The sequence below is a fragment of the Phenylobacterium sp. genome (assembly GCF_030651185.1).
In the GTDB taxonomy this organism is placed as follows: Bacteria; Pseudomonadota; Alphaproteobacteria; order Caulobacterales; family Caulobacteraceae; genus Phenylobacterium.
Map to the genome: position 1 here is coordinate 222920 of NZ_JAUSCJ010000029.1, position 54957 is coordinate 277876.

Here is a 54957-nt window from a genome sequence, read left to right on the forward strand (position 1 = left end):
GTCCTTGATGACGTTGTCGGCGACGCCGGCTTTGACGTCCTTGCCGATCAGGGCCACGGCGGTGGAGATTCCGCTGCCGGTGTTGGCCACCAGCTTCTCCATCAACTGGTTGCCGTAGAGCTGCTGCTCCACGCCGGTCATCTGGACGAGCTGCTGGGTGAACTGGTTGGAGTCCAGGGGCGAGAGCGGGTCCTGGTTCTTCAACTGCGTGGTCAGCAGGTTGAGGAAGGTGTCGAAGCTCTCGGCGAGGCGCTTGGTCCCCGACTGAGTGGCGGTCTGGGGGGTTGCCCCTGCAACGGCGTCTACCATCTGCCGGCTCCCTAAATTCGCACGTCGACGCCGGACATCAGGGTCCGGCGCTGGAGGTTGAGGGCGCCCGAGAGCGCCGCGTCGGCCGTCTGGTCGGCGCTGTCGAGCGCCGCCTGGAAAGCCCGGCCCCGCGAGGCGCCGCCGTTGTTGGAGGGGTCGTGACCGAACTGGCCCTGGCCCGCCTGGCCCTGGCCGCGATCGGCGGCGACGTCGAAGCGGATGCCGCCGCTGATGTCGAAGCCGGCCTGTTCCAGGGCCTTCTGCAGCTCCCCGGCCCGGGCGCGCAGCTCGCTGGCGGCCAGCGGGTTCTCGAAGGCCATCGAGGCGGTGAGCTTGCCCTGGGCGCCGATCTCGATGCGCACGTCGACCCGGCCGAGGCCCTCGGGGTTGAGGGCGACGTCGAACTGGGTGGAGCGGCCCTCCAGCTTCTTGACGATCTGGGCGGCGAGGTGGGCGACCGTCTGCGGGCCGGGCCGCGCCTCGGCGGGCGCCGACGTCGAGGCGGTGGCGGCGGCGTCGCCGACATTGGGGGCGACGGGCTGGCCGGTGTCGGTGTCAGCCTTGGCCTCGACGGCCGGAGCGGCGGCCTCGCGCTTGCCCTCAGCGCCGGAGTCGAAGGTCTCGGCGGTTTCGGCCTGGGCGACCACGGAGGCGCCCAGGGGGTCGGCGTCGGCGACCGTTGGCGTGGCGGCCGTCTCGGTGCGCGGGCCAGCTTCGTTGCGGGCGGCGCGGGCGGCGGTCTTGGCCCGGGGGGGCGCGGCGGGCGTTTCGGGCGCGGCGCCCGCCTCGGGGGTCTCGACGGCCTCCGCGGCGACCACAGCCTCCGCGACGGCGGAGATTTCAGCGGCCTGAGCCCTGGGCGCAGGGGCCGCAGGAGGAGGGGGGGGCGCAGCGGCCGCGGCGGCCGGCGGCGGTGCGACCGGGCGGGGGGCGGCGACCTCGGCAGCGGTTGGCGCGGCGCCGGCGGCGGAAGACGGGCGCGCGGCGGCGGGCTTGCCCTCGAGGAGGGGGGAGGGGGTGCTGGTGTCGGCCAACGGGGCAGGCTCGCCGGCGCCGTCCGCGTCTGAAGCCTCGACCGCGGCATCGGTGGCGGCCTGGACCACGGCGCCCGCGGCGGTCGCGGTCCTGGCGTCGCTGACCTTCATGGCCTGGGCGGCCTGGGCGAGGGTGGCGTCGGGAACCAGGGGCGCGAAGGCCGGGGACGCGGGAGCGCCCGCCGGGGTTTCACCTTCAGCGGTGTCGCCGGCGGTGGTGGGAACAACGGCGGCCGGCGGGGCGATAGGCTGGGCCAGCAGGGCGGCCAGGATCTGGGCGTCGGTGGAAGGGGTGGCGGTGTCGGTGGCCTCGGCCTCTTCCTTGTCGGCCATCGAGGCCTTGGCGTCCTTGGCCGCGCCGGGAGTCTTTAGGACCGGCTTGCCGTCCGGGCCCAGCAGCGGTTCGGCCGCGCCCTGGCCGCCGAAGAAGGCGGTCAGCAGGGCCTCGAAGCCCGCCATCGGACTCTGGCCTGCGGCGGCGCCAGCGCCGAACAGTCCAGGCGCCGCGCCGGCGGCGGCGGGCTGGAAGGTCGAGGCGTTGAGCAGAGGCGCGGTCATGAGGTCGGGGTGTCCGGGGGACGGCTGGTGAGGAAGCGCCTGCTGCGCCGCGTTCATTCCGACCCTGCTCAGCAACCTCCGCGCCAGTTTGGGTATTGGGGCTCAGGTCATTGATTTCAAAGGAAATGTGGAGCCTGGACCGTTGCCCGGCGCCAGGCTGTCGCGGCGCTTTTTGCCGGGCCTTGCCGGGTTGATAGGTCGTCCCTGCCGCCCCCTCCCGCCGGGGCTCGTTGGCGGCGGCGGGGCAGCGTTAACCAAAACTGGCGCCGGTCTTGCGCCCCTGATTTCAAGCTGATCGGGACCCCAAAGGGACCACATTGAAAATGTTGAACAAATTTCGGTCCTACGCGCGGGCGTTCCCCAGACTACCGGCAGATTTGGCCGGGTCGGGCGTCAGGCTTTGCCGGGCGGAGGGCTAAGAGATGTCCCTGACCGTTTCCCTCAGGACCGCGGCGTCGGGCCTGCAGGCGGCGCAGGCCGGCCTGCGAACCACCTCCGACAACATCGCCAACGTCAACACGCCTGGCTACGTCCGCAAGACCATCGACCAGAAGCCGCTGGTGGTCGGTGGCATGGGGATGGGGGTCGAGGTTTCCGGCGTCAAGCGGATCACCGATCAGTATCTGCAGATGGCCACCCTGTCGGCCAACTCCGACTCCAAGCGCTGGGGTACGCTGTCGGAATATCTCGACAACGCTCAGAGCCTGTTCGGCGACCCGTCCAGCGACAACTTCTTCTTCTCGCGCATGGACAACATCTATTCCGCCTTCTCGGCGGCGTCCGATGACCCGTCATCCAGCCTGCTGCGCAGCCAGGCGATCTCCAATGTCAGTGACTTCCTGAGCGAAGCCACCCGCATCAACACCCACATCAATGACCTCGGGAACACCGTCGACGCCCAGGCCAAGGCCGACATCGACCGCGCCAATGACCTGCTGGAACAGATCAACCGGCTGAACTCCGACGTCAGCCGCGCCAACCTCGCCAATGCTGACGCCTCGGGGTCTGAGAACATCCAGAGCCAGCTGATCGACGAGCTGTCGACCATCATGAACGTGCAGGTCCAGCAGCGGAGCCAGGGCGGCGTCACCATCCGGTCGGCGGAGGGCTATCTGCTGGCCGGCGATAACGCCGCCAAGCTCAGCTACAATCGCACCGACACGACGATGTCCTACATCGCCATCGAACCCGTCGGCGGTATCGGCCAGGCTCAAGCCATCACCATCACCGGCGGCGACCTTCGCGGGCTGATGGATCTGCGCGACGGCACGCTGCCGGGACTGTCGGACCAGCTGGGTGAGTTCGTCAGCCGGGTGACCGAGAAGCTGAACGCGGCGCACAACGCCAACGCCGCCATGCCGCCCCCCACCGCCATGACCGGCCGCGACATCGGCATGGACCTGGACTCCGGGGTCGCGGGTTTCACCGGCAACGCCACCATCGCCATCGTCGATCGGACCACCGGCGTCGTCCAGAGCTCGGTGGTCATCGACTTCGACGCACAGACCATGACGCCCGGCGGCGCCTTCAGCGGCGACTTCCTCTCCGACCTGAACAATGCGCTGGGGGGCGCGGCCACCGCCACCTTCACCGACGGCCAGCTCAGCCTGACCGCCGGGGCGGGGACCGGCATCGCCATCGACGAGGGAACCTCGACGAAGGCCGGGCGGGCCTTCTCCCACTTCCTCGGCCTCAACGACATCGTCCGCTCCAATGGCGTGACCAACTACGAGACCGGTCTGAAGCTCAGCGACGACCACGGCTTCACCCCGGGCGACGTGATCAACTTCAGCCTTGCCCAGGCCGACGGTCGCCCGCTGCGTGACATCGCCATCACCATGCCGCCGGCCGGCAGCATGCAGGACCTGCTGGACACCCTGAACGCCAGTTCGACGGGGGTGGGGCTCTATGGGACCTTCTCCCTCGACGCCAACGGCAAGCTGACCTTCGCGGGCAATGGCGGGGGGGACGTCCATCTCTCCATCGCCAAGGACGACACCAAGCGCGGGACCGACGGCGCCTCACTCAGCCAGCTCTTCGGTCTGGGCGTCTCCGAACGCTCCACGCGGGCGGCTCGCTTCGCCGTGGATCAGAGCCTGGTCTCAAACCCGATGAAGCTGGCCCTGGGGAAGCTCGACCTCAGCACGGCGCCCCCGGCCGCGTCCCTGAGGCCCGGCGACGGCCGCGGCGCCCTGGCCCTGGCGGGGTCGGGCGACATCGCCACGGCGTTCAGCGCCGCCGGCGAACTCGGCGCCGTGGTCATGACCGTCTCGCGCTATGCCGCGGAGTTCGGCGGCTCCATCGGTCGCCGCGCCCAGGCCGCCGACACCCGCAAACAGTCCGCCGACTCCGTGGCCACCGAGGCCAACGCCCGGCGGCAGTCGGTGGAAGGCGTGAACCTCGACGAGGAGCTCGTGCGCCTCACCACCTATCAACAGGCGTTCAACGCTTCGGCCCGCATGGTGCAGGCCGCCAAGGAGCTGTTTGACGTCCTTAGCAATATGATCTGAGCGAAGGCCAACCGCGATGAACCGCGTTTCCTCCAACGGCAACTACAGCGCCGTCCTCGCCAACATCCAGGCCGCGCAGCAGCGGCAGATGGAGGCCGGCGCCCGCGTGGCGACCCAGAAGCAGGGCACCGACCTCAAGGGCTATGCGCGCAACGCCGAGATGCTGACCGCGATGAAGTCCATCGACGCGCGGATCGGCGGCTATCTGGAGCAGAGCAAGCTGATCACAGACAAGCTCACCACCCAGGACTTCGCCCTCAGCCAGCTGACCTCCTCGGCCCAGGGGACGCGCGAAACCATCGCCCAGGCCCTGGCCAGCGGCCGGGCCGACACCCTCATGCAGGATCTGCAGGGCTTCTTCCGCAACTCCGTGGACGGGTTGAACGCCCGATATGGCGGCAAGTACGTCTTCGCCGGAGGCCAGATCGACACCCTGCCGGTCTCGGCCACCGCGCTCGCCGACCTGACAAATCCGGCCTATGTGATCTCGGACTTCTTCCACAACGACGAGTTCCTGACCCAGGCCAAGGTGGATGACTCCACCACTGTGACCACCGGGCTGCTGGCCGATGACCTCGGCACCGACCTGTTGACCGCCTTCAAGGACATCCAGGCCTTCGAAGAGACGGTGGACGGGCCGTTCCAGGGCAATCTCACCGACAATCAGCGCACCTTCCTGGAGGGGGTGATGGCCACCTGGGACGGAGTCCACAAGGACCTTATCAACCACACGGCGCGGAACGGCATGGTCCAGACCCGCGTGGACTCCGTCAAGGTCGACCTGGCGTCCCGCCAGATCAGCCTGGCCGGCATGATGGGCGGCATCACCGACGCCGATCCGGCCGAAGCCGCCACGGCCTTGCAGCAGGCCGGGGTGGCGGTGCAGGCCGCGGCCCAGGTCTTCCTGTCGCTACAGAATTCGTCGCTGCTGAATGTGCTGAGATAGGCGTGGGCTAAAGCGAAAACTCGGCGCCGATCCGGCCCACCAGGCGCTCGCCCATCCAGACCTCGACGGCGAACTGGTCGGCGCGGATCTCGCTGGCTTCCTTCAGGGCGGAGATGTCGTCGGGAAACTGCGCCTCGCGGGTGGCCGCGATGTGTTCCTCGGGGTTCAGAACGTAAAGCCGGTACTGGTTCATCGGGCGCCCTCCCAAATGGGTGAGGCGGGGCAAGAACATTGCTCTCAATGTCTCCTGGTCTCCGCGGGCGGGTGGTTACTTCACAACGCCAAGCCAAGCTTACACCACTCGCCTGTCACGCGAGATCACTGTTTCGCGACTATTTGAGCCACTCGCCGAAGTCTGCGGTGCGGCCGTGATCTCGCAAATCCCCGCGCGACCCGCTACATAGGCCCCATGAACGCGCCTGCTCTCTTCGCCGATCATGCCGTCGAGGCCGCCCGCGCCGCCGTGGGGCTGCCGGTGGGCGCCCGCGTGGTGGCGGCCATGTCCGGGGGCGTCGACTCCACGGTGACCGCCGCCCTGTTGGCCCGCGCCGGCTATGACGTGATCGGCGTGACCCTGCAGCTCTACGACCATGGCGCCGCGATCCAGAAGAAGGGCGCCTGCTGCGCCGGCCAGGACATCCACGACGCCCGCTCGGCGGCGGACGCCATCGGCATCCCGCACTACGTCCTCGACTATGAGAGCCGCTTCAAGGAACAGGTGATCGAGGAGTTCGCCGACGCCTATCTGCGCGGCGAGACGCCGGTGCCCTGCATCCGCTGCAATCAGACCGTCAAGTTCCGCGACCTGCTGGACGTGGCCCGCGACCTGGGCGCGCAGGCCATGGCGACGGGCCACTATGTCCGCCGCGAACTGGGACCGGCCGGCCCGCAACTGCGCCGCGCCGCCGATCCGGCGCGCGACCAGAGCTACTTCCTGTTCGCCACCACGGCGCAGCAGCTGGACTATCTGCGGTTCCCCCTGGGCGACCTGCCCAAGAGCGAGGTGCGCCGCGCCGCGGCCGAATTGGGCCTGGCCATCGCCGAGAAGCCCGACAGCCAGGACATCTGCTTCGTGCCGGAGGGCCGCTACACCACGGTAATCGACCGGCTGCGCCCGCAGGGCGCCGAGCCGGGGGACATCGTCCACCTCGACGGCCGGGTGCTGGGCCGCCACGCGGGCGTCACCCGCTACACCGTCGGCCAGCGCCGGGGGCTGAACGTGGCGGTCGGCGATCCGCTGTTCGTCGTGAAGATCGACGCCGACAGCCGCCAGGTGATCGTCGGGCCGCGCGAGGCTCTGTTGGTCACCGGCTGTTCGCTGAAGGAAATCAACTGGCTGGGCGATCAGGCTCGAGTCGAGGACGCCTGCGCCCTGGCCTTGCCGGTGCTCGCCCGGGTGCGCTCCACCGCCGAACCCCTGCCGGCGCGGCTGGACCTGACCGCCGGGGCGGTGAGCGTGATGTTCGATGACCCCGAGCACGGGGTTTCGCCTGGCCAGGCCTGCGTGCTCTACGATCCGGCGACCCCGGACCGTGTTCTGGGCGGCGGCTTCATCGAGAAGGCCTTCGGGGTCGTCTAGCCGGCCTCTCCCCATGAAGGGGAGGGAGAGCTATATGCGTCCCATGACCCAGACCTCCGATCCCGTCGTCATCGCCGCCTATGCCCGCACCCCGATGGGCGGCTTCCAGGGGGACCTGTCGCCCGTGAAGGCCACGGCCCTGGGCGCGGCCGCCGTCCGCGCGGCGGTGGAGCGGGCAGGGCTCGACCCCGCCGCCGTCGAGCAGATCATCATGGGCTGTGTCCTGCCCGCGGGCCTGGGCCAGGCGCCCGCGCGACAGGCGGCCCTTGGCGCAGGCCTGCCGCTCTCGGTGGAGGCCAGCACCGTCAACAAGATGTGCGGCTCGGGCATGCAGGCCGCTATCATGGCGCACGACGCCCTGGCGGCCGGCTCGGCGCAGATCGTCATCGCCGGCGGCATGGAGAGCATGTCCAACGCCCCCTACCTGATGGCCAAGCACCGGGGCGGCGCCCGCATCGGCCACGACGTGATCAGCGACAGCATGTACCTGGACGGACTGGAGGACGCCTATGAGCCGGGCCGGCTGATGGGCGCCTTCGCCGAGGAGAGCGCCAAGACCTACCAGTTCACCCGCCAGGCCATGGACGACTACGCGATTCAGAGCCTGGCTCGGGCCAAGCGCGCCACCGAGACCGGCGCCTTCGCCCGCGAGATCGTCCCGGTGGAGGTGGTCAGCCGCAAGGGCGCGGTGCTGATCGAGGCCGACGAGCAGCCGATGAAGGCCGACCCCGCCAAGATTCCCACCCTGAAGCCCGCCTTCGCCAAGGACGGCGCCATCACCGCGGCCAACGCCAGCTCCATCAGCGACGGCGCCGCGGCCCTGGTGATGACCCGGGAGTCGGTGGCGCGACGCCTGGGCCTGAAGATCATCGCCCGGGTGGCGGGCCACGCTGCTCATGCCCATGAGCCTGGCCTGTTCACGATGGCGCCGGTTCCCGCCATGCAGAAGGTGCTGAAGAAGGCCGGCTGGTCGGTGGCCGATGTCGATCTGTGGGAGGTCAACGAGGCCTTCGCCGTGGTCGCCATGATCGCCGAGCAGGAGCTGGGCCTCGACCGCGCCAGGCTGAACGTCAACGGCGGCGCCTGCGCCCTGGGTCACCCCATCGGGGCCAGCGGCGCGCGCATCCTGGCGACCCTGCTCTCGGCCCTGGAGGCCCGCGGCGGCAAGCGCGGCGTCGCCAGCCTCTGCATCGGTGGCGGCGAGGCCACGGCGATGGCGGTGGAGCTGGTTTAGCTCTTCGGCGGAACCGGGAGCTCCAGGATGTTGATCTTGATCCCCCCGGGCAGGGACATGTCGCCAGGCTTGTAGCCCGCGGGGCAGGCGCCCTGCCAGGCGGCCTCGACGGTGACCTTGTGCAGGCCGTTCATCTGCGGCGCGGCGGCGCCCACCGTCGAGCTCTCGGCCTCGATCAGGTACTTGGAATTGAAGTCCCCGGTGGCCGTGCCGCTGGTGGTGGTCTTGCCGCCCGAGCCCATGTCGCAGACCGAACTGAACTGATAGCCGCCGGCCACGCGGGCGGAGAACACGTTCTTCTCGCACATGTCGCGGGTCGCCTGGGAGCCCCAGAAGCTGATCTTCGCGTCGGTGTCGGCGTCCAGGCAGATGCGGCTGACCTGCACGAAATCGCCGGTGGAGACCCGCTGTTCCCAAAGGCCGGGCTTGCGGGCGGGCGGGGTCTGGGACGGGGTGAAGGCCGGCGCGGGCGCCTGGGCGTCGGTCTTCTCGGCCGGCTTGTCGCAGGCGCTCACGCCCAGGAGGGCCACGGCGGCCAGCATCACACCCAAACGCATCGCTCTCTCCCGCTCACGCATTCGCGAACGCTAATCGGGATCGATCCCGCGCGCGAGAGGGTTATGATCAGGCCATGACAGACCTCCGCGACACCGGCGACCGCTACGAGATGGACGAGCAGGGCCAGACCTCCTGGGCCGACTATCGTCTGAGCGGGGAGCGCCTCTATCTCGACCACGTGGAAAGCCCGCCCGCCCTGCGCGGAACCGGCGCGGCCGGCCGGCTGATGGCCGCGCTCAGCGCCGACGTGCGGGCCAAGGGGCTGAAGATCACCCCGATCTGCGGCTACGCCGCGGCCTGGCTGCGGCGCAGCAAGGAATTCGGCGACCTCGTAGTTTAGGGCCGGTTCCCACCCGGAGTCCGCGTCGGTTTCCCCGTCAGACCACCGGCGCGTGCATTCGGCGACTTGCGGTTTCGAGGAACCTGGAGACGCAACCCGGACCTTGAGGCGAATCGCCGCAAGAGGGTCTCCGCGCCCCGATTGTCGGTCACACGGCCTAGGCTGGGCGCCAGTTACTGCCCAGGTTTCGTCCCATGTCCCAGTTCCCAAGCGCCGCTCTCAGCCCGTCGGATCGTGTCGGACCGCCCTTCGGCATGACCGGCGACGAGCCGGTCTTCCGCCGCGCCCGGGAACTGGCCAACGCCTTGTTCGGTCCGGTCGGGGTCAGCCTGCTGATCGCCCGCGGCGGCGACATATGGCGCAGCCACGACCCCGAGGGCCAAAGCCCCGGCCCCGATCCGCTGGGCGACCGCGTCCGGGCGAGTGGGGACACGGTCTGGGTGGAGGACACCTGCCTCGATCCGGACATGGCCGACCATCCCCTGGTCACCGCTGCGCCACACTATCGCTTCTGCGCCGGCGCGCCGGTGCGGCTGTCGGACGGCGAGGTGATTGGGGTCTTCGCCGTCGTCGGGGTCGAGCCCCGCGCCCGTGACGCGGCCCTGGCGGCCAATCTCAACAACCTGGCCGGCGTCATCGCCGAGGCCTGCGAGCAGGCCCGCGCCCGCCAGCTGTTGGTCGAGGGAAAGGGCGCCCTGCGCCAGAGCCAGGCCCACCTCCAGGCCATGGTGGAGGCGGCTCCTGCGGCGATCATGATGACCGACCGCGACATGCGGCTCATCCAGGTCAGCCGCCGCTTCCTGGAGGAGAGCGGCCTTGAGGCGCCCGATGTCCTCGGCCGCGTGATCAGCGAGTTCGATCAGCCCCTGTTCGAGCGCCTGCGGTTCGCCCATGAGCGCTGCGTGACCGGGGAGACCATGCGCGCGCCGCAGGTGCGGATCGCCCGGCCGCACATGCGGGCGGTCTGGGCGCGGGTCGAGATGACCCCCTGGCGCGACGCGGCGGGCGAGATCGGCGGGGTGGTCTGCGCGGCCCTCGACGTCACCGATCTGGTGAACGCCGTGGAGACCGCCGAACGTTCCGAGCAGCGCCTGCAGGTGGCCGCCCAGATCGCCGAGCTGCATGTCTGGGAACTGGACTATCAGCGCCAGACCCTCGTTCAGGATGAGGATATGGCCGAGATCTTCGGCCGGGTGCTGACCTTCGAAGACCTGGCAGCCGACGCCAGCCTGACCATCCACCCCGAGGACCGGGCCCTGATCGCCGAACCCTGGGCCCAGGCGGTGGAGAAGGGCGAGCCCTACTTCCCCGAATACCGCGTCGCCCGCGAGGACGGGAAGGAAGTCTGGGTCGCCTGCACCGTCACCTTGGTGCGCGACGCCGCCGGCGCGCCCCTGCGGCTGCTGGGCGCCATGCAGAACATCACCGCCCGCAAGCAGGCCGAGGCCGCCCTGGTCCAGGCCAAGGAGGAGGCCGAGGCCGCCAACCGGGCCAAGTCCACCTTCCTGGCCACCATGAGCCACGAGATCCGTACGCCCCTGAACGGGGTGCTGGGCATGGCCCAGGCCATGGCCCGCGACGAGTTGTCGGCGGTTCAGCGCGACCGCCTGGACGTGGTGCGCCAGTCGGGCGAGACCCTGCTGGCCATCCTCAACGACGTGCTGGACCTCTCCAAGATCGAGGCCGGCAAGCTGGAGCTGGAGGTGGCGCCCTTCGACCTGGAGGAGCTGGCGCTGGGGGCGCACGCGGCCTTCACCGCCATCGCCAACAAGAAGGGCCTGTCCTTCAACCTGGTGGTGGAGCCGCAGGCCCGCGGCGCCTATCTCGGCGACTCCACCCGCCTGCGCCAGGTGATCTACAACCTGGTCTCCAACGCGCTGAAGTTCACCACCTCGGGCGAGGTGAGGGTGCGGCTGGCCCGCGACGGCGAGGACCTCTGTATCGAGGTGTGCGACACCGGGGTGGGCATGAGCCCCGAGCAGCTCGACCGGCTGTTCCGCAAGTTCGAGCAGGCCGACGCCTCCACCACCCGGCGCTACGGCGGGACCGGCCTGGGTCTGGCCATCTGCCGGGAGCTCTGCGAGCTGATGGGCGGGGTGATCAGAGCGGTCAGCGTCGAGGGAGAGGGGAGCACCTTCATCGCCCGCCTGCCCATGGCGCCGGCGTCGGTGGGACCGGTCCAGGTCCAGGCGGCGGCCGAGGCCCAGCCCCAGGAGGCGCTGCCGCCGCTGCGCGTGCTGGCGGCGGAGGACAATCTGATCAACCAGCTGGTGCTGCAGACCCTGCTGCACCAGGCGGGCATCGAGCCGGTCATGGTCTGCGACGGCGCCCAGGCCCTGGAGGCCTGGCGCACGGGCCAGTGGGACGTGATCCTGATGGATGTGCAGATGCCGGTGATGGACGGCCCGACGGCGGCCCGCACGATCCGCGAGGAGGAGGCTCGGTCGGGGCGGGCGCGGACGCCGATCGTGGCGCTGACCGCCAACGCCATGGCCCATCAGGTGGCGGAATATTACGGCGCGGGGATGGACGACTTCGTGCCCAAGCCCCTGGAGGCGGCGCTGTTGTTCGCCGCCCTGGAACGGACCCTGGAGGCCGTTTAGCGGCCCTGGGAGGACTGGCTGAGGCCCTGGCCGAAGGCCACGGGCTGGGAGGCCGCCACCATGGTGCCGGCCATGGCCACGACGGTCATGACGGCGGCGGCGAAGGCCCCGATCAGGACGCGGTTGATGGTGTCAGTCATCGACGGAAAACCCCTGGTCAGGCCGCCGGGGAGGGCGGCCATGTTGAACAACCGGGGACCTAACGCCGCGCTTTGAAAATGGATGCGTGGCCAGGCTAAGGTCTTGAAAGCCCGACCTTAAGTCCGCGCCACGATGGCCATCAGGGCCTGGACCTTGGTGTCGGTCTCACTGGCGAAGCGGCGTGCCAGTTCGCGGACGCCGGTGGGATAGACGTCGCCGCCGGCCCCGATCTCCTCGGCCAGGCGTTCGACCTCGATCAGCGCCAGGCGCAGGGCGTCGACATGGCTCCTGGCCAGGCTCTTGGCCTCGGCCTGCAGCCGCCGGATCTGTTCGGCCAGGGTTTCGCTGGCCGGGGCCGGCTTCTCCGCGGGCGTCGGCGCCAGGGCCTGCAGGGCCACGACCTTCATCTCGGGGGCCGCCTGTTCGACGAGGCGGGGACGGGTACGCGCAACACGACTGACCATGGCTGTCGCTCCAAACCGGGACGGTTGCAGCGCTGCGGTGCAGAAGCCGGGCCAGAGCTAGTTTCTGGCGTTGATCGCCTCGATGGTGGCCACCTTGCTCTCGCACTCCTCGGCCAGGCGCCGCGCGCCCGACCGGCGCCGTGGTTCCGGACCTGTGCGCCCAAGCCGGGCAGATGAGTCATTCGGGTGACAGGCGCGCACGCCTTGCCTCGCCCTACGTCACCGGCTCATCCTGGCCCCAATCAACACTATCGGGAGGACCCCATGGGCCCGTTCAAGCTTCTCATCGACGGCCAGCTGGTGGACGGCGACGCCACCCTGTCGGTGATCAATCCGGCCACCGAGCAGGAGCTGGCGGTCTGCGCCCGGGCGTCGGCGGCCCAGCTGGACCAGGCGGTGGCCGCCGCCAAGCGCGCCTTCCCGGCCTGGCGCGACACCCCCATCGATGAACGGCGCAAGGTGCTCATCGCCATGGCCGACGCCATCCAGGGCGACCTGCAGAACCTCGCCCGCCTGCTGACCCAGGAACAGGGCAAGCCCCTGGCCGACGCCATGGGCGAGGTGTTCGGGGCCGCGGCCTTCTTCCGCTACTTCGCCAGCCTGGACCTGCCCGAGAAGGTGATCGAGGACAGCGACACCCGCCGGGTCGTCTCCCGCCGCCGCCCCCTGGGGGTGGTGGGCGCCATCGTGCCGTGGAACTTCCCGCTGATCCTGATGGCCTTCAAGGTCCCCGCCGCCCTGCTGGCCGGCAACACCGTGATCCTCAAGCCCGCGGCCACCACGCCGCTGTCGACCCTGCGCATCGCCGAGCTGGTGAAGGATCTTCTGCCGCCCGGCGTGCTCAACGTCATCGCCGACGCCAACGACCTGGGCGGCGCCATCACCGCCCACCCGGACATCCGCAAGGTCTCCTTCACCGGCTCCACCGAGACCGGCAAGAAGGTGATGGCCGGCGCCGCCGAGGCGCTCAAGCGCGTCACCCTGGAGCTGGGGGGCAATGACGCGGCCATCGTGCTGGCCGACAACGACCCCAAGGCCACGGCGGGCAAGATCTTCGCCGGCGCCTTCCAGAACTCCGGCCAGGTCTGCATCGCCATCAAGCGCGCCTATGTGCACGAAAGCATCTACGACGCCCTGTGCGACGAGCTGGCGATCCTGGCCGACGCCGCCGTGATGGGCGACGGCCTGGAGCAGGGCACCACCCTGGGCCCGCTGCAGAACAAGACGCAGTTCGAGAAGGTGCTGGGGATCATCGCCGAGGCCAAGACCCAGGGGACCGTCATCGCCGGCGGCGTGCCCCACGTGGGCAAGGGCTACTTCATCCGCCCCACCATCGTGCGCGACATCAGCGACGGCACCCGCCTGGTGGACGAGGAACAGTTCGGCCCGGTCCTGCCGGTGATCAAGATCCGCGACGGCGAGGACGCCCTGGCCCGCGCCAACGCCTCGGACTACGGCCTGGGGGGCTCGATCTGGAGCCAGGACCTGGACAAGGCCATGGACCTGGCCGGCCGCATGGACACCGGCACCGTCTGGATCAACAAACACGCCGAACTCGCCCCCAACCTCCCCTTCGGCGGCGCCAAGCTCTCGGGCGTGGGCACGGAGCTGGGGGAAGAGGGCCTGGCCGAGTTCACCCAGCTGCACGTGATCAACATGGCGAAGGGGTGACGCTCCCCCATCCTTCTCCCCTTGCGGGAGAAGGTGGCCCTGCGGAGCAGGGGCGGATGAGGGGTCGATAGACCTATCGGGTTCGGGCGGCTGGAAGATGCGCGGATGGGGGAGTGCGACCCCTCATCCGACCGGTCTCCGACCGGCCACCTTCTCCCGCAAGGGGAGAAGGACGCCCCACCCTTGCCCCCGCCGCCGCAACCTATACGGTTGAGCTCCAGCCTGGGAGAACAACCATGCGTGTCCAAATCCTCGCGGCCATCGCCATCCTGGCCCTCGCCGCCCCGGCCCACGCCCAGCCGCAGTCGGGCCAGACGGTCGAGGCCATCCCCTACACCACCTGCGACGGCTCCCCCTGGACCGCCAGCTGGCGCGGCGACAACTTCCACCACCAGCCCGAGACCGGCGCGGGCCACCCCGACGATCACATGGACTACCGCACCTGGGACGGGACCTGCTGGTCGGCCAAGTGGGTGGGCGGCCAGTTCTACCACACGCCCAAGTCCGGCGGCGCCGGCCACCCCGACACCATCCTCAACTTCACCGACTGGGACGGCGTCGCCTGGACAACGACGCGGGACGGGAACGGCTGGAGGGTCACGCGGCGGTAGCTGAAAAATGAGGTGAGCGCCTATGACGGCCAAGACCATTAGCGGCGAGGCGTTCGACGCCAAGTTCGACGCCGGCGACGACATCGGCGACCACATCGACGGGTCGACCGCCCGCCGGCCGGGCCTGGAATAGCGGCGCGTCAATGTCGACTTCACCGACCAGATGGTGCGGCGCCTGGACATCGAGGCCCCGAGGGGCGGCGTGACCCGTCAGTCCCTGATCAAGATCTGGATCGCCGACCGGCTCGACGGCGTCGCCTGAGGGACTGCGGCGCCCTTCTCCCCTTGCGGGAGAAGGTGGCCCTGCGGAGCAGGGTCGGATGAGGGGTCGATAGACCTCTCGGGTTAGGGCGTGGCAGGAATTGTGGAGAGGGGCGTGCGACCCCTCATCCGACCGGTCGCTGACCGGCCACCTTCTCCCGCAAGGGGAGAAGGAACGGTGGTTGCCCCGCCGCGCGCCCCGCGCCACCATCCCGGCTCCGCTTCAAGGACCCCGCCCCATGCGCCCGATCCTGCTCGCCGCCTTCCTGGCGCTGGCCGCCATTCCCGCCGCCGCCCAGACGGTCTCCACCAAGCTGCCGCCCGCCGTCACCTCCGAGCCCGCCCCGGACGCCAGGTTTAAGGCCGGGATGAAGGTGATCCACGTCCCCGTGGGCGGGGTGGCGATCAATGGCGTGGTCTATACGGCCCAAGGGCCTGGGCCGCACCCGACCCTGGTCATCCTCCACGGCCTGCCCGGTAACGAGAAGAACCTGGACCTGGCCCAGGCCGTGCGCCGCGCCGGCTGGAACGCGGTGACCTTCAACTATCGCGGTTCGTGGGGCAGCCCGGGGCCTTTCAGCTTCGCCGGGATCGTGCCTGACACGCGGGCAGTCCTGGCTTACCTGCGCGACCCCGCCAACGCCGCGAGGCTGGGCGTCGACCCCAGGCGTATCGCCATCGCCGGCCACAGCATGGGGGGCTGGGCCGTCGCCGAGACCACCGCCGTGGAGCCGGACCTGCTGGGCGCCGTGATGATCTCGGCCGCCGACATGGGGAAGCTGGGCAAGGTCGCCGCCGCCGACCTCGCCAAGGACATGGACGGCAACCGCGAGGGCCTGACGGGCGCCACCGGTGAAGGCATGGCCGCCGAACTGATCGCCAAGGGCGACGGCTGGCGCCTCGACCCCCTGGCCCCGGCGCTCAAGTCCACCCGCCTCCTGGTCCTCTCCAGCGACGACGGCCTCGCCCCCGACACTGACCGCCTGATCGCCGCGATCAAAGGGGTTGGCGGGACCAAGGTGCAGGCCTTCCACGCGGCGACGGACCACGGCTGGTCGGACAAGCGCCTCACGCTTCAGGCGCTGGTGATCAACTGGTTGGCTGGGTTGTAGGGGCCCCTACGGTCGGCGCCTTGGGATCGGCGCGAGACGCGGCTGACTTCCGCCCAACTGTGCGAGCCTCCGAGCGCTTTCCCGTTCGACCAGCGCCTTCATCGCTTTGCGGACCAGGGCAGATGTCTCCCGCACGCCCGTGAGATCGCGGGCCTGCTCCATCAGATCGTCGTCGAGGGTGAGGGTGACGCGCATACCCGAAATCTCGCACCGGTCTGTGGCGGTTTCTAACTCTTGATGGGCGGCTAGATAATGCCCGCATAGAGGTCATCCCAATGCGGGTTCTCCCGTTCGATCAAGTTGATCTTCCAGTCGCGCGGCCATCGCTTGAGCGACTTCTCCCGTTGGATGGCGTTGGTCATGATCTCGAAGGGCTCGTACCAGACGAGCCGTTTCAGGCCGTAGGTCTTGGTGAAGCCCGGATAGGTTGGGTGCTCAGCAACAGCAGAGAGAGGGGTCCTAGGCACAAGGCCTAGGATGACGGAAGAAAGGTGAAAGCGCTGTCGCCCCTACCGCTTCCCCTTCCGGAACCGCTCCTGCGCCTCGGCCCGCGCCTCCGCCCGCACCTTCTTCACCGCCGTCCGGTCCACCTCTTCGCCCGGCGCGGTGAGCACGTCGTTGGCGAATTCGAGGTCCATCAGTTTCAGGCGCTTGATCTCGTCGCGCAGGCGGGCGGCGGTCTCGAATTCGAGGTCGGCGGCGGCCTGGCGCATGCGGCTTTCGAGGTCGCGCAGGGTGGTCTTGAAGTTGTCGCCCATGAAGGGCTTGGAGTCCTCGGCCACGCCCACCGGCACGGTGACCCGGTCCTTCTCGTAGGGGGAGGCCAGGATGTCCTTGATGGAGGACTTGATGCTCTCCGGCGTGATGCCGTGCTCGAGGTTGTAGGCCGCCTGCTTCTCCCGGCGGCGTGAGGTCTCGGCCATGGCGCGTTCCATGGAGCCGGTGATCCGGTCGGCATAGAGGATGCACTTGCCGTCCACGTTGCGCGCCGCCCGGCCGATGGTCTGGATCAGGCTGGTCTCGGAGCGCAGGAAGCCCTCCTTGTCGGCGTCGAGGATGGCGACGAGCCCGCACTCGGGGATGTCCAGGCCCTCGCGCAGCAGGTTGATGCCGATCAGGGCGTCGAAGGCGCCCAGGCGCAGGTCGCGGATGATCTCGATCCGCTCCATGGTGTCGATGTCGGAGTGCATGTAGCGGACCCGCAGGCCCTGCTCGTGCATGTACTCGCTGAGGTCCTCGGCCATCTTCTTGGTGAGCACGGTGATCAGGGAGCGGTAGCCCTTGGCCGTGGTCTCGCGCACCTCGGCGATGACGTCGTCCACCTGGCTGTGGTTGTCCTTGGAGACCGGGCGGATCTCCACCGGCGGGTCGATCAGGCCGGTGGGGCGGATCACCTGCTCGGCGAAGACGCCGCCGGACTGCTCCATCTCCCAGGCCGCCGGGGTGGCCGAGACGCAGATGGTGTCGGGCCGCATGGCGTTCCACTCCTCGAACTTGAGGGGGCGGTTGTCCAGGCAGGAGGGCAGGCGGAAGCCGTATTCGGCCAGGGTGAACTTGCGGCGGTAGTCGCCCCGATACATGCCGCCGATCTGCGGCACCGCCTGGTGGCTTTCGTCGACGAACAGCAGGGCGTTGTCGGGGATGTATTCGAAGAAGGTGGGCGGCGGCTCGCCAGGCCTACGGCCCGACAGGTAGCGGCTGTAGTTCTCGATCCCGGCGCAGGAGCCGGTGGCGCCGATCATCTCCAGGTCGAAGGTGGTGCGCTGCTCCAGGCGCTGGGCCTCCAGCAGCTTGCCGTTGGCGATCATCCAGTCGAGGCGCTCCTTCAGCTCGGCCTTGATGGAGATCATCGCCTGGTGGAGCGTCGGGCGCGGGGTGACGTGGTGGCTGTTGGCGTAGAGCTTGATGCTCGGCAGGTCGGCGGTCTTGCGGCCGGTCAGCGGGTCGAACTCGACGATGGCCTCGATCTCGTCGCCGAACAGGCTGACGCGCCAGGCGCGGTCCTCGTAGTGGGCGGGGAAGATCTCGATCGTGTCGCCGCGTCGGCGGAAGGCGCCGCGCTCGAAGCTGGCGTCATTGCGCTTGAACTGCAGGGCCACCAGGTCGGCGATCAGCTGCTTCTCGTCCACCCGCTGCCCGACCTCCAGCTGGATGGTCATGGTGGAATAGGTCTCCACCGAGCCGATGCCGTAGATGCAGGAGACCGAGGCCACCACGATGACGTCGTCGCGCTCCAGGATCGCCCGGGTGGCCGAGTGGCGCATCCGGTCGATCTGCTCGTTAATCGAGGAGTCCTTCTCGATATAGGTGTCGGTCCGCGGCACGTAGGCCTCGGGCTGGTAGTAGTCGTAATAGGAGACGAAGAACTCCACCGCGTTGTCGGGGAAGAAGCTCTTCATCTCGGAATAGAGCTGGGCGGCCAGGGTCTTGTTGGGCGCCAGGATCAGGGCCGGGCGCTGGGTCTGCTCAATGACCTTGGCCATGGTGAAGGTCTTGCCCGAGCCGGTGACGCCGAGCAGCACCTGGTCGCGCTCCTTGCCCTCCAGGCCGGCCACCAGATCGGCGATGGCGGTGGGCTGGTCGCCGGCCGGCTCGTACTCGGAGACCAGCTTGAACCGCCGCCCGCCCTCGGACTTCTGCGGCCGGTCGGGACGGTGCGGGACCCACAGCATGGGGGCGCTGGACTCGTCATAATCGAACACCGCCGACATGTCGGCGACACCGGTCGGCTCGGCGGTCTTCGGGGTGCGGGGCATGAGAGCGAATTTAGGGATCATGACCCCGGAAGGCTAGGGCGCCCTGGTGACAGGATGTGGCAGCAGGCTGACCGGCCGCATTTCCGCCCCTGCGCAGCGGGGGAGGGGGACCGCACCGCAGGCGTGGTGGAGGGGGCGAGCCGCAAGCTCAGAGCCCGGTCTTGCCCCCTCCACCGGCTACGCCGGTCCCCCTCCCCCGTGAACGGGGGAGGAAAGGGAAACCCGCGCCTTGCCCACAATGCGGCCGATCACGTCGGCCACCAGGTCCGGCTCCGTCTGGGCGATGGCGTGGCCGGACTGGGTGGCGACCACCATCTCGCTGTCGGTGGAGAGTCCCGCGAGCCGCGCCTGGCCGGCGCTCCAGCCGTCCTCCATCCAGGCCTGAGGCCCCACGAAGGGCCGGCCGTGGGCGATCACCGCAAGGGGGCGGTCGCCGAGGCCGCCGAAGCCGCCGGCCACGCGCTGCTCCGGCGGGGCCAGTTCATAGGCGTCGACCTCCTGGGGCAGGGCGGCCATATGGGCCGGACGGCTGAACAGGGCGGCGAAACGGCGGCGGTCCTCGAGCGACATGCCGGGCGGCAGACCCGCTTGCACAGGCTGATGGACGATCAGCCAGCGCGTCAAGCCGAGGCGCGCGGCCAGGGCATAGGCCTTCGCCCGTCCGCGCTCGGCCTGGAACTTCGCCAGCTTGCCGAAGAAAAACTGCTCTTCGGCGGCGTCCACCAGCACCAGGCCCGCCACCTCGTTGGGATAGAGCCGGGTGAAGGTCCGCGCCACCAGGCCGCCGAAGGACTCGCCGGCCAGCACATAGGGGCCGGGCTCGCCCGCCGCCGCCAGCAGGGCGTGAAGTTCGCGGGCGCGGTCCTCGAAGGTCCGGCCGTCCGGTGCGGGATCGCTCCAGCCTAGCCCGGCGCGGTCGTAGCTGCAGACCCGCGTCACCCGAGCGACCCGCTCCTGGACCGGGAAGGCGAGCAGGGCCGGATTGCCGCCGCCCGCCTCCAGCACCACCGTCGGCCCGCCCTGGCCGAGGCAGCGGAGGTGCATCTTCCGACCGTCGACGGCGATCATCCGCCCCGGCGGCGGGTAGAGGGCCGCATCGCGCCGCTGCGCCAGGCTCTCCATCGCCAGGGCCACGACGGTCAGCGCCACCGCCAGCAGCAGCACGACCCCGACGCCCTTGATGATCCAGCCCATCGCCCGCTCTCCCGAAATATACCATGAGTATATTATACCCGTGGTATATCGCAAGCCATGGCCGGCGATACCACTGCAAGCGGCGCCCAAAAGCGTCAAAGGACCCGCGAGCGCCTGATCGCCGCGGCCCTGGAAATCGTTGCCGAGAAAGGCTTCGTCGCCGCCACCCTGGACGAGATCGCCGCCCGGGCCGGCATGACCAAGGGGGCCATTTATGGCAACTTCGCGGGCAAATCCGACCTGATGTTCGCCGTGGCGCGGAGCCAGTCACTCAGCGTCGAGCCGGCCCTCCGCACGGGCGCGACCCTGGCCGAACAACTTCGGGCGACCGCCGACGCCCTGGTGGCCGTGCTGCCCCGGGCCGGCGGGCTGCAGCGCCTGAACGCCGAGTTCCAGATCTACGCCCTGACCGACCCGGACCTGCGGGCGCGCTCGGCGGCGCTCTACCTGGCCGCCTTCGACCAGATCGAGGCCCGGACCCAGGCCGCCTATGGCGAGGTCCTCGCCATCCCCGCCCGCGACCTGGTGTTGGCGGTCCAGGCCCTGACCCTCGGTTTCATCCACCAGCACCAGATCACCCCGGAGGCGGTGACCGAACAGACGATTCTGACCGCCTTCGAAGCCCTGGCCCGCGGCTCGGTCCGCTAGCGCTTCGTCTTGCCCGCCGCCGCGATCGCCCTGTCGAGGTCGGCCAGGGTGACGCCGTCGACCTTCACGCCGTTGACGAAGAAGAACGGGGTGGAGTTCACGCCGCGCGCCTCGCCGGCCTTGACCCGGGCCTCCAGGGCCTCGCCGTTGGCCGGGTCGGTGACGCAGGCGTTGACCTGGGCCTCGGTCAGGCCCGCGGTCCTGGCGACGTCGAGCAGCACCGGACGCAGGTCGCGGGTCTCGAAGATCTCGGCCTGGCGGCGGAACAGGCTGTCCACCACCGCGAAGTACTTGTCGGGCCCGGCGCAGCGGGCGGTGATGAAGCCGATGGCCGCCACATTGACCGGCTCGGTGAGGAACTCGTGCAGGACGTAGCGGACATTGCCGGTGTCGATGTACTTGGCCTTGAAGGCCGGGAAGACCTCATTGTTGAACTGGGCGCAGTGGGTGCAGCTGAGCGAGGCGTACTCGTCCACCACGATGCGGGCCTTGGGGTTCCCGAGCGCCAGGTCGCCGGTGGCGTAGGCCGGGGCGGCGTGGGCGGCGCCGGCGAGGAACAGGAAGGCGAGGCTGAGCAGGGCGTGACGCACGGGCGAGCTTTCTCATGGGGGACGACCCAGGACACCGCCAACCCCTCGCCTGTCAACTGAGGGCGTTGGCGCCGGCGGCGGCGAGCCGTCATACTGCGGGCAGGGCGGGACTCATTTCCCGCCGCGTTCATTTCAGTCGCCTAGAGTCTTGGGGATTTCATGTCGGTTTCGACCGCGGCCGAACAGGCCGCACCGCCGCGCTGGCCCGACGGCTTCTTCACGGTCAGGGACGGGACCCGCCTGCACTATGTGGAGGCCGGCCAAGGCGTCCCGGTGATCCTGATCCATGGGGCGCGGGGCAGCGCCATCGGCAACTGGTTCTCCAACGGCATCGCGCCCCGGCTGGCGCAGACCAATCACGTCTACGCCCTGGACATGCGGGCCCACGGCCTGTCGGGGGGCCTAAGGCACAGCCACTTCAACATGGCCGACGACGTGCTGGAGTTCATGGACCAGATGGGGATCGCGAAGGCCCACATCGCCGGCTACTCCATGGGCGGCGGGGTGACCCTGCAGCTACTGGCTCGCGCGCCGGAGCGGTTCATCACCGCGTGCTTCCAGGGCTCGGGCATCAGCGAGGTCGGCGAGTGGAAGGACAAGGTCCCGCCCGACGTCACCGGCGAGGCCCCCGACGAGGCCGCCGCCAACGCCCGGGCCAAGGCGCGCCGCCAGGCCAAGGGCGAGGAGGTGGGCAACGATCTCGGCGACCGCATCCGCGCCAAGGTCGAGGCCGTGGCCGGGGCCGGGGCGGTGCGAAAGATGGAGGACATGGCCGGCCGCATGATGGCGACCCTCCACAAGATTGACCTGTCGAAGGTCGACTTCCCGGTCATGGCCATCAATGGCGAATACGACCGCCCCAACGCCCGCACCCACCGGATGGCCCGCGAGCTGGCGGACTTCACCAACCTGGTCCTGCCCGGCAAGGGGCACCTCAGCGCCATGATGGCCGGCTTCATCCCGGAGGATTATGTCGAGGGCTACGCCGCCTTCGTGGCCCGCAACAATCCAACGGGGCCGGATCGTAAAGCAATGTAACCTGGAGACGAATCCAGGGGCCGTGGAGGGCGGCCAGGGCTAAGCTTCCCGGCAGTCGAATTGGGTGGGGACCTAAGGCATGAATATCGCCGTCCTGGACGACGACCAGGCCCACAACGACCTGCTCGCGGCCATGCTGCGTCAGGCCGGACATCGCTGCAGCGTCTATGAGCGCCCGCCGGCCCTGCTGGCCGACCTGCGGCGCCAGACCTTCGACCTGCTGATCATGGACTGGAACATGCCGGAGATGACCGGCCTCGACGTCCTGGCGCGCCTGCCGGAACTGATGACCACCCCGCCGCCGGTGCTGCTGGTCACCAGCCGTTCGGTGGAGAGCGACGTGGTGGAGGGGCTGAACGCCGGGGCCGACGACTATCTGGTCAAGCCCTTCGAGCCCTCGATCCTGCTGGCCCGGGTGGCCGCCCTGCTGCGCCGCGCCTATCCGGCCGCCCCGCCCACCAGCGGCGAGACCCACGAGGGCTGGACCTTCGATCCGGCGTCCGAGACCGCCAGCCGCGAGGGCAAGACCGAGCAGCTGACCTCCAAGGAGTTCCAGCTGGCCCTGACCCTGTTCCGCAACATGTCCCGGGCGCTGAGCCGCGACTATCTGCTGGAGCGGGTCTGGGGCCACCGCGCCGACCTGGAGACCCGCACCCTGGACGCCCACATCTCGCGCCTGCGGGGCAAGCTGTCCCTGCGGCCGGCCGGCGGCTTCCGGCTTGTGACGGTCTACGGCTTCGGCTACCGCCTGGAGCGCTGCCAACCGGTCCTGGAGGACGCGTCGTGAAGCTGCTGGCCCTGCTGCTCGCCCTCGCGGTCCCCACCGCCGCCCTGGCCCAGCAGGCGCCGCCGCCCAGCCCGCCCGACGCCCGCTACGTGGTGAAGAAGGGCGACACCCTCTACACCCTCGGAACCCGCTACTTCGCCCGGCCCGGCGACTATCGGACCGTCCAGCGGCTGAACAGGATTCCCGACGCCCGGCGCCTGCGGCCCGGCTCGACGGTGGTCGTGCCCTATCGGGTGATGCGGACCAACCCGATCACCGCCGAGCTGGTGGCCTTCTCCGGCGTTGTGCGCATCGAGCGCGACGGCCAGGCGGTCGCGCCCCGCGTCGGCCTGCCCATCGTCGAGGGCATGCGCCTGACGACGCTGGCGGGCGGTTTCGTCACCCTCGAGCTCTCCGACGAGAGCCGCATCACCCTGCCGTCCAACTCCAGCGGCCGCGTGCGGCAGCTGCGCGAGGTCCCGATGACCGGCGGCCTGCTGCGGGTCTTCGACCTGGACAATGGCCGCAGCTCCACCTCGGCGACCCCCAACGCCAATCCCAATTCCCGCTTCCTGATCCGCACGCCGCTGTCAGTCTCGGCCGTGCGCGGCACCGAGTTCCGGGTGGCGGCGCTCAGCGACGGCCAGGCGACGACCGAGGTGCTGAAGGGCCTGGTGGGCGTGGCCGGCGGCCAGGACGAGGTGGCGGTGGCCGAGACCTTCGGGGTCAGCGTCACGCCGGCCGCCGTGGGCGCCCCCCTCAAGCTGCCGCCGACCCCGAAACTGGTGCGCGGCGGCCGGGCTCAGGAAGACCCGGTGGTGACCTTCGAGGTGGAGCCTGTGGCCGATGCGGCGGCCTACCGCCTGCAACTGGCCCATGACGCGGGCTTCATCGACATCTTCAACGAGACCCGCACCGACAAGACGGTGGCAGCCTTCGAGAACATCCCCGACGGCGCCTATTTCGTCCGCGCCACCGCCATCGACGCGGTGGGCCTGGAGGGCCTGGCCTCGACCTACGGCTTCGACCGCGACCTCAATGTCCTTGAGCCGGGCCAGGCGGCGGCGGAACGCTCGGGCAAGCTGCACAAGTATCTGTTCAAGTGGACCGCCACCGGCCAGGGCGCGCGCACCTTCCGGTTCCAGCTGTTCGCCGACGCCCAGGCGCGCACCGCGCTGGTGGATCAGCCGGGGCTGGAGGCGCCGCAGGTGGTGCTCACCGACCTGCCCCCGGGGACCTACTACTGGCGGGTGACGGCGACCCGGTTGGCCAAGGGCAAGATCACCGAGAAGGTCGGCGGGCTGCAAGAACTCACCGTCGGACAATAGGCCATGCCGGCTGCGGGGCGATCGCCGGCCGGTCGACGACTGCTCCTGGAGTGGCTGCTGGTGGTCGTGCTGGCCACCGCCGCGGCGGCCGGCGCCAGCTGGAGCGGCCTGCTGGCCCGGGCCGACGGCGCGGTCTACGACGCCTTCACCACCCTCAGCGGCCGGCCCGCCGACCCCGGGATCATCATTGTCGCCATCGACGACCGCAGCCTGGCCGAACTCGGCCGCTGGCCCTGGCCCCGCGCGCGCCATACCGCCCTGTTGAACAGGCTGGCCCCCATCGCCCCCCAGGCGGTGATCTACGACGTGCTCTTCACCGAGCCCGACGTCGCCGACCCGGACCTGGCCCGGGCGATGACGGCCGCGGGGAAGGTCTTCCTGCCGGTGCTGGTGGAGCCGGGGATGAACGGCGCCGACCTGAACCAGGTCCCCCCCGCCGGTCCCCTGGCCCGCGCCGCCGCCGGTCTCGGCCAGGTGATCATCCGCCCGGACCCGGACGGCGTGACGCGCCGCCGCGAACGCTGTCCCGCCCCCGTCGCGCGGCCCCTGGCGGAGGTCGTGCTGGGTCTGGCGACGCCCCTGCCACAGGCCTCCTGCGCCGCCGAACTGATCCCCTTCGCCGGGCCCCCCGGCGCCTATCGCACGGTGAGCTTCGGCAGCGTGCTGCGGGGCGAGGTCCCGGCCGAGTTCTTCACCGGCAAGCGGGTGCTGGTGGGCGCCACGGCGCTTGGCATGACCGACCACTTCCAGACCCCCATGGGCGGGGGCGGCGGGATGTCGGGGGTGGAGCTGCAGGCCAATATTCTCGACGCCCTGGATGGTGGCGTCACCCGCGGTGAGGCCGGAGGGCTGCCGCGGCTTGCGATCGCCGTGCTGCCGCTGTGGATTCTGATGGCGGGCTTCCTGACCCTCAGGCCGGCCCAGAACCTGGCCCTCGCCATCGGCCTGGGCGCCGCGACCCTGGCCGTCAGCATCATGCTGTTTGGCCTCGCGCACCTGTGGCTGTCGCCGGTGACGACCCTGGCCATCCTGCTGCTGGTCTTCCCGCTCTGGGGCTGGCGGCGGCTGGCCATGGCCAGCGACTATCTGAAAGCCGAATTCGAGCGGCTGGGCGGGCGGCTGGAGTCGCCCGTGGCCAATGGGCCGGTGGCCGACGTGGTGGCCGGGCAGGCGCGGGCGCTCAGCGGGGCCATCTCGCGGATGGACGCCCTGCGCCGCTTCGCTGATGACATCCTGGCCAGCCTGCCCGACGCCACCCTGGTCACCGACGCCGAGGGCGTGGTCATCCAGGCCAATGCGGCGGGAGACGCCCTACTGGGGCCCGGCCTGGTGGGCGAGACCCTGGTGAATCTCCTCCGTCGCCTGGAGCCTGTCGGTCTGGAGGACGGTCCTCCGACCGGGACCCATCCCCTGGCGCTCCGCGACGGCCGCACCCTGCTGATGATGACCGCGCCGCGGCGCGCGGAGGGGGGCGGGCAGGTCGGCGAGGTGATCAGCCTGGCCGACGCCACCGAGTTGATGGCGACGGCCCGCCAGCGCGAACAGGCCCTGCAACTGCTGACCCACGACATGCGCTCCCCCCAGACCTCGATCCTGGCCCTGCTGCAGCAGTCGCCGGGGCTGGAGCCGACGGTGGTGGGCCGCATCGCCGCCAACGCCCGGCGCACCCTGGCGCTGGCCGACGGCTTTGTGCAGTTCGCCCGCGCCGAGGCCTCGATCCTGGCCCGTGACCCGGTGGACCTCTGCGATGTCATCTCCGAGATGGCCGACGAACTCTGGCCTCAGGCGCAACAGAAGAAGGTCGAGTTTCTCCAGGAGGGTTGCGAGGAGCCCTGCCTCGTGCTCGGCGACCACTCCCTGCTGGCCCGGGCCTTCGCCAATCTGTTTCAGAACGCGGTGAAGTACAGCCCGGTGGGCGCGCAGATTGTCGTCGCCCTGGTCCGCCAGGAGGGCCGGGTTCGGGTCAGCGTCACCGACCAGGGGCCGGGCCTGACCGCCGAGGAGCTGGAAAGCGTCTTCGAACCCTTCAAGCGGTTCGCGCGGCCGCAGGCGGGCGGCGATCCCGGCGCGGGCCTGGGCCTGGCCTTCGTCCGGTCGGTGGTGATTCGTCACGGCGGGCAGGTGGGCTGCGAGCGCGCGCCGGGGGGCGGGGCGAGGTTCGTGGTTGAGCTGCGGGAGGGCGTTTAGTCCGCCAGCGCGGCGGCCACCAGCCGATCCACAGCCTTGGCCGGATCGCCATGGGCCGGTTCGGTGGCGGTGGCGCTGAAGGCGGCCCTGCCGGTCTTGGTCTCGATGGCGGTGATGCTGACCGCATAGGCGGCGCGGCGCAGGCCGAAGCGTCGGCGGGTCTCCGACAGCCAGCTTCCGGCGCCGTCGCGCATGACGCCCACGCCCTTCGGAAGCTCGCTGAAGGCCACCTGCATCAGATAGTCGGCGGCGGCCGGTTCGACGGTGCGGCCGCCCAATCTCGCCACCACCAGGGCGGCTGCCTGGTCGGGTCGCGCCCGGTCCAGGGGCGTCGCCTGGGTGGCGGCCAGGGCCACGGCCTTGCCGTTGGCGAAAGCCGGATCGCCGCTGCGCACCACCTGGGGCGGGGTGGCGCATCCGGCCAGGAGGGCGGCCGCGGCGAGGGGCAGGACAAGCTTGACTGACATGACGCCAACTCTCCGGCGCGCCCGCGCCCGCGTCAATCGCTCACGAGGGGCAGGATCACGGCGCGCAGAATGAAGATCCAGGCCGCCAGGTTCACCAACAGGGCCAGGCCGAACACCAATCGTCGCGACCTCGGCCCCAGGGAGTCAGGCATGGATCACCGTCAGGCCGATGACGACGCCCAGGCAGAGCGCCCCGCCCGCCACGGCGGACGTCAACTTCACCACGAAGGCGGCGGCGGTCACCGGCACAGGGCCGTCAGGAAGGAGGGGCCTTGATCCAGGAAGCTATGGGCGTCCGGCGTGAGCGACCAGCGGTGGGAGCCTTCGCCGAAGGGCAGGAAGACCAGGGCCGGCTGGTTGGCGTTGGCGGCGCCTTCGCAGTGGGTGTCGAAGGCCTCGAAGATCTCGCGCTTCAGCCCGTCGGAGATCTGCTCGCTGGTGCGACGCATGGCGATCCGCTCGGCCACCAGGTTGCGGTGAGCTGAACCGCCATAGATCAGCAGGATTTCGACGATCTCCCCCACCAGCGGATTGATGTTCCAGGTCTTGGCGAATTTCACGCGGCGCGCGAGGGCGACTTCATCCGTGTCCGTCATCTGCGTTCGACCGTGCGTTGAGGTTGATCCTTAACGATGTCTTAGCAGAGCGTGGGCGTGGAAAACCCTGTGCGCGCCCCGATTTTACAAAGCTTTACAGTTGGCCCGAAATGGGGACGCGGCGTCTGAATGTCGGCGGCTGGGGGTGAGGAATGCGACCTTAGCGGGCGTGCAGGGCGAGCCGCTCCAGCGCGTCGCACTTGGCCACGGTGACCTCCGGCCAGGGGCCGGGGTCGGCGCCGATGACCCGCAGGGCCTCGTCGCGGGTGATCCGCTCGCGGCCGGCCAGCAGATCGACGGCCCGGTCGGCGAAGGCGCGGCCAGAGGCCATGGCGGTGATGTAGCTGAACCGGGCCGCCGGCTCCACGCGCCAGGCGGCGGTGGCGCGGCCGCTTCCGTGGGACACCTGGGTGGCGTCGCGGCCCCAGGTGTTGGCGAAGGCTGGGGTGGCGCCGAGATAGCGCTTCAGCGCGCAGGCCTGCTGCACCCGCCATGCGGGCGCGGCGTGAGCTCCGGTGGCGCAGATCGCCATCAGGAGCGCAAGGGACAGGCTGCGCTTCATCGTCAGAGAGGATGCCCGCCTAGCACCGTGATCGCAATAACCGCGACCAAGGTCATGACGGCGAAAAACACATGTCCCACGTCCGGGCTCCTGAGAATCGCACTCTTGATACGACTCTAGTCAGGGCGAGGACGCGCGCATGACGCAGTTGGACTATGGCCCCGCGAGGCGCGGGGCCAACGCCAATCCTACTTGTCGACAGCCTTGCTGACGATCGTACCAGCCGCGGCGCCGGCGGCGGCGCCCACGGGGCCGCCGATGACGGCGCCGGTGATCGCGCCGGTTGAGGCGCGCTGTTCGACATTGTGGCCACAGGCCGCCAAGGCCAGGGCAAAGCCGGTAAGGGCAAGAACGCTAAGGGTTTTCCGCATGACATAGCTCCGCTTCAGGATGTCTCGGCGGGAAGAACGGTGGCGAAAGGTGAAGGTTCCCGAGGGGCTGAACCAGCGGCCATCCACAGGTCTGTTTTTGCTGCACTGCAATATGGGGTTGCGAATCTTGATCCTTCCGTTTAGAAGCACGGCAACTTCGCCATGGCTTGTCTTCCGACGTGTAAGGAGCAGGCCCGCCGCGGAACGCCGCCAGCAAGTGCAGGGGCGTCGAGTGGCAACGATGTCTGGGGGCGCTTCCGCCCTCGCCACACGGGACAACCACCCTTTGTTATCCAAACCTCAGGCGCGCGCCGATTGGCGTGCGTTGACCAGTGCTGTGCTGCTGGGTTCAGGCGTCGGCCTGGGCCTCGGCGCGGCCTATCTGGTCGGCGGGATGGCGCGCGCCACCACCGACCACCAACGCACCGCCCGCCTTGCCGAGGCCGCCGCCGGCGGCTTCTCGGAGTCTGTTCTTCAACGCGAAGCCGCCGACATGGATCCTGGGATCCTTCGTGTCGCGCGCCGTCACGACCCCTTCACCGTGGCCGGCGACGCCGAGCGCGACCGCCAATCGGCCATCTTCGCCGCCCGCTTGGAAAAGCGCGACCGCAACCCGGCTTCGGCCGTCGTCCTGCGCGCCGCCTTCGCCGGCCCCCTGGTCCCGTCGGTCACGCCTTTCCGGATGGCCGGCATGCTGGAAAGCTCGCGTGAGTTGGAGTGCCTGACCCAGGCCGTCTATTTCGAGGCCCGTGGCGAAACCGCCGTCGGCCAGCAGGCCGTGGCCCAGGTGGTCCTGAACCGCGTGCGCCATCCGGCCTATCCCAAGAGCGTCTGCGGCGTGGTCTTCCAGGGCGCGGCGCGGGCTCGGGGCTGCCAGTTCAGCTTCGCCTGCGACGGCTCCATGCGCCGGGGCCGCGAGACCATCGCCTGGAACCGCGCCAAGCAGGTCGCCGGACGCGCCCTGTCCGGGGCCGTCATGGCCTCGGTGGGCGACGCCACCAATTTCCACACCACCGGCGTCTCTCCCAACTGGGGTCCGCGTATGGTCCGTGTGGCTCAGGTGGGGATGCATGTCTTCTACCGCTTCGGCCGCGGCGCGCAGCCGGCGACCTATGTCGCCGACAGCCGGGCCGGTCATCATGAGCCGACCACCGGTGAAACCGTCTATGCCAGCCTGACGCCGATGCCGGCCCAGCCCGCCGCCCCGTCGGCGGACTTCCGTCTATCCTCGGCCGTGCTGACCTCAGGGCCGGAGATCGTCGCTCACAAGGTGGTTGAGACCGCCGACGTCCCGGCCTCCGCCGAGGCCAAGGTCCCCGCCGAGCCCAAGGCCGAGACGCCCAAGGCCAAGCTGACTCCCGTCAGCCAGACCCGATCCACCGAACTGGCCCCCAAGCCCGCCACCGGCGCGGCCTCCTGACCCCATTGCCCCTTGCGGGGCGGCGCGACGCACGTTGAAGGTCTTCCCTCGCCAAGCGAGGGAAGACGCCGATGCATGCCGGGGATCACAACGCCCAACTGGCCCAGGCCCTGCTGGGATGCAGTTACGACGAGCTGACTCCGGTCCAGCGCAGCGTCATCGACCTGATCGCCACCGAGGCGCCCAGCGGCCTCAACCCCCAGCTCATCAGCGACGATCGCACCTTCTGGCAGCGCTTGGCCGACACCATCGCCGCGGTCGGCGGGTCCTGGCGTTTCATCTTCAGTTTCCTGGGGGTGCTGGTGGCGTGGGTGAGCTGGAACGCCCTGACCGGGAGCCTGGCCTTCGACCCCTATCCCTTCATCTTCCTCAACCTGGTGATGTCGATGATCGCGGCCCTGCAGGCGCCGGTGATCATGATGAGCCAGAACCGGGCCGCGGCCCGTGACCGGGCGAACGCCGAGCACGACTACGTGGTCAACCTGCGGTCCGAGCTGGAGATCATGCACCTGCATGACAAGCTGGACGCCCTGCGCAGCGATGAGCTGGTCAAGCTGGTGACCGCCCAGGCCGAGACCCTGGACCTGCTCAAGACCCAGATGGCGGCTCTGGCCGCCAGGTCCTAGATCACGGTGCGTTCAGACGGAATCGTCTGAACGTTGAATCGTGATCTAATTTCAAGGTTATAGAGCCGGATTCAGGCTTCGAGAGAAGCCATCCGGCTCTAGGCCCGCGCCGCCCGCCGCAGGGCCTGGGGCGGCTGGCCGAAGGCGCGCAGGAAGGCCCGGCGCATCCGCTCCGGGTCGCCGAACCCTACCATTTCCGCCACCCGGTCGATGGGGTCGCTTGAGGCCTCAATCCGCTGGCGGGCGGTCTCCAGGCGCAGACGCTCCACGGCCTTGGCGGGCGTCATGCCGGTCTCGGCGGCGAAGGCGCGGGCGAAGTGGCGGGGGCTCATGGCCGCCCGGTCGGCCAGCTGGTCGACGGTGAGCGCCTGGTCCAGGTTCTCGCGCATCCAGTCCAGCAGGCTGGCGAACCGCCCGCCCTGGCCGCCCATCTCGATCAGGGCCGAGAACTGCGACTGGCCGCCGGGCCTGCGGTGATAGACCACCAGGGTCTGGGCGGTCTGGCGCGCCACCTCCTCCCCCAGATCCTCGGCGATCAGCGCCAACGACAGGTCGATCCCCGCCGTGATCCCCGCCGACGTCCAGATCGGGCCCTCGCGGACGAAGATGCGGTCGGCCTCGACCCGGATCTTGGGATAGCGTTTCTGCAGCTCGGCGCTGCGGGCCCAGTGGGTGGTGGCGCGCCGGCCGTCCAGCAATCCGGCCTCGGCCAGCAGATAGGCGCCGGTGCAGACGCTGGCGGTGCGCCGCGCCTGGGCGGCGACCCGCTGGATATAGGCCTTGAGGCCCGGATGCTTCGACGCCGCGCTCGCCCCGATCCCGCCCGAGATCACCAGGGTGTCGAGGTCCTCATCGAAGGCCTCGGCGCCCATGCCGGCGCCGGCCGAACTCATCACCTGGCCCGGTTCCGCGGCGATCACCTTCAGGCTGTAGGCGCCGGGGACATAACGCCCCGCGATCTCGAACGCCCCCAGCGGCCCGGCCGCGTCCAGCAGCTGGAAGTCGGGAAAGATCAGGAAGCCAACACGGCGGGTCATGGCTGAATTTGAGGTAAGATTGTCATTTCGGACGCACGCTAGGCCTGACACCCTGATGTCGTCAACTTTCAGGGAACCGCCGCCATGTCCGATCTCGTCATCGTCTTCCCGCTCTATCCGGGTGTCACCCACCTCGACTTCACCGGCCCGCAGCAGGTGATGTGCCGCATCCCGGGTGCGAAGATCATCGTCGCCTCCATGGGCGGCGCCGACATCGAGGCCGACGGCCTGACCTTCACCAACCTGGCCGACCTGGCCGAGGTCCAGGCCTGCGACGTGATCTGTGTGCCCGGTGGCTTCGGCACCAGCGCGGCCATGCTGGACGAGGCCTTCATGGCCCACATCAAGCGGCTGGCGGGCGGCGCGAAGTACCTCACCAGCGTCTGCACCGGCTCGCTGATCCTGGCGGCCACGGGGATGCTCAAGGGCAAGCGGGCCACCTGCCACTGGGCCTGGAAGGATCAGCTGAAGCCCTTCGGCGTCATCGTCACCGAGGGCCGGGTGGTCCGCGACGGCAACATCATCACCGGGGGCGGGGTGACCGCGGGCCTGGACTTCGCCTTCACCATGGTGGCTGAGCTGGCCGGTGACGCGCTCGCTCAGTCGCTGCAGCTGGGTCTGGAATACTCGCCCGCACCGCCGTTCAACTCCGGCACGCCGGAGACCGCCCCGCCGGAGATCCTGGCGGCGGTGACGGCGATGATGGCCGGCGCGATGGGCGACCGCCAGGAGGCGGCCGAGGAAGCCGCCCGCCGGCTGGAAGCCGTCTAAGGGTTGGGCCGCGCTGACGTCCACCTCCCGGCTAGGCCGGGGTGGACGGCGTGCAACGCCGGAAGGGTTGGGCTTGGCGCGGAGGGAGCGCCTAGTCGGCGATGTGGATCAGCATCTTGCCGTTGTTCTTGCCTTCGAAGAGGCCGATCAGCCCCTCGGGCGCGCGCTCGAAGCCATCCAGGATGGTCTCCTGGTACTTGATCTGGCCCGACTTGAGCCAGCCGGTCATGTCGGCCAGGAAGTCGGCGTTCAGGTGCGGGAAGTCGCCGGCCACGAAGCCTTCCATGCGGATGCGGCCATAGATCAGCGAGAACAGGTTCTTCACCCCTTCGCCGTCGCCGTTATAGGTCGAGATCATGCCGCAGACCGGGATGCGGCCGCGCAGGTTCATGCGGGGCAGGGCGGCGTCCAGGTGCGCGCCGCCGACATTCTCGAAATAGACGTCGATGCCGTTGGGCGTGGCGGCCTTCAGGGCCTCGGCCAGGTTCTCTGTCTTGTAGTTGATCACCGCGTCGATCCCGACCTCGTCCTTCAGCCAGGCGGCCTTCTCGTCGGTCCCGGTGGAGCCGACCACGTAGCAGCCCTTGATCTTGGCGATCTGGGCCACGACCGAGCCGACAGCGCCGCCGGCGGTGGAGACGAAGACCTGCTCGCCATCCTTGAGCGCGCCCGTCCCCAGCAGGCCGCCATAGGCGGTGACGCCGGTGCCGCCCAGGGCGTGCATGTAGACACTCAGCGGCAGCTCAGGGTCTCGGTTCAGAACCGAGACGCCGCGGCCGTCGGAGACGAAGGTCTCGCGGAAGCCCGCGCTGTGACGGACCAGGTCGCCTTCCTTGAACTTGGGATTCTTCGACTGGGTCACCCGGCCGATGCCGCCGCCCAGCAGGGGGGCGTCCAGGGCCTGATCGGCGTCGAGGCGCGGGCGCATGTAGGGGTCCACCGACATCAGCAGGGCCGTGACCTGAATCTCGCCCTCGGCGGCGTCGGCGACCTGCGCCTCCACCAGGGCGAAGTCCTCAAGCACCGGCTTGCCCTTGGGGCGGCGGACGAGGTGGATCTGGCGGGCGGTGGTCATGGGAAACTCCCTGGGCCGACTGGAATGAATTCAAACAATCGTTTGGAGGTAACCCCGCAAGGAGCCCGGGTCACGCCAGAAAAACTCCACACGTCATCCCGGCCGTAGCGAAGCGAAGAGCCGGGACCCAGGGGCCGAGCGCTCCGCCCCTGGGTCCCGGATCGGCCTGACGGCCGTCCGGGATGACGTGAAGTGGGAAGCTCAGGCCCGGCGTACTCGCCGCCGCTCTCATGGGCGCCGCGTTTCGCGTCCGCCTCAGACCGCGTCGAGGCCGATGTCGAGCACCGGGGCCGAGTGGGTCAGGGCGCCGACGCTGATCACCGCCACGCCGCTTTGCGCGATGGCGCGCACGGTCTGGAGGTTCACACCGCCCGAGGCCTCCAGCACCACCTTGCCGCCGGCCAGGGTCACGGCCTTCCGCAGGTCGTCGGGGCTGAAGTTGTCCAGCATGATGACGTCCGCCCCGTGGGGTAGGGCCTCGGCGAGTTGTTCCAGGCTGTCGACCTCCAGCTCCACCTTGGTCAGGTGGCCGGCGAAGGCTCGCGCGCGCTTCAGCGCATTGGCGACCCCGCCACAGGCGGCGACATGGTTGTCCTTGATCAGGATGGCGTCATCCAGGCCGAAGCGGTGGTTGACCCCGCCGCCGCAGCGCACGGCGTATTTCTCCAGGTGGCGCAGGCCCGGCGTGGTCTTGCGGGTGTCGACGATGCGGGCGGCGGTGCCCTGCGTCTGGTCCACATAGGCCCGCGTCAGGGTGGCGACCCCGGAGAGGCGGCCCATCAGGTTCAGAGCCGTGCGCTCGGCCGACAGAATGGCGCGCGCATTGCCGGTGACCTTGGCCAGGACCGCGCCGGCCTCGACGCTGTCGCCATCGGCCACCATCGCCTCGAAGCTGGCCTTGGGGTCCAGGGCCAGGATCGCCAGCCGCGCGCAGGCCAGGCCCGCCACCACGCCGCTCTGACGGGTGGCGAAGACCACGCTCATCTGCGCGTCGGCGTCGATACAGGCCTGGGCCGTGACGTCGCCCGCCCGGCCGAGGTCTTCGGCCAGGGCGGCGCGCACAGTGGAGTCGATCAGCAGGTCGGGGAGGGGCTGGATCATTCGGCCGCGAAACTGAGAGGGTCATCCGACTTGAGGTCGGCGAAGGTGACGAAGGTCCGCTTGGGCGGCAGGGGCTCGGGGAAGTCGGAGCGGTAGTGGCCGCCGCGGCTTTCCCTGCGGTCCAGGGCGCACTGGGCCACCAGGCGCGCGGCCACCAGGGGGCCGGCGCGGCCGTGAGCCGCCTCGAAGCGATCGATCTCGGAGAGCAGGTTGGTCAGGCCCGGGGCGTCGCGGACCACGCCGGCGTCCCGGCTCATGCCGATCCTCAGGGCCGCCAGCGCCTCGGCGGGCAGGTCCGGGGTCAGGATGCGGCGCAGGGGGCCGGACGGGGCCTCGCGCTGTTCGCGGGCGGCCTTGCCGGCGCGGGTCCCGAAGACGGCGGCCTCCAGCAGGGAGTTGGACGCCAGGCGGTTGCCGCCGTGCACCCCGGTCGACGCGCACTCACCGGCGGCGAACAGGCCCTCCAGCGAGGTCGCGCCGTTGGCGTCGGTGACGATGCCGCCCATGTGGTAGTGGCAGGCCGGCGCCACCGGGATCGGCTGCACCCGCGGATCGACCCCGCCCGACAGGCAGGCGGCGAAGACGGCGGGGAACTCCTCGGGGAAGTGGGCGCCCACGGCGGCGCGCGCGTCGAGGAAGGCGCCGCGGCCGGCGGCCAGCTCGGCATGGATGGCGCGGGCCACCACGTCGCGGGGCGCCAGCTCGGCGTCCGGGTGATAGGCGGCCATGAAGAACTCGCCCGCCGCATTGATCAGCCGGGCGCCCTCGCCCCGCAGGGCCTCGGTGGCCAGCGGGGCGGGATCGCGGCCGATGTCGATGGCCGTCGGGTGGAACTGCACGAACTCGGGGTCGGCGATGGTGGCGCCGGCCAGGGCCGCGAGCGCCAGGCCCTCGCCCTGCAGTTCGGGGGGTGTGGTGGTGACGCCATAGAGGCCGCCGATGCCGCCGGTGGCGAACAGGGTGGCCGGCGCGGTGATCTCGATGAGGCGCCCGGCCTGCTCGGCCACCACCCCGCGCACCCGTCCGCCGACATCGTGCAGCACCCCGCGCAGGCGCATGCCGGCCCGGACCTCTATGTGCCGTGAAGAAAGAGCGGTCTGGACCACCGCCTCCATGATCGCGCGGCCGGCCTGGTCACCCTTCACCCGGGCCACGCGGCTGCGGGAGTGGGCGGCCTCCAGGCTGGTGGCGAAGGCGCCGGTCGCGTCCCGGTCGAAAGGCGCGCCGAGATCGGCCAGGTGGCGCACGGCCGCCGGGCCTTCCTTGGCCAGCAGATGGGCCATGGCGACATCCACCAGGCCCGCCCCCGCCGCGATGGTGTCGGCGGCGTGCAGGGCCGGCGCATCATCCGCCGACAGTGCGGCCGCCATCCCGCCCTGCGCCCAGGCCGACGAGCAGCCCTGGTTCAAGGGGGCGCCGGTCAGCAGCAGCACGCTGCGCGGCGCGGCGGCCAGGGCTGCGGACAGCCCCGCCAGCCCGGCGCCGACGATCAGGACGCCGTCATGGTGGATACGGTCGGCCACCTCAGATCAGCTCCACATCCACGTGGTGGCGGGCCTTGACCAGGTCGTAGCGGGCCGGGACCAGGGGCGGCGGCAGGTCGATCATCCGCTGCACCGCCACGCGGGCTCGGGCGGCGATCGCCGGGTCGACGGTGACCTCGTAGCGGTTGTGCACCAGGGCCTCGTAGATGTTCTCCAGGGTGATCCGCTTCATGTGCGGGCACAGGTTGCAGGGGCGCACGAACTCGGTGTCGATGGCGTCCACGGCGACGTTGTCGGCCATCGAGCATTCGGTGATCAGCACCACCTGCTTGGGCTTCCGCGTCAGGACATAGTCGTTCATCGCCGCCGTCGAGCCGGCGAAGTCGGAGACCTCCAGCACCTCGGCCGGGCATTCCGGGTGGGCCAGGATCTCGGCGTTCGGATAGGCGGCCTTGAGCTCCAGGATGTCGGCGGCGGTGAAGCGCTCATGCACCTCGCAGCGGCCCTGCCAGGCGATGATCTTGATGTCGGTCTGACGGGCGACGTTGCGGGCCAGGAACTCGTCGGGGATCAGGATCACCCGGTCGACGCCCCACTCACGCGCCACATGCTCCACCACCTGCACGGCGTTGGCGCTGGTGCAGCAGACGTCGGTCTCGGCCTTCACGTCGGCGGTGGTGTTGACATAGGTGACCACCGGCAGGCCCGGATAGCGCTGCTTGATCAGCCGCACATCGGCGCCGGTGATCGAGGACGCCAGGCTGCAGCCGGCCCGCAGGTCGGGGATCAGCACGGTCTTCTCAGGCGACAGGATCTTCGAGGTCTCGGCCATGAAGTGCACGCCGGCCTGGACGATGATCTTGGCGTCCGACTTGGCGGCTTCCTTGGCCAGGCCCAGGCTGTCGCCGACATAGTCGCCGACCCCGTGGAAAATGTCCGGCGTCATGTAGTTGTGGGCCAGGATCACCGCGTTCTTCTCGCGCTTGAGGCGATTGATCTCGGCGATCAGCGGGGCCTGTAGCCGCCACTCCATGGGCGTGATGTGGCCCTTCACCTTTTCCCAGAGGGGCAGGGTGGCCTTGTCGACCTCAGGCGTGAACGCGAATTGGAACCCGTCGGCCACTTGGCCCTCCTTATGCTCACAATGAGCATTTCTTCCGCCTCAAAAAACGCCGGAGAACACTTTCGGCTCCCTCGGCGCGGTGGATATGCTCAATTGGAGCAAAACCCGTTAACAGACATATAGCCCCGCGTTCGCGCCTCGGCAAGGGGATCTTCAGCCTGACGTTGCGACAGGGGCGGGGCTCGCCATCACATCGAGGATGGCCTGCGCCAGGTCGTCGGCGGCGTAGGGCTTGCGCAGCAGGGGCCAGGGCGCGCCGTCGGCGCTGGCCAGGGCCTCGCCCGTATAGCCCGACGACAGGATCACCGGCAGGCCGGGCCTGGCCTTCACGGCTTCGTGCGCCAAATCGACCCCGGTCTTGGCGCCGGGCATGATCAGGTCGGTGATCAGCAGGTCGAAGGGCTGGCCGGTCTCCATGAACCGCGCAAAGGCCTGCGCCCCGTCGGCGCGGAACACCTGATGGTTCAAATCCTCCAGCATCATCGCCACCAGGTCGCCCACCTCGGTGTCGTCCTCCACCAGCAGGATCCGCAGGGCTGGACCCCGGGCTACGGCGGCGGCCTCAGGCTCGGCCGCCGTCGGCGTGACAGCCGAGCGGGGCAGGTAGAGTCGCACAGAGGCGCCCTTGCCCGGCGCGGAGTCGATGGACACCCCGCCGCCGCTCTGGCGGGCGAAGCCGTAGACCTGCGAGAGGCCCAGGCCCGTGCCCTTGCCGATCTCCTTGGTGGTGAAGAAGGGGTCGAACACCCGGGCGACGGTGGCCTCGTCCATGCCGACACCGGTATCGTGCACCACGACGCGGACGTAGGGGCCTGCCGGAATCTCCGCCACCTCCCCCTCGGCCAGCTCGCAGACGCCGGTCTCCAGCCGGATCGAGCCGCCGCTGGCCACGGCGTCGCGGGCGTTGACCACTAGGTTCATCACCGCGGCCTCGAACTGGGTGGTGTCGATCATCGCCACGGCGCCTGGCGCGGCGGGGGCCACCGTTAGGCTGACCGCCTCGCCCACCGCGCGGCGCAGCAGCGGCTCGGCGTCGGCCAGCAGCTCATCGATGACGATGGCCTCGGGCGTCAGGGCCTGGCGGCGCGAGAAGGCCAGCAGCTGGCCGGTCAGGCGCTCGCCGCGGCGGGCCGCCCCCAGGGCCGCCTCGATCATCCGCTCGCGGCGCTCGGCGTCGGCGGGATGGCGCTGGATCAGGTCCAGGGCGCCGATGATCACCGTCAGCAGGTTGTTGAAATCGTGGGCCACGCCGCCGGTGAGCTGGCCCACCGCCTCCAGCTTCTGGGCGTGGCGCAGGGCGGCCTCGGCCTCGTCGCGCTCGGCCAGCGCGGCCTGGACGGTGTCGGCCAGCAGGTCGTTGATATGCTTGAGGTCGGCCTGGGCCTGCTTGGCGTCGGTGACGTCGAAGGCGATGCCGATGAAGCCGATGAAGTCGCCCTCGGGCCCATAGCGCGGCTGCGAGAAGGAGCGGATCCACCGCCAGGCGCCGTCGGTCGTGCTGTAGCGGGCCTCCAGGGTGAAGAGCTGGCGCGAGGCCTCGCCGGCCACCTGCTCGGTCATGATCCGCGCCACATCGTCGGCATGCAGCCGCTTGCGCCAGTCGAAATGCAGGGCCTCGTCGTAGGTCGCGCCCAGGAAGGCGACATAGGCCTGGTTGACGAACTCCCGCTGGCCGTCGGTCTTCGACACCCACAGCAGCACCGGAGCGCTGTCGGCCAGGGCCCGGAACCGCGCCTCGCTCTCGCGCACCTGCTCGAAGGCCATCCGCCGCTCGGTGACGTCGATATTGACCCCCACGGCGCGCACGATCCTCCCGTCGTCGTCCCGCAGCATCTCGCCGCGCGACAGCAGCCAGTGGACCGAGCCGTCGGGCCAGATCACCCGGTACTCGATGGGGTCCATGCGGCCTTCCTTGACCGCGATGATGTTGACCTGGCGGACCTTCTCCCGGTCGTCCGGGTGGACCATGTCCAGCAGGCTGCGGACATTGGCGTCGCGCACCGGGTCGAGGCCGAGGTTGCGGTAGAGGGTCGGCGACCAGACCCCGTCGCCGGTCACCACGTCCCAGTCCCACAGGCCGACGCTGCCGGCGTCCTGGGCCAACCGCAGCCGCCTCTCGCTGCGGTCGAGGGCCGCCTGGGTGTCGTCCTGCGCTCGGCGGGCTTCGGCCAGCCGCAGCAGGGTTTCACGCAGGGCCCCGGCCACCAGGACCGTGGCCGCGCCGGAGGCGGCGAACAGGATATAGATGCCCTGCTCCGACACGCCGATCGGGAAGGCCAGGCGATTGGTCAGGCCCAGGATCATGGAGACGGCCAGGGTCGCCCAGCCCCAGCGGTGGCCGCCATAGAGGCTGGCGACGATATAGGCCGGGAAATAGGTGGCCGAGAGACTGGCGGCGTTGCCCCAGCCCAGCAGCGCGCCGCGGGCCAGGATGGCCACCGCCATCGCCGCGGCGCTGACCGCCAGGGCCTCGAGGAAGGCGGGCGCGCGTTGCGGGATCAGTCGCAGCGGCCACTCGACGGGCGTCATCGCCAAGGATCGGCTCCCGGTGTCCTGACTGTTGGGCGTCGAGCATGGGACCGCTGGCCGTGACGCGCAACCGGGGATAAATGCTGGCCTCCAGGTTGCGCCGGTTGGCCGTACCTTCGCCGCCTTCATGGCTAGACTGGCCGCCCCCAAAACCACCTAAGGACCCGACGCTGAGCCTCAGCCTTCCTCCCCATCGCCGCGCCGGACTGGCCCTGGCCGCGGTCGCGGTCCTGCTGGCCGGGTGCGCGACCTACTACCTGCCGCGCGGGACGGGGCGGTTGCAGGGCATGGCCACGGTCAGCGAGACCCTTTCCGACCAGGGCCTGGCGCGGCTCACCGCCGACATGGACCCGGCCATGCTCGCCCTGGCCCGCCGGCACGATCCGCGCCACGGCGCCGACCTCTGGGGCCGGCCGGAGGGCTGGGCCAGTCTCGATCTCCGCACCCCGCCAGACCTCGGCTTCGGCACGGCGGTGGACGCCCTGGCCGAGGACATCAACGCCCTGCGGCCCTTCTCCCACCTGCCGATCCGGCCGATGAAGCCCTTCAAGCTGGCGACGGACACCCAGGACGGCGGCCGCGCCCTGAAGTGCCTGGCCCAGGCCGTCTACTACGAATCCGCCCGCGAGCCGCAGCTGGGCCAGGAGGCGGTGGCCCAGGTGGTGCTGAACCGGCTGCGGCACCCGGCCTATCCGAAGTCGGTCTGCGGGGTGGTCTATCAGGGGGCCGCGCGGACCACGGGCTGCCAGTTCACCTTCACCTGCGACGGCTCCCTGGCCCGCGCGCCCCAGCCTGATCTCTGGCTGCGGGCCCAGGATGTCGCCCGCCAGGCCCTGAACGGCTTCGTGGCCAAGGGCGTCGGCTCGGCGACCCACTATCACGCCCAGTATGTCGCGCCCTATTGGGCCCCGACCCTGGTGAAGATGAAGCAGATCGGGGCGCACATCTTCTACCGCTGGACCGGTCCCTGGGGCGAGCCGCCGGCCTTCACGGGCCGCTACGCCGGCAGCGAGGCCTATCTGTCGCCCGCCGTCCTGGGGGGCCTGGACCCGCGCACCCAGGGCCTGTTCGACACCGAGCAGATGGAGGTCCCCGAGCCGCGCCGGATCACCCTGGCCCTGGGGGGCGAGGTGCGGACCTATACCGTCGTCGATCCCCTGGCCCTGGGCAGCGACCGCACCCGGGCCATCGGGACCCTGTTCGCCCCGCGCCGCAAGCCGACCCCCGAAGAGATCAAGAAGATCAATGAGTCCCTGGCGGCCATGGAGGCTGCGCCGCCCGCCGCGCCCCCGCCGCCGAACTGACGGCGTTCAGCCGAAGGCGTCCGGATAGGCCACCAGCACCGGCTCGGCCAGCGCCCCGTCCTCGATCGCCAGGGCCATGAAGGCCGGGCTGCCGGAGTAGGGGGCCTTCAGCTTGGCCGCGGCCTCCGGGGTGAACCCGAACTTCGGATAGTAGGCCGGGTGGCCCAGGACGACGACGGCGTGGGTCCCGAACTCACGCGCCGTGTCGAGGGAGGCCTTCACCAGCTTTGAGCCGATCCCGGATTTCTGCAGGTCGGGCCGCACGGCCATGGGGGCCAGCGCCGCATAGAGGTGGACGCTGTCGGCCCACAGCCGGCTGTAGAAGATGTGGCCCACCACCACGCCGTCCTCGTCGGCCACCAGCTCGAAGACCTTGTCGCCATCGGCGCGCAGGCGCTCCACCAGGTCGGCCTCGTCGGGCTTTCCGAAGGCGGCGATGTTGATCTCGCGGATGGCGGCGTGGTCGGCGGGCTTGGCGTGTCGGATCATGCCGCCAGCTTACCGCCTCAGGGCCTCAGGGGTAGCGCCTTGATGGGATGAGGTTGGCGCAAGATCGATTGATCGCGCTTGCGGCGTTCAGCAGAGCTTTTCCTCCCCTGTGCAGCGGAGCGGAACGGGGGAGGAAAAGGGCGGTGGTCGCTTAGCGCCTAGTCCCCGGCCACCCACGACACGTCGGCCCCCAGCGCATTCAGGTTCTCGACGAACTTGGGGTGGGCGCGCTGGATGGGGGTGGCGTTGAGGATGGTGCTTTCGCCCTCGATGCTGGCGGCCAGCATGAACAGCGCGATGGCCACGCGGATGATGTAGGGGCTCTCCACCGCGGCCGGCACCAGGGGCTTGCCGCCGAAGGTGATCAGGCGGTGCGGGTCGCAGAGCAGGGAGTGGGCGCCGAACTTGCCCAGCTCGGACGACCAGCCCAGCGCGCCCTCATAGACCTTGTTCCAGAACATGCACTGGCCCTCGGAGCGCACGCCAAGCGCCACGAAGATCGGCAGCAGGTCGGCCGGCACATAGGGCCAGGGCGCGGCCTCCACCTTCTGCAGGATGTTGGCGGTGAAGGGCTGGCGCACCCGCATGCCGCCGGGGTCGACCTTGGCGCGGCTCCAGCCGTCCTTGTGGGTGATCTCGACGCCGAACTTGGCGAAGGTGCGGTCCAGCAGCGGGAACTGGTCCACCGAGCCGTTCTTCACTGCGATGTCGCCGCCGGTCATGGCGCCCATGGCCAGGAAGGTGGCCACCTCGTGGAAGTCGTCGGCGAAGGTGAACTCCGCCCCCGACAGGCTGTTGACGCCCTCCACCACGATCCGCGAGCCGCCGACGCCTTCAAGCCGGGCGCCCATCATGGCCAGGAAGCTGCAGAACTCCTGCACGTGGGGCTCGCAGGCGGCGTTGGTGATCTGCGAGCGGCCCTTGGCGGTGGCGGCGCAGAGGATGAAGTTCTCGGTGGTGGTGACCGAAGCGTAGTCCAGCCAGTGGTCGGTGGTGGCGAAGCCCTTGGGGGTCTTGATGAAGATCGCCTCGGGCTTGCGGTCGATCTGGGCGCCGAAGCTTTCGAAGACCTCGATGTGCGGGTCGATCTCGCGGACGCCCAGCGTGCAGCCGGTGACATCCTCCTCGATGCTGGCGGCGCCGAACCGGTAGAGCAGAGCCGGGATCAGCATCAGGGTCGAGCGCATGCCCAGCGGCAGGTGCGCGGCCTTGGGGTCCAGCCCCTCGCCATGGCGCAGTTTCAGGGTGCCGGTGGCGTAGTCCATATCGACGGACGAGCCGAGGTTTCCGAAGAAATCCAGGATCTTGCGGACATCGGTTATGTCCGGGACCCGGTGCAGGACGATCGGCTGATCGGTCAGCAGTGTGGCGCACAGAACCGGCAGCACCGCGTTCTTGTTGGCCGAGGGCGTGATGGTTCCGCGCAGGGCGCGTCCGCCTCTCACGATCAGGTTGGTCATGGATAGCAGCCTCGTTGGCTTCGGGCGGAGGTCGTGAAAATCAATCGGCGACGACGGGGTGATGACGAGGTTGGCGGGCCGCCCCAGCCGTTCCTTCTCCCCTTGCGGGAGAAGGTGGCCCTGCGGAGCAGGGTCGGATGAGGGGGCGCGCCGACCTCTCCGGCTAGATCACAAGAGCGCCCGTCGAGGCAAGCGCGACCCCTCATCCGGCGTGCCTACGCACGCCACCTTCTCCCGCAGGGGGAGAAGGGTCGGAGTGGTGTCCGACCCCGGTCTCTGTGGTCCAAGGGCGACCGGCTAATCGCGTCACCAGACGCCGATGCGCTCGGCCTCGTGGTGGCTCATCGGGTGATTGTCCCGAACGTGGTCCTCCTCGGCCAGCAGACGCACGGCCTCCAGCGCGGCCATGCAGCCCATGCCGGCCGCTGTCACCGCCTGGCGGTAGACGTCGTCGGTCACGTCACCGGCCGCGTAGACGCCGGTGATGGCGGTGGCCGCCGTGCCGGGCTTCACGTGCAGATAGCCGGCGGCGTCCATCTCCAGCTGACCCTTGAACAGTTCCGAGGCCGGGGCGTGGCCGATGGCCACGAACACGCCGTCGCAGGCGACCTCGCGGGTCTCGCCGGTCTTGACGTGCTTCAGGCGCACGCCGGTGACCCCCATGGGATCGCTCTGCCCGGTCACCTCGACGACGGAGGAATCCCAGATCACCTCGATCTTGGGGTTGGCGAATAGGCGCTCCTGCAGGATCTTCTCGGCGCGGAACTCGTCCTTGCGGTGGACCACCGTGACCTTGGCCGCGAAATTGGTGAGGAACAGAGCCTCCTCGACGGCGGTGTTGCCGCCGCCCACCACCACCACGTCCTTGCCGCGATAGAAGAACCCGTCGCACGTGGCGCAGGCCGAGACGCCGAAGCCCTGGTATTTCTGCTCGCTCTCCAGCCCCAGCCACTTGGCCTGGGCGCCGGTGGCGATGATCAGGGTCTCGGCCAGCCAGACCTCGCCGCTGTCGGTGGTCAGCCGGAACGGCCGCTGCGACAGGTCGGCGGTCAGCACGATGTCGTTGATGATCTCCGTGCCCACGTGTTCCGCCTGGGCCTGCATCTGCTCCATCAGCCAGGGGCCCTGGATGACGTCGGCGAAGCCCGGATAGTTCTCCACCTCGGTGGTGATGGTCAGCTGGCCGCCGGGTTGGATGCCCTGGATCAGCACGGGCTTGAGCAGGGCGCGGGCGGCGTAGATCGCGGCGGTGTAGCCGGCCGGGCCGGAACCGACGATCAGGCAGCGGGTGGTGCGGGGGGCTTTGGTCTCGGACATAGGGCCTATGTAGGTGAGATTCCGCCTTCGCGCACCCTGGGGGGCGATGATCGGCGTCGCCAGAAATATCCCGGCAACATGACGCAACGACATCTTGGCCAAAATGCCCCCGGGTCGCAGCGGCGCGGGGCGCCATAACGTGACTTGGTTGGACCGCGAAATTCTGGCGAGGTCCGGCCAAATATAAGGAGGAACGCCTAGTGACCGATGTCCCAGTCCAAAGACCGGCCCTGACTTTACCGATCAAGCTGGCCTATGGCTTCGGCACCGTGGCGTTTGGGGTCAAGACCCAGCTCATGGGTCTGCTGCTGCTCTACTACAACCAGATCGTCGGCCTGCCGCCGCACTGGGTCAGCATCGGCCTGGCGGTCACCATCTTCTTCGACGCCCTCTGGGACCCCTTTGTCGGGCAGATTTCCGACAACTGGCGCTCCCGCCTGGGGCGTCGCCACCCCTTCATGTATTTCGCCGCCCTGCCGGCGGCCGTCACCCTGGTGGCCCTGTTCAATCCGCCCCAGGGCTGGTCCGACGGCGCGATCACCGCCTACATGATCATCATGGTCATCGCCGCCAAGGCGACCATCAGCCTCTATGAAGTGCCCGCCACGGCCCTGACGCCCGAGCTGGCGCCCGCCTATCACGACCGCACCCAGCTGCTCACCTTCCGCTACTTCTTCGCCATCTTCGCCAGCAGCGCCGCGGCCGTCATGGGCTGGATCGTGTTCCTCAAGGACACGGTCGGTCCCAACGGCGAGAAGATCCGCGGCCAGCTCAATCCGGACGGCTACGGCCCCTACGCCCTGGTGGTGGGCGGCCTGATGATCTTCTCGATCCTGGTGGCCTGCCTGGCGACCCAGAGGTTCATCCCCTTCCTGCACAAGCCGGCCGCGCGCAGCGTCAGCGCCCTGGCCGTGGTGAAGGAGATGCTGGTCACCATGTCCAACCGCAACTTCCTGGTGGTCTCCCTCTCGGCCCTGTTCGTCGGCGTCGGCGCCGGACTCAGCAACGGCCTGAACATCTATTTCCAGACCTACTTCTGGGGCATGGGGTCGGCGAACTTGGCCTTCATCGTCGCCGGGACCATGCTGGGCAGCCTGCTGGCGCTCATCCTGGCGCCCCTGGTGTCGCGCATCTACGGCAAGAAGCGGGCCTGCGCGATCCTGATGGGGCTGGCCCTGGTCACGTCGCTGACCCCCATCAGCCTGCGCCTGCTGGGGATCATCCCGCAGGACATGAACGGCTCCAGCGGCCTGACCGCCATCCTGCTGCTGGACCGCACTCTCTATGGCGCCTTCGCGACGGCCGCGGCGATCCTGACGGCCTCGATGATCGCCGACGTGGTGGAGGAGTCTCAGCTCGCTACCGGCCGCCGGTCGGAGGGGCTGCTGCTCTCGGCCGACAATGTCCTGCAGAAGGTGGCCGGGTCCGTGGCCAGCATCATCCCGGGCTTCCTGCTGCTGTGGGTCGGCATGCCCGACAAGGCCAAGCCCGAGAGCCTCGATCCCTCGATCATGACCAACCTGGCCCTGCTGTACCTGCCGGCCACGGCGCTGTTCGCCCTGATGGCCATCAGCGCCATCATGTTCTACCGCCTCGACCGCGCCGGCCACGAAGCCAACCTCGCCAAGCTGGCCGACGCCGCGGCCCTGGGCGCGGTGGTGGTGGAGACCGAGGGCGGCATCGACGGCTCGGATCTCGCGGTCCCGGGCGCCAAGCCGATTTAGGGCGCGCGCATTTGGTTAACGCCTGCTTCAGGGCGCCGGGCTAGGGTTCGGCGTTCACCCTGCCTGGTCGCTTCATGTCTGACGCCCCCCACATCGAAATCGCCGGCCGCCGGATCGGGGCGGGCTACGAGCCCTACGTGATCTGCGAGCTGTCGGGGAACCACAACGGCAGCCTGGAGCGGGCGCTGGCCATGATCGACGCGGCGGGCGACACCGGCGCCGACGCCATCAAGATCCAGACCTATACCGCCGACACCATCACCATGGATGTCGACCGGCCGGAGTTCAAAATCCACGGCGGGCTGTGGGATGGGCGCAGCCTGTACGAGCTCTACCAGGAAGCCCAGACCCCCTATGAATGGCACGCCGCCCTGTTCGAGCGGGCGGCCAAGCGGGGCGTGACCCTGTTCTCCAGTCCCTTCGACGAGAGTGCGGTGGACCTGCTGGACGGCCTGGGCGCCCCGGCCTTCAAGATCGCCTCCTTCGAGGCCGTGGACCTGCCGCTGATCGCCTATGCGGCGGCCAAGGGCAAACCGCTGATCATCTCCACCGGCATGGCCAATCTGACCGAGATGACCGCCGCCCGCGACACCGCGCTCTCCGCCGGAGCCCCCGGCGTGGTGATGCTCCACTGCGTCTCCAGCTACCCCGCCGCCCTGGAGGACGCCAATGTCCGCACCGTGGCCGACATGGCGACCCGGTTCGCCAGTCCCATCGGGCTCTCCGACCACACCCACGGGACGGCGGCCTCGGTGGCGGCCATCGCGTTGGGCGCCTGCGTGATCGAGAAGCACTTCACCCTGGCCCGCTCCGACGGCGGCCCCGACGCGGCCTTCAGCCTGGAACCCGCGGAGTTCACGGCCCTGGTCCGCGACTGCAAGGACGCCTGGACGGCGCTTGGCCGCGCCCACTACGACCTGCTGGGTTCGGAGACGGCCAACCGTCAGTTCCGCCGCTCGCTCTACATCAGCGCCGACGTGAAGGCCGGCGAGGTCCTGACCCGGGCCAATGTCCGTTCGATCCGGCCCGGAAATGGCCTGCCGCCGGCAGAACTTGCCAAGGTCCTGGGCAAACCTGCGGCCCGCGACCTGAGTCGAGGCGAGCCCCTGGCCTGGGACATGCTAGATTAGATATATCTAAATCCCCCGGCGGGAGAACAACTTCACCCGGCGCCCAAACCTAGGCGGCGATGGCCTCAGCCTGCGCGATCCCCAGGGCCTGGGTCAGCGACCTGGAGATCTCCGACAGCGAGGCGCCCTGGGTCTGGGCCTCCCAGGCGCCGGCGATGAAGTTGGCCCCCTGGTGCTTGGCCAGCGCCGTGTGCAGGCCCGAGCGCTTGCGGGCGGCGTCCAGGGAGTGCTGCGCCCAGCGCGGCTCGACCTGGATGGAGACCGTCTCGTCCAGGTGCAGCGACGCGCCGCCGAAGCCGCCCATCAGCTTGTGGATCTCCCGGCGCAGTTCGCTGTCGGAGATCTCCGACACGCACTCGGCGCTCAGCAGGGCCTGGCCGCGGCACTCATAGAGGTGGACCCGGAACACCGAGCCCTCGGCGGTGAAGTTGCGCACGTGGAAGGGCAGGGGGCCCGCATAGCGGGCCTTGAAGATGTAGCTGGTCAGGCTCTTGGCCAGGCGCTTGGGCGGCTCCAGGCCCAGCGGCGCGAACAGCGGCGCGGGGTCCGCGGCCCAGACCACGATGTCGCCGGCCTCCTGGGCGTTGAACGCCGCCTGGGGCGACAGGAAGGAGGCGGTCTGGATGGTGACGCCTCGCCGCTCCAGGGCGCTCTGGCAGCGCATGAAGAAGGTCTGGAAGCCGTCGGCCGGCAGGCTGGCCGTCTGGTTCTGCAACCGGCCCCACAGGGCGCGGGGAATCCCGTAGAGGGCGTCATAGACCGGGTCGGCCTTCTTTGCGCGGGCCAGGTCGCAGGTGTCGATCTGCGTGGCGTGGACCCGCTTGATGCCCAGCGGGATGGCGGCGCCCGCGTCCACTTCGTCCAGCCAGGAGCCAAGGGCCCACTGGCAATAGCGAGTCAGATGCGCGGCGATATCATGGGGATAGGCGCGGATCCTGTCGGCCAGGCTGTCGCCGGTGACGGGGGCGAGATCCAGCTTGCGGGTGCGCAGGGCCGGGCCCTCGAAGTCGTGGGTGAAGGCCAGGTCGCCGCCAGGGGCGGGGCTGACCGAGCCGTAGCGGTTCTCGAAATCGTCGAAGACCAGGCCGTTGCTTTCCAGCAGGGTCCGGGTCGGATCTCCCTGCGGCCCGAAATAGCGGCGGTCGGCGCGGAGTTCCAGGCCGTGGTCCCGGCGCGGCCAAGCGGTCCCGCCCAGCTGGTCGAAGCGCTCGTGAAGTTCGATGTCGCGGCAGCCGAGGCGGTGAGCCTCGAAAGCCGCCAGGATTCCCGTGAGTCCGCCACCGATGATGCGGACCGTCGGAGCCTTCGAGCCCCGGATTACGTCAAGCTGTCGCATGCGACTGTCTTTACTGAGCGCGTTCGGCGCTCTCCCCGTTTCGCCAAGGCTAAGCTCTCGGGTGCGAAAGGACCGTTAAGGCGGCGGCCTTTGCAGATGAGGCAGGCTGTCACGGGTCGCGATGAGCTTCAGGAAGGCTTCCGCGGCGCGGCCGGCGCCCAGACCGTCGCAGAGGTTGGCGCTGGCCGCCGACAGCCGGGCTCGGAGGCCGGCGTCGGTCAGCAGGCGAACGATAGCCCGGTCCAGCCTGGCGTCCAGGTTGTCCGGGCTGGCGTCGATCACCAGGGCGGCCTCGCGCTCGGACAGGGCGGCCGCCGCTCCATGCTGGTTGGGGGCAAGGACCAGTAGTGCCGACGGCAGGCCCAGGACGCAGCGCTCCCAGATGCTTGACCCTGCGGCCCCGACGGCGATGTCGGCGTTCAGGATCAGGTTGGCCATGTCCTGGCTATCGACATGGAGGGTCATGCGCGGGTCGCGGCTGGCGATCTTGGTGAGGCCCGGCAGGCTGGGGGCGCCGGCGCCCAGCACGACGTCAAGGGCCACGCCGCCCAGCCGCAGCCGCAGACGCTCCACGACCCGGGCGGTGATGCCGCCGACGTCGGTAAGGCCCAGGGTCACCAGCACGCGCCGCACGTCGCCGGTGCGGCGCGAAAGGGCGGCATTGCGCAGGTGAGCGAACTCCGGGCGGACCGGGGCGAACTCCGGCCCCAGCAGCAGCTGAGCCTCGGTGAGCAGGGCGTAGTCGCTAGGTTGGCGGCCGGGGCCGGAGTCCAGCACCAGGTTGGCGGCCAGGGGCCGGTCGGCCAGGTCGTCGATCACCAGGGTGGTGCGGCCCTTGGCCAGGGCCTCGTGATGCTCGCGGGCCAGGCCGTAGTGGTCGAAGACGACGGCGTCGAACCGCACCCCGGTCAGGGCGTCGGCGATGTGGTCGGGATCGAGGCCCGTGGCCTCCTCGCGCACGATCTCCGGGCCGAAGACGTCCAGCAGGGCCGCCACCTCCGGCGTGCAGGCGAAGGCGCAGTCGGCGCCTCGCTCGCCCAGGGCGCGGGCCAGGGTGATGCAGCGCATCACGTGACCACCGCCGACCTCGGGGCCGGCGTTGGCGACGAACAGGATGCGAGGACGGGCGGGAATCATATCGCCTGCATGGAAGGCCGAAAGCTGGGCGGAGGAAAGGTGGCTCTACTGCGCAGCGGGATCGCAGAGCGGGTCAGCGACCTCTGAAAGCGCGATCTCGAGTCTTCGAAGCCCCGCCGGGTCGATGCTCGCGCGCCGAGAACAGGCCCGATCCACCGCCGCCGCCGCCGCGCCCAGCGGCGTGAATCCAAGACTGCCCGCGATGCCGGCCATCCGGTGAACCATGGTTTGGAACGACGCGGCTGTAAGCGCTTGCGGCTGTCGCATGGCCGCGCGGAGGGTCAGCAGATCGCCGCTGCAACGTTGCCGGAACTGCAGACGGACCTCCGCCAGGGCGTCATCCACCGGGTGACGTTCCCACCATTGCGCGGATGTCGCCGGCCAGGGAGATCGGATCAAACGGTTTTATGATCACCCCCACCGCGCCCAGGGCCATCAAGCGTTGGCGTTCGTCGGCCAAGGCGCGAGCCGTCATGAAGATCACCGGTGTGTGGCTGTGCCCGGGAACCAGGCGCAGTCGTCTGAGCACTTCGGATCCGTCCATCTCGGGCATGCTGACGTCAAGCAGAACGACATCCGGCGCGAACGTCTCCAGACACGCCAGCGCCTGCTCGCCTGAGTTCACTATCTGGCTCTGAAGATAGGGATCCCGGTTCAAGGATAGGCGCACCAGATCACGCACCAGATCGTCGTCGTCGACATACAGAAGCCGCAAACCGGAACTCATGTCCCGGCTCTCCGGCGCCAGGTGACCGCATTCCGGACCCTGCTCCACGCGGGCCGTTTTCCGCCCAAGCCCTTCATGGAAGATGGCCTCCGAGACCTAGGCTGGGCGCCTGAGGCGCGTGTAGTCGTCGAGCCAGACGATATCGGGCTGGTGCAGGATGTCGTTCACCATCGCCATCAGCGTCTCCGGTTGAACCGGCTTGCAGATGTAACCGCGGGCGCCCTCACGCCGCGCCCGGACGATGTTCTCAATCTCGTTTTCCGCGGTAAGCATCAGGATCGGCGTGCGCTCCCAGCCCCGGGACTTCCGCAGGCGGGGGAGGAGATCAAAGCCCGACACGTCCGGCATCGAGACGTCGAGGAGAACCAGATCGGGCGGAGGTGACGCGGCGCAGACCAGCCCGTCCATACCGTTCTCCACGCTGGTGACCTTCTGGGTGTCGGTGGTCAGGACGGCCGTCACCATCATCCGAATAAGCGGGTCGTCATCGATCACAAGGATATGCATCTCGACCCCTTCGTGCAGCGGGCGCGTCGTATTCGAGTGCGACGCGGCTCCCTGCCAGCCAGCGCAACTGCTTCTTATCAAAAATTGTTCGCAGCCCAAGTCAACCGGTCATAGTTTTCGAAGGTGCGACTACTTGTCTCCCGTTTGGATGAGGCCGCCATCGCTTGGGGCCCTGCGCCGCTTGTTCTTGGGATCGTGGGCGGCGCTCAGCTTGCGGCCTCGATGGCGACGTCCAGGGCGTCGCGGAAGATCACGAAGAACAGCTCCGGATCGCCAGGATCGAGGTTCTCCACCATGCCCGAGACCTTGTAGCCGCGTGACACCAGCAGGGTGCGCATGGCCTGATTGGACTCGTTGCAGGAGACGAACATGCGGTCGCCCTCGAACTGGCCTTCGATATTGGCCATCAGGGCGCCGGCCACGCCCCGTCGCAGGAAGCGCTCGCCGGTGCAGATCCGCTCGAGGAAGGGATGGCCGAAGAACTCCGCCATCACCGCGTGGCCGGCGATCTCGTCGTCCAGCACCAGGACGCGGACGTCCATGCCCCGGTCGCCGGCGATGGCCTTGCTCATATAATCGTGGCGGCGCTCCTCCCGTCGGGCGACGGGGTCGAATGCCAGTATGGTGGCCAGATCGCCGGCGGTGGCGGGGCGGATGACGACGCTCATGACGCGGTCCGTTCATCGTAGCGGCGCAGCACCTCGGCGGCGGCGCGATCCGTTTCCGCCAGCGGCGGGTATTTCCATTTGTGGAAGGCCCCGCCGAAGGGCCGGGCGGCGCCTAGACGCTCCAGGTCCTCATGGAACAGGCGGAACTTCAGGCTGTCCCCATCCATCTTCAGGATGAAGACCGGCTTGCCAGTGCTGGCCGCATCGGTGGCCATGTTGGTGGAGTCCTCGGTCACCAGGATGTAGTCGGCCGCCGCCAGGAAGGCGAAGTAGGGATTGTCGCCTTCGCCATCCCAGATGATGCCCGGCATGTGCCGCAGGCGCGCGGTCAGCAGGGCGCGGGCGGGCTCGGGCGTGCGGCGCGAGAAACTGACCATCACCGAGCCGCCCTCCTGGGCGATGGGCAGTTCGATCTCGTGGGCAAGCGCGGCGGCCCTTTCCACAGACAGGTTGTGGGCCTTGGACTTGCCGCCGATCACCACGGCGACCCGCGGGTGGGGCAGGGTGTCGATCTGCTTCTTGAAGCGCGCCAGCTCAGCCTTCAGCCGCTTGGCGTTGACGCCGTTGGGGGAGCCGGTGATCGCAAACACGTTGTCGCCCTGCAGCCGGTCATGCTTGGGCGGGATCACCAGATCAAACAGGCTGGTGGGCATGCGCGGATCCTGGGTCTGGACCACGAAGGTGGCGTTCTTGGTCCAGGCCTTCAGGCGGATGGAGAGCGGCAGGGTGGCGCGGCCCGCGGCCAGCCAGATGTCGGGCCAGGGCGGGGCGATACCGGTATCAGGCCTAAGCGCCTTGAGCGGAAAGGGGTTCAGCCACCATGGCAGCCGGCCGATACGGCCCCGCCAGGCGACACGCTTGACCACCACCTCCGCCTTACGCTTGGCCGCGATGGCCTTGGCCAGGCCCACGACCTGGCTCTCCATGCCGGCGCGCCCGTCGGAAACGGCCCAGATCACGAGCGGCGGCTGGTCGGGGGATTTCGCCAAGCTGCGGTTTCCGTCTGCGGGCGTGAGTCAGGGAGCCGACTCTCGCCGACTACCATAACGACCTTGCGTGTCTCGGCTAAGAGCTAGCTAGACCCACTCGACCTTGAGGATCTCGTAGGCCTTGGTGCCGCCGGGAGTGGGGACCTCGACGACGTCGCCCATCTCCTTGCCGATCATCGCGCGCGCGATCGGAGAGGCGATGGAGATCTTGCCCTGCTTCACGTCGGCTTCGTGCTCGCCAACGATCTGGTAGCGGGCCTTGTCCTCGGTGTCCTCGTCGACGACGGAGACCGTGGCGCCGAACTTTACCTGACTACCGGAAAGTTTGGACACATCGATGACCTGTGCGCGGGCCATCCGATCTTCGATGTCGGCGATCTGGCCTTCGATCCAGCCTTGGCGCTCCTTCGCAGCGTGGTACTCGGCGTTTTCCGAGAGATCGCCGTGCTCGCGAGCTTCCGAAATGGCCGCGATCACTGCTGGTCGCTCCAGGGTTTTCAAACGCTTCAGGTCTTCGTCGAGGGCGTGATAGCCCTCGGCGGTCATTGGGACTTTTTCCATGGCAGATAGGTGACTCGGGTTCGCCCTTGGGTTGGTATTCCGGCCGCGGGCGCAGGCGACCGGGGGGATAGAGGATAGAAGCCAGGCTGTGAAAACTCAAGGGGTGCAATGCAGCAATGACATCGCGTGGCGCGGCCGGGGCCGCAGATGGGTCCCGAACACCTTGCCGGGGAGACCGTTCCGTCGGCCGCCGGTGGCGCCGCGCTGGCCGGGCGCCTAGATTGCCGTTGCAGCGAGAGAGACGACAGCATGGCCGCCAAGTGGGGCATCACGCTCTACCATTCCCCTGCCAGCCGGGCCTTCACCGCCTATTGGCTGCTGGAGGAACTGGGCGTGCCCTTCGATGTCCAGACGGTGGACATCTCCAAGGGCGACCAGAAGAAGCCGGACTATCTGAAACTGAACCCGTCAGGGAAGGTGCCGACGATCACCGATGGCAAGGTGTTGGTGAGCGAGAATCCCGCCATCTGCCTCTATCTGGCTGACCGCTACGGCTACGGCTCACTGGCCCCGAAGATCGATGAGACCGAGCGTGGGGCCTATCTGAAATGGATGGTCTACTCGACGGCGGTGCTGGAGCCGCTGCTGGTGCTGCACGGCAAGAAAATTGACCTGCCAGGCCGTGAGACCGGGTTCGGCGACTATGACGAGGTGATCGGCGTGCTCACCAAGAGCCTGCAGGGCCACAAATACCTGCTCGGCGACCGGTTTTCGGCGGCCGACGTCATGCTGGGCTCGGTGATCTCCACGGCGCTCTACCGTAAGGAACTCCCGGAGCATCCGGTGCTGATGGACTACAACGCCCGCCTCACCCATCGCGAGGCCTACCACCGGGCCGCCGACGCAACCTGGCCGCCCCACCTGTTCTCCGCGGGCTAACTTTCGGAGATGATGGCGCCCTTCAGTTCGTCTGCGTCGGGGGCCTCGAAGACGCCTTCGATGAAGTCGAACATGTCGGGGCTGACGTCGATCGAGAAGGTCTCGCCCCGCACCTCGTTGCGTTCCAGGACCCGCGCCCGGCGCACATCCGGGCTGGCGGTGACGAAGTGGAACTGCAGCGGCAGTTCGCAGGCCTCGGCGATCTCGGCCACCCGGGCGCGGTCGGTCTTACGCATCAGGCCCAGGTCCAGGACCACCGAGGTCCCCGCGGCCATGGTGGAGGCGGCGACGGACCAGATCTGCGCCTCGCAGCGCTCAACCCGGGCCATCATCCATTCAAACTCCAGCGGCTCGGGCATGTCGGCGGCGAACAGCCGCGCCATCCACTCGTCGATCGCGAAGTGGACGGCGGGCTCGCTGCGGGCAAGCTGCTTGGCGTAGGTCGACTTGCCGGCGCCCGAGGGGCCGAAGATCACGTGCAGGGTGGCGGTCATGGGCCGCCGGTTACTTCACCGAGAGGCCGCCGTCGATGACCAATTCGGCGCCGGTGACATAACGGCTCTCCTCCGACGCCAGCCACAGCACGCCGTTGGCGATGTCCAGGGGATAGCCCTTCCCGCCCAGCGGAACGGCGTCGGCGCTCATGGCGTCCAGCACCTGGGGCCGGGGCGGACGGGCGTTGTCTCCGGGTTCGCCGGTGCCGATGATGTCGTCCCAGATCGGGGTCTCGATGATGCCGGGATGGACCGAGTTGACGCGGATGCCGTCCTTGGCGTTCCCGCACTCCAGGGCCACGGCCTTGGTGAACAGTCGCACCCCGCCCTTGGTGGCGCAGTAGCCGGCCAGGATCGCCGAACCCTTCAGGCCCGCCACGGATGACATGTTGATGATCGAGCCGCCATCGCCGCTGACGCGCATCAGCGGGATGGCGTGCTTTACGCCCAGGAAGACGCCGTCGAGATTGATCGCCACCTGCCGTTGGAAGTCGCTGAGCGCCATGTCCAGCACCGAGCCGGAGATGCCGATGCCCGCATTGTTCACCAGGATGTCCAGGCGGCCATGATCGGCCTTGATGGCGGCCACGACGTCGATCCATTCCTGCTCGGAGGTGACGTCCTGATGTCGGTAC

At 69.3% G+C, this 54957-nt stretch carries 54 protein-coding genes (2 of these 54 only partly in view); 21 read left to right on the forward strand and 33 right to left on the reverse strand.

Translation table 11 applies throughout. The features are described from left to right. Together Q7J39_RS14310 and Q7J39_RS14315 are read right to left on the reverse strand one after the other, a co-directional pair. Positions 1-309, reverse strand: the 5' end (the start) of a protein-coding gene (locus Q7J39_RS14310) for a flagellar hook assembly protein FlgD (RefSeq protein WP_304826286.1). Its footprint begins 408 nt before the window's first position; the window shows 309 of its 717 coding nt (coding positions 1-309); it begins with the start codon at positions 307-309; its stop codon lies beyond the left edge, outside the window. Between the two features lie 11 nt (positions 310-320). Then, positions 321-1901, reverse strand: a complete 1581-nt coding sequence (locus Q7J39_RS14315) for a flagellar hook-length control protein FliK (RefSeq protein WP_304826289.1) — start codon at positions 1899-1901, stop codon at positions 321-323. A gap of 422 nt (positions 1902-2323) precedes the next feature. On the opposite strand from Q7J39_RS14315, the gene flgK reads away from it, so the two are divergent. Beyond that, on the forward strand, positions 2324-4411 hold the full coding sequence (gene flgK, locus Q7J39_RS14320; protein WP_304826292.1) for a flagellar hook-associated protein FlgK: 2088 nt from the start codon (positions 2324-2326) through the stop codon (positions 4409-4411). A gap of 16 nt (positions 4412-4427) precedes the next feature. After that, positions 4428-5357, forward strand: coding sequence for a flagellin (locus Q7J39_RS14325; RefSeq protein ID WP_304826294.1), 930 nt, complete (start codon positions 4428-4430; stop codon positions 5355-5357). Positions 5358-5364: 7 nt separating this feature from the next. Here Q7J39_RS14325 and Q7J39_RS14330 read toward each other — a convergent pair whose 3' ends face one another. Then, positions 5365-5550, reverse strand: coding sequence for a hypothetical protein (locus tag Q7J39_RS14330; protein WP_304826297.1), 186 nt, complete (start codon positions 5548-5550; stop codon positions 5365-5367). A gap of 216 nt (positions 5551-5766) precedes the next feature. Here Q7J39_RS14330 and mnmA point away from each other — a divergent pair, with 216 nt between their 5' ends. Further along, entirely contained in the window at positions 5767-6936 is a 1170-nt protein-coding gene (gene mnmA / locus Q7J39_RS14335) for a tRNA 2-thiouridine(34) synthase MnmA (protein ID WP_304826300.1), read from the forward strand. A 43-nt stretch (positions 6937-6979) separates the two neighbouring features. Beyond that, positions 6980-8170: an acetyl-CoA C-acyltransferase gene (locus Q7J39_RS14340; RefSeq protein ID WP_304826617.1), complete on the forward strand. Its 1191-nt coding sequence runs from the start codon at positions 6980-6982 to the stop codon at positions 8168-8170. On the opposite strand, the gene Q7J39_RS14345 is transcribed toward Q7J39_RS14340, so the two are convergent. Then, positions 8167-8727, reverse strand: coding sequence for a DUF3617 family protein (locus Q7J39_RS14345; RefSeq protein ID WP_304826303.1), 561 nt, complete (start codon positions 8725-8727; stop codon positions 8167-8169). The two genes, Q7J39_RS14340 and Q7J39_RS14345, sit on opposite strands and share 4 nt — an antisense overlap. Positions 8728-8801: 74 nt before the next feature. On the opposite strand from Q7J39_RS14345, the gene Q7J39_RS14350 reads away from it, so the two are divergent. Beyond that, positions 8802-9068 carry a GNAT family N-acetyltransferase gene (locus tag Q7J39_RS14350; RefSeq protein ID WP_304826306.1) on the forward strand — a complete coding sequence of 89 codons (267 nt, stop codon included), beginning with the start codon at positions 8802-8804 and terminating at the stop codon, positions 9066-9068. A 194-nt stretch (positions 9069-9262) separates the two neighbouring features. Beyond that, on the forward strand, positions 9263-11671 hold the full coding sequence (locus tag Q7J39_RS14355; RefSeq protein ID WP_304826310.1) for an ATP-binding protein: 2409 nt from the start codon (positions 9263-9265) through the stop codon (positions 11669-11671). Here the strand turns inward: Q7J39_RS14355 and Q7J39_RS14360 are convergent. Further along, positions 11668-11811, reverse strand: a complete 144-nt coding sequence (locus Q7J39_RS14360; protein WP_304826313.1) for a hypothetical protein — start codon at positions 11809-11811, stop codon at positions 11668-11670. The genes Q7J39_RS14355 and Q7J39_RS14360 overlap by 4 nt on opposite strands. A 117-nt stretch (positions 11812-11928) precedes the next feature. Then, positions 11929-12276: a hypothetical protein gene (locus Q7J39_RS14365; protein WP_304826316.1), complete on the reverse strand. Its 348-nt coding sequence runs from the start codon at positions 12274-12276 to the stop codon at positions 11929-11931. Between the two features lie 264 nt (positions 12277-12540). Here Q7J39_RS14365 and Q7J39_RS14370 point away from each other — a divergent pair, with 264 nt between their 5' ends. From Q7J39_RS14370 to Q7J39_RS14380, 3 genes are all read left to right on the forward strand, one after another. Further along, positions 12541-13947, forward strand: a complete 1407-nt coding sequence (locus Q7J39_RS14370; RefSeq protein ID WP_304826319.1) for an aldehyde dehydrogenase family protein — start codon at positions 12541-12543, stop codon at positions 13945-13947. Between the two features lie 236 nt (positions 13948-14183). Beyond that, positions 14184-14558 (forward strand): hypothetical protein, encoded by a 375-nt coding sequence (locus Q7J39_RS14375; RefSeq protein WP_304826322.1) that lies wholly within the window; start codon positions 14184-14186, stop codon positions 14556-14558. A 500-nt stretch (positions 14559-15058) separates the two neighbouring features. Next, positions 15059-15931: a S9 family peptidase gene (locus Q7J39_RS14380; protein WP_304826325.1), complete on the forward strand. Its 873-nt coding sequence runs from the start codon at positions 15059-15061 to the stop codon at positions 15929-15931. A gap of 6 nt (positions 15932-15937) precedes the next feature. Here the strand turns inward: Q7J39_RS14380 and Q7J39_RS14385 are convergent, their stop codons facing one another. The 3 genes from Q7J39_RS14385 to Q7J39_RS14400 all read right to left on the reverse strand — a co-directional run bounded on the left by Q7J39_RS14385 (position 15938) and on the right by Q7J39_RS14400 (position 19881). Then, positions 15938-16126: a type II toxin-antitoxin system VapB family antitoxin gene (locus Q7J39_RS14385; protein ID WP_304826328.1), complete on the reverse strand. Its 189-nt coding sequence runs from the start codon at positions 16124-16126 to the stop codon at positions 15938-15940. A 314-nt stretch (positions 16127-16440) separates the two neighbouring features. Next, the gene (gene uvrB / locus Q7J39_RS14395) at positions 16441-18687 is read right to left on the reverse strand and encodes an excinuclease ABC subunit UvrB (RefSeq protein WP_304826332.1); all 2247 of its coding nucleotides are present in this window, start codon (positions 18685-18687) and stop codon (positions 16441-16443) included. Between the two features lie 177 nt (positions 18688-18864). Beyond that, on the reverse strand, positions 18865-19881 hold the full coding sequence (locus tag Q7J39_RS14400; RefSeq protein WP_304826335.1) for an alpha/beta hydrolase: 1017 nt from the start codon (positions 19879-19881) through the stop codon (positions 18865-18867). A 57-nt stretch (positions 19882-19938) separates the two neighbouring features. On the opposite strand from Q7J39_RS14400, the gene Q7J39_RS14405 reads away from it, so the two are divergent. Then, positions 19939-20529, forward strand: a complete 591-nt coding sequence (locus Q7J39_RS14405; RefSeq protein WP_304826338.1) for a TetR/AcrR family transcriptional regulator — start codon at positions 19939-19941, stop codon at positions 20527-20529. Here Q7J39_RS14405 and Q7J39_RS14410 read toward each other — a convergent pair. Further along, the gene (locus Q7J39_RS14410) at positions 20526-21119 is read right to left on the reverse strand and encodes a DsbA family protein (RefSeq protein WP_304826341.1); all 594 of its coding nucleotides are present in this window, start codon (positions 21117-21119) and stop codon (positions 20526-20528) included. The genes Q7J39_RS14405 and Q7J39_RS14410 overlap by 4 nt on opposite strands. Before the next feature lie 159 nt (positions 21120-21278). Here Q7J39_RS14410 and Q7J39_RS14415 point away from each other — a divergent pair, with 159 nt between their 5' ends. From Q7J39_RS14415 to Q7J39_RS14430, 4 genes are all read left to right on the forward strand, one after another. Then, positions 21279-22157 carry an alpha/beta fold hydrolase gene (locus Q7J39_RS14415; RefSeq protein ID WP_304826344.1) on the forward strand — a complete coding sequence of 293 codons (879 nt, stop codon included), beginning with the start codon at positions 21279-21281 and terminating at the stop codon, positions 22155-22157. Between the two features lie 79 nt (positions 22158-22236). Beyond that, on the forward strand, positions 22237-22944 hold the full coding sequence (locus tag Q7J39_RS14420; RefSeq protein WP_304826347.1) for a response regulator transcription factor: 708 nt from the start codon (positions 22237-22239) through the stop codon (positions 22942-22944). After that, positions 22941-24251: a FecR domain-containing protein gene (locus Q7J39_RS14425; protein WP_304826350.1), complete on the forward strand. Its 1311-nt coding sequence runs from the start codon at positions 22941-22943 to the stop codon at positions 24249-24251. The genes Q7J39_RS14420 and Q7J39_RS14425 overlap by 4 nt, the downstream gene beginning before the upstream one ends. Positions 24252-24254: 3 nt before the next feature. Next, a complete protein-coding gene (locus Q7J39_RS14430) occupies positions 24255-26438 on the forward strand; it encodes a CHASE2 domain-containing protein (protein ID WP_304826353.1) in 2184 nt (727 codons plus the stop codon). Here Q7J39_RS14430 and Q7J39_RS14435 read toward each other — a convergent pair. From Q7J39_RS14435 to Q7J39_RS14450, 4 genes are all read right to left on the reverse strand, one after another. Next, positions 26435-26905 (reverse strand): hypothetical protein, encoded by a 471-nt coding sequence (locus Q7J39_RS14435; RefSeq protein ID WP_304826355.1) that lies wholly within the window; start codon positions 26903-26905, stop codon positions 26435-26437. The genes Q7J39_RS14430 and Q7J39_RS14435 overlap by 4 nt on opposite strands. A 239-nt stretch (positions 26906-27144) precedes the next feature. Next, complete coding sequence (locus Q7J39_RS14440; RefSeq protein WP_304826358.1) at positions 27145-27501, reverse strand: hypothetical protein; 357 nt, start codon at positions 27499-27501, stop codon at positions 27145-27147. Positions 27502-27661: 160 nt separating this feature from the next. Then, complete coding sequence (locus tag Q7J39_RS14445) at positions 27662-28063, reverse strand: hypothetical protein (RefSeq protein ID WP_304826361.1); 402 nt, start codon at positions 28061-28063, stop codon at positions 27662-27664. Between the two features lie 188 nt (positions 28064-28251). Continuing rightward, positions 28252-28434 (reverse strand): hypothetical protein, encoded by a 183-nt coding sequence (locus tag Q7J39_RS14450; RefSeq protein ID WP_304826364.1) that lies wholly within the window; start codon positions 28432-28434, stop codon positions 28252-28254. Positions 28435-28771: 337 nt separating this feature from the next. Here Q7J39_RS14450 and Q7J39_RS14455 point away from each other — a divergent pair, with 337 nt between their 5' ends. Together Q7J39_RS14455 and Q7J39_RS14460 are read left to right on the forward strand one after the other, a co-directional pair. Next, positions 28772-29854, forward strand: coding sequence for a cell wall hydrolase (locus Q7J39_RS14455; protein WP_304826367.1), 1083 nt, complete (start codon positions 28772-28774; stop codon positions 29852-29854). Positions 29855-29925: 71 nt separating this feature from the next. Next, a complete protein-coding gene (locus Q7J39_RS14460; protein WP_304826370.1) occupies positions 29926-30480 on the forward strand; it encodes a DUF1003 domain-containing protein in 555 nt (184 codons plus the stop codon). A 98-nt stretch (positions 30481-30578) separates the two neighbouring features. Here the strand turns inward: Q7J39_RS14460 and Q7J39_RS14465 are convergent, their stop codons facing one another. Then, positions 30579-31517, reverse strand: coding sequence for a GlxA family transcriptional regulator (locus Q7J39_RS14465; RefSeq protein ID WP_304826372.1), 939 nt, complete (start codon positions 31515-31517; stop codon positions 30579-30581). A gap of 84 nt (positions 31518-31601) precedes the next feature. Here Q7J39_RS14465 and Q7J39_RS14470 point away from each other — a divergent pair, with 84 nt between their 5' ends. Further along, positions 31602-32288 (forward strand): DJ-1/PfpI family protein, encoded by a 687-nt coding sequence (locus Q7J39_RS14470; protein ID WP_304826375.1) that lies wholly within the window; start codon positions 31602-31604, stop codon positions 32286-32288. Positions 32289-32379: 91 nt separating this feature from the next. Here the strand turns inward: Q7J39_RS14470 and Q7J39_RS14475 are convergent, their stop codons facing one another. The 5 genes from Q7J39_RS14475 to Q7J39_RS14495 all read right to left on the reverse strand — a co-directional run bounded on the left by Q7J39_RS14475 (position 32380) and on the right by Q7J39_RS14495 (position 39600). After that, entirely contained in the window at positions 32380-33363 is a 984-nt protein-coding gene (locus Q7J39_RS14475) for an NADP-dependent oxidoreductase (protein WP_304826378.1), read from the reverse strand. Positions 33364-33618: 255 nt separating this feature from the next. Continuing rightward, positions 33619-34464, reverse strand: coding sequence for a carboxylating nicotinate-nucleotide diphosphorylase (gene nadC / locus Q7J39_RS14480; RefSeq protein ID WP_304826381.1), 846 nt, complete (start codon positions 34462-34464; stop codon positions 33619-33621). Then, the gene (locus Q7J39_RS14485; RefSeq protein WP_304826384.1) at positions 34461-35987 is read right to left on the reverse strand and encodes an L-aspartate oxidase; all 1527 of its coding nucleotides are present in this window, start codon (positions 35985-35987) and stop codon (positions 34461-34463) included. The genes nadC and Q7J39_RS14485 overlap by 4 nt, the downstream gene beginning before the upstream one ends. A gap of 1 nt (position 35988) precedes the next feature. Further along, complete coding sequence (gene nadA / locus Q7J39_RS14490) at positions 35989-37071, reverse strand: quinolinate synthase NadA (RefSeq protein ID WP_304826387.1); 1083 nt, start codon at positions 37069-37071, stop codon at positions 35989-35991. A 153-nt stretch (positions 37072-37224) separates the two neighbouring features. Next, the gene (locus tag Q7J39_RS14495; RefSeq protein WP_304826620.1) at positions 37225-39600 is read right to left on the reverse strand and encodes a PAS domain-containing sensor histidine kinase; all 2376 of its coding nucleotides are present in this window, start codon (positions 39598-39600) and stop codon (positions 37225-37227) included. A 287-nt stretch (positions 39601-39887) separates the two neighbouring features. Between Q7J39_RS14495 and Q7J39_RS14500 the strand changes: the two genes are divergently transcribed. Continuing rightward, positions 39888-40904, forward strand: coding sequence for a cell wall hydrolase (locus Q7J39_RS14500; protein ID WP_304826390.1), 1017 nt, complete (start codon positions 39888-39890; stop codon positions 40902-40904). Between the two features lie 6 nt (positions 40905-40910). On the opposite strand, the gene Q7J39_RS14505 is transcribed toward Q7J39_RS14500, so the two are convergent. The 3 genes from Q7J39_RS14505 to trxB form a co-directional block, all read right to left on the reverse strand. Further along, complete coding sequence (locus Q7J39_RS14505; RefSeq protein ID WP_304826392.1) at positions 40911-41393, reverse strand: GNAT family N-acetyltransferase; 483 nt, start codon at positions 41391-41393, stop codon at positions 40911-40913. Positions 41394-41551: 158 nt separating this feature from the next. Then, positions 41552-42853: a UDP-N-acetylglucosamine 1-carboxyvinyltransferase gene (locus Q7J39_RS14510; protein WP_304826395.1), complete on the reverse strand. Its 1302-nt coding sequence runs from the start codon at positions 42851-42853 to the stop codon at positions 41552-41554. Between the two features lie 306 nt (positions 42854-43159). Beyond that, complete coding sequence (gene trxB, locus Q7J39_RS14515; protein ID WP_304826398.1) at positions 43160-44170, reverse strand: thioredoxin-disulfide reductase; 1011 nt, start codon at positions 44168-44170, stop codon at positions 43160-43162. A 200-nt stretch (positions 44171-44370) separates the two neighbouring features. Between trxB and Q7J39_RS14520 the strand changes: the two genes are divergently transcribed. Both Q7J39_RS14520 and pseI read left to right on the forward strand, forming a co-directional pair. Then, positions 44371-45894 carry an MFS transporter gene (locus Q7J39_RS14520; RefSeq protein WP_304826401.1) on the forward strand — a complete coding sequence of 508 codons (1524 nt, stop codon included), beginning with the start codon at positions 44371-44373 and terminating at the stop codon, positions 45892-45894. 74 nt (positions 45895-45968) lie between these two features. Further along, a complete protein-coding gene (gene pseI / locus Q7J39_RS14525) occupies positions 45969-47024 on the forward strand; it encodes a pseudaminic acid synthase (RefSeq protein WP_304826404.1) in 1056 nt (351 codons plus the stop codon). A gap of 49 nt (positions 47025-47073) precedes the next feature. Here pseI and Q7J39_RS14530 read toward each other — a convergent pair whose 3' ends face one another. The 8 genes from Q7J39_RS14530 to greA all read right to left on the reverse strand — a co-directional run bounded on the left by Q7J39_RS14530 (position 47074) and on the right by greA (position 52949). Next, complete coding sequence (locus Q7J39_RS14530) at positions 47074-48360, reverse strand: FAD/NAD(P)-binding protein (RefSeq protein WP_304826407.1); 1287 nt, start codon at positions 48358-48360, stop codon at positions 47074-47076. A gap of 75 nt (positions 48361-48435) precedes the next feature. Beyond that, positions 48436-49497 carry a UDP-2,4-diacetamido-2,4,6-trideoxy-beta-L-altropyranose hydrolase gene (gene pseG / locus Q7J39_RS14535; protein ID WP_304826410.1) on the reverse strand — a complete coding sequence of 354 codons (1062 nt, stop codon included), beginning with the start codon at positions 49495-49497 and terminating at the stop codon, positions 48436-48438. Positions 49498-49542: 45 nt separating this feature from the next. Then, positions 49543-49842: an Hpt domain-containing protein gene (locus tag Q7J39_RS14540; protein WP_304826412.1), complete on the reverse strand. Its 300-nt coding sequence runs from the start codon at positions 49840-49842 to the stop codon at positions 49543-49545. Then, a complete protein-coding gene (locus Q7J39_RS14545) occupies positions 49835-50224 on the reverse strand; it encodes a response regulator (protein ID WP_304826415.1) in 390 nt (129 codons plus the stop codon). The genes Q7J39_RS14540 and Q7J39_RS14545 overlap by 8 nt, the downstream gene beginning before the upstream one ends. 96 nt (positions 50225-50320) lie before the next feature. After that, a complete protein-coding gene (locus Q7J39_RS14550) occupies positions 50321-50731 on the reverse strand; it encodes a PleD family two-component system response regulator (protein WP_304826418.1) in 411 nt (136 codons plus the stop codon). Positions 50732-50937: 206 nt separating this feature from the next. Next, positions 50938-51399, reverse strand: coding sequence for a GNAT family N-acetyltransferase (locus tag Q7J39_RS14555; RefSeq protein WP_304826421.1), 462 nt, complete (start codon positions 51397-51399; stop codon positions 50938-50940). Continuing rightward, positions 51396-52325: a mitochondrial fission ELM1 family protein gene (locus Q7J39_RS14560; RefSeq protein ID WP_370690075.1), complete on the reverse strand. Its 930-nt coding sequence runs from the start codon at positions 52323-52325 to the stop codon at positions 51396-51398. The genes Q7J39_RS14555 and Q7J39_RS14560 overlap by 4 nt, the downstream gene beginning before the upstream one ends. A 150-nt stretch (positions 52326-52475) precedes the next feature. Further along, positions 52476-52949, reverse strand: coding sequence for a transcription elongation factor GreA (gene greA / locus Q7J39_RS14565; protein WP_304826427.1), 474 nt, complete (start codon positions 52947-52949; stop codon positions 52476-52478). Between the two features lie 249 nt (positions 52950-53198). Between greA and Q7J39_RS14570 the strand changes: the two genes are divergently transcribed. Beyond that, positions 53199-53828, forward strand: a complete 630-nt coding sequence (locus tag Q7J39_RS14570; RefSeq protein WP_304826431.1) for a glutathione S-transferase family protein — start codon at positions 53199-53201, stop codon at positions 53826-53828. On the opposite strand, the gene Q7J39_RS14575 is transcribed toward Q7J39_RS14570, so the two are convergent. Together Q7J39_RS14575 and Q7J39_RS14580 are read right to left on the reverse strand one after the other, a co-directional pair. Then, positions 53825-54322, reverse strand: a complete 498-nt coding sequence (locus Q7J39_RS14575) for an ATP-binding protein (protein WP_304826435.1) — start codon at positions 54320-54322, stop codon at positions 53825-53827. The genes Q7J39_RS14570 and Q7J39_RS14575 overlap by 4 nt on opposite strands. A 10-nt stretch (positions 54323-54332) precedes the next feature. Continuing rightward, on the reverse strand, positions 54333-54957 hold the 3' portion of the coding sequence (locus tag Q7J39_RS14580; RefSeq protein WP_304826438.1) for a glucose 1-dehydrogenase. The gene runs 176 nt beyond the window's last position; the window shows 625 of its 801 coding nt (coding positions 177-801); its start codon lies off the right edge, out of view — the gene reads right to left on this strand; it ends in the stop codon at positions 54333-54335.

What these genes read in the sequence shown, in the direction of transcription:
- Q7J39_RS14445 (WP_304826361.1), bottom strand. Translation starts at nt 28,063, where the DNA reads ATGAAGCGCAGCCTGTCCCTTGCGCTCCTGATGGCGATCTGCGCCACC.
- Q7J39_RS14505 (WP_304826392.1), bottom strand. Translation starts at nt 41,393, where the DNA reads ATGATCCGACACGCCAAGCCCGCCGACCACGCCGCCATCCGCGAGATC.
- Q7J39_RS14560 (WP_370690075.1), bottom strand. Translation starts at nt 52,325, where the DNA reads ATGGAGAGCCAGGTCGTGGGCCTGGCCAAGGCCATCGCGGCCAAGCGT.
- Q7J39_RS14385 (WP_304826328.1), bottom strand. Translation starts at nt 16,126, where the DNA reads ATGCGCGTCACCCTCACCCTCGACGACGATCTGATGGAGCAGGCCCGC.
- greA (WP_304826427.1), bottom strand. Translation starts at nt 52,949, where the DNA reads ATGGAAAAAGTCCCAATGACCGCCGAGGGCTATCACGCCCTCGACGAA.
- Q7J39_RS14355 (WP_304826310.1), top strand. Translation starts at nt 9,263, where the DNA reads ATGTCCCAGTTCCCAAGCGCCGCTCTCAGCCCGTCGGATCGTGTCGGA.
- mnmA (WP_304826300.1), top strand. Translation starts at nt 5,767, where the DNA reads ATGAACGCGCCTGCTCTCTTCGCCGATCATGCCGTCGAGGCCGCCCGC.
- Q7J39_RS14570 (WP_304826431.1), top strand. Translation starts at nt 53,199, where the DNA reads ATGGCCGCCAAGTGGGGCATCACGCTCTACCATTCCCCTGCCAGCCGG.
- Q7J39_RS14545 (WP_304826415.1), bottom strand. Translation starts at nt 50,224, where the DNA reads ATGAGTTCCGGTTTGCGGCTTCTGTATGTCGACGACGACGATCTGGTG.
- Q7J39_RS14375 (WP_304826322.1), top strand. Translation starts at nt 14,184, where the DNA reads ATGCGTGTCCAAATCCTCGCGGCCATCGCCATCCTGGCCCTCGCCGCC.
- Q7J39_RS14400 (WP_304826335.1), bottom strand. Translation starts at nt 19,881, where the DNA reads ATGGGCTGGATCATCAAGGGCGTCGGGGTCGTGCTGCTGCTGGCGGTG.
- Q7J39_RS14365 (WP_304826316.1), bottom strand. Translation starts at nt 12,276, where the DNA reads ATGGTCAGTCGTGTTGCGCGTACCCGTCCCCGCCTCGTCGAACAGGCG.
- Q7J39_RS14325 (WP_304826294.1), top strand. Translation starts at nt 4,428, where the DNA reads ATGAACCGCGTTTCCTCCAACGGCAACTACAGCGCCGTCCTCGCCAAC.
- Q7J39_RS14415 (WP_304826344.1), top strand. Translation starts at nt 21,279, where the DNA reads ATGTCGGTTTCGACCGCGGCCGAACAGGCCGCACCGCCGCGCTGGCCC.
- Q7J39_RS14495 (WP_304826620.1), bottom strand. Translation starts at nt 39,600, where the DNA reads ATGACGCCCGTCGAGTGGCCGCTGCGACTGATCCCGCAACGCGCGCCC.
- nadC (WP_304826381.1), bottom strand. Translation starts at nt 34,464, where the DNA reads ATGATCCAGCCCCTCCCCGACCTGCTGATCGACTCCACTGTGCGCGCC.
- Q7J39_RS14470 (WP_304826375.1), top strand. Translation starts at nt 31,602, where the DNA reads ATGTCCGATCTCGTCATCGTCTTCCCGCTCTATCCGGGTGTCACCCAC.
- Q7J39_RS14360 (WP_304826313.1), bottom strand. Translation starts at nt 11,811, where the DNA reads ATGACTGACACCATCAACCGCGTCCTGATCGGGGCCTTCGCCGCCGCC.
- Q7J39_RS14500 (WP_304826390.1), top strand. Translation starts at nt 39,888, where the DNA reads ATGGCCACGGTCAGCGAGACCCTTTCCGACCAGGGCCTGGCGCGGCTC.
- Q7J39_RS14440 (WP_304826358.1), bottom strand. Translation starts at nt 27,501, where the DNA reads ATGACGGACACGGATGAAGTCGCCCTCGCGCGCCGCGTGAAATTCGCC.
- Q7J39_RS14430 (WP_304826353.1), top strand. Translation starts at nt 24,255, where the DNA reads ATGCCGGCTGCGGGGCGATCGCCGGCCGGTCGACGACTGCTCCTGGAG.
- Q7J39_RS14555 (WP_304826421.1), bottom strand. Translation starts at nt 51,399, where the DNA reads ATGAGCGTCGTCATCCGCCCCGCCACCGCCGGCGATCTGGCCACCATA.
- Q7J39_RS14405 (WP_304826338.1), top strand. Translation starts at nt 19,939, where the DNA reads ATGGCCGGCGATACCACTGCAAGCGGCGCCCAAAAGCGTCAAAGGACC.
- Q7J39_RS14420 (WP_304826347.1), top strand. Translation starts at nt 22,237, where the DNA reads ATGAATATCGCCGTCCTGGACGACGACCAGGCCCACAACGACCTGCTC.
- pseG (WP_304826410.1), bottom strand. Translation starts at nt 49,497, where the DNA reads ATGATTCCCGCCCGTCCTCGCATCCTGTTCGTCGCCAACGCCGGCCCC.
- Q7J39_RS14550 (WP_304826418.1), bottom strand. Translation starts at nt 50,731, where the DNA reads ATGCATATCCTTGTGATCGATGACGACCCGCTTATTCGGATGATGGTG.
- Q7J39_RS14510 (WP_304826395.1), bottom strand. Translation starts at nt 42,853, where the DNA reads ATGACCAACCTGATCGTGAGAGGCGGACGCGCCCTGCGCGGAACCATC.
- Q7J39_RS14350 (WP_304826306.1), top strand. Translation starts at nt 8,802, where the DNA reads ATGACAGACCTCCGCGACACCGGCGACCGCTACGAGATGGACGAGCAG.
- Q7J39_RS14450 (WP_304826364.1), bottom strand. Translation starts at nt 28,434, where the DNA reads ATGCGGAAAACCCTTAGCGTTCTTGCCCTTACCGGCTTTGCCCTGGCC.
- Q7J39_RS14380 (WP_304826325.1), top strand. Translation starts at nt 15,059, where the DNA reads ATGCGCCCGATCCTGCTCGCCGCCTTCCTGGCGCTGGCCGCCATTCCC.
- Q7J39_RS14345 (WP_304826303.1), bottom strand. Translation starts at nt 8,727, where the DNA reads ATGCGTTTGGGTGTGATGCTGGCCGCCGTGGCCCTCCTGGGCGTGAGC.
- flgK (WP_304826292.1), top strand. Translation starts at nt 2,324, where the DNA reads ATGTCCCTGACCGTTTCCCTCAGGACCGCGGCGTCGGGCCTGCAGGCG.
- Q7J39_RS14370 (WP_304826319.1), top strand. Translation starts at nt 12,541, where the DNA reads ATGGGCCCGTTCAAGCTTCTCATCGACGGCCAGCTGGTGGACGGCGAC.
- Q7J39_RS14340 (WP_304826617.1), top strand. Translation starts at nt 6,980, where the DNA reads ATGACCCAGACCTCCGATCCCGTCGTCATCGCCGCCTATGCCCGCACC.
- Q7J39_RS14460 (WP_304826370.1), top strand. Translation starts at nt 29,926, where the DNA reads ATGCATGCCGGGGATCACAACGCCCAACTGGCCCAGGCCCTGCTGGGA.
- pseI (WP_304826404.1), top strand. Translation starts at nt 45,969, where the DNA reads ATGTCTGACGCCCCCCACATCGAAATCGCCGGCCGCCGGATCGGGGCG.
- Q7J39_RS14330 (WP_304826297.1), bottom strand. Translation starts at nt 5,550, where the DNA reads ATGAACCAGTACCGGCTTTACGTTCTGAACCCCGAGGAACACATCGCG.
- Q7J39_RS14575 (WP_304826435.1), bottom strand. Translation starts at nt 54,322, where the DNA reads ATGACCGCCACCCTGCACGTGATCTTCGGCCCCTCGGGCGCCGGCAAG.
- uvrB (WP_304826332.1), bottom strand. Translation starts at nt 18,687, where the DNA reads ATGCCCCGCACCCCGAAGACCGCCGAGCCGACCGGTGTCGCCGACATG.
- Q7J39_RS14435 (WP_304826355.1), bottom strand. Translation starts at nt 26,905, where the DNA reads ATGTCAGTCAAGCTTGTCCTGCCCCTCGCCGCGGCCGCCCTCCTGGCC.
- trxB (WP_304826398.1), bottom strand. Translation starts at nt 44,170, where the DNA reads ATGTCCGAGACCAAAGCCCCCCGCACCACCCGCTGCCTGATCGTCGGT.
- Q7J39_RS14465 (WP_304826372.1), bottom strand. Translation starts at nt 31,517, where the DNA reads ATGACCCGCCGTGTTGGCTTCCTGATCTTTCCCGACTTCCAGCTGCTG.
- Q7J39_RS14530 (WP_304826407.1), bottom strand. Translation starts at nt 48,360, where the DNA reads ATGCGACAGCTTGACGTAATCCGGGGCTCGAAGGCTCCGACGGTCCGC.
- Q7J39_RS14315 (WP_304826289.1), bottom strand. Translation starts at nt 1,901, where the DNA reads ATGACCGCGCCTCTGCTCAACGCCTCGACCTTCCAGCCCGCCGCCGCC.
- Q7J39_RS14475 (WP_304826378.1), bottom strand. Translation starts at nt 33,363, where the DNA reads ATGACCACCGCCCGCCAGATCCACCTCGTCCGCCGCCCCAAGGGCAAG.